Here is a 57,671-nt window from a genome sequence, read left to right as displayed (position 1 = left end):
GCTTGCTCTGAATATCAATTTCGCCTTGAAGAACAAATTCACTGCCTTGAAGTGCAGTAACAAACTGGTTACGCATTAGGTCACGACGCATGTATTCAGCGAAGCTTTCTGCGCTGAAACCTGCACGACGTAATGCCGATTGGTAAACTTCTTGGTCGAATTGACCAGCCGTTTGAAACTGAGGCATTTCCAGAATCATGGTACGGATTTGAGAATCACTGATTCGTAGGCCTAGAGACTCTGCTTGCTGCTCAAGTAGAACATCGTTGATCATGCGATCAAGTACTGACTTACGGAAAGACTCAACGTATGCAGGGTCTGCAAGCATTTGAGCGAAGTAATCGCCAAGTTGAGATTGCATGCGATTACGTTCGTTTTGGTAAGCTTGTTCGAACTCACCACGAGCAATTTCTGTGTTGCCAACTTTAGCTGCTGCGTTGTTACCGCCACCGGTGATGTAGCTGCCTACACCTGCGAATACGAATGACAGGATAATCAACCCAAGGATAATTTTTACCGCGATGCTATTCACGCCTTCGCGTAATCGATCCATCATAATTTAAGTGCTCTCCGGATATGAAGCATTGGCTTCAAAATAAAAATCTAGTCACGCGATATTATCAGAAAAAGAAATGCGCATCAGTAGGATGCGCATAATTTAAATAAGTTCAATGTGCTTTGCACATATACTGTTTAAAAATGAAACATCATTGTTCAAACAGTAAACGCATATTACTCCCTTCCCCTCACAAAACTCGAGGTTTCAGCAACAAAAATTAGTTACATGCGTCTTTAAGTGCTTTACCCGCTTTGAAGCCAGGTACTTTAGCTTCTGCGATTTGGATCTCTTCACCAGTTTTTGGGTTACGACCTGTACGAGCAGCACGAGTACGAACACTGAAAGTACCAAAGCCAACAAGTGCAACTTGGTCGCCTGATTGTAGCGTTGTGCCAACTGCTTCGATGAAAGCGTCTAGAGCGCGACCAGCTGAAGCTTTAGAGATGTCTGCGTTTTCTGCGATTGATTCTACTAGTTGTGTTTTATTCACTGTTTTTCCCCTATGTGTCATCTGTGACTACTTCTCGATGACTGTACGTTCCATTTTGGTTTTAATTTAGCCGCAAGCCTTATTACAAAAGGGCTGCCGCTTTAGTCGAATAACTTAGCGTCCAAAAAAAACGCTGACAAGCCTTTTCGGGTCTATCAGCGTAATTCTTTACTTATTTTTGCTATGCATCACTATTTTTTCACGTCGAACTCGACCCCTGACGGATCTCGTTCTAGTGCGACTTTCAGTACTTCATCAATCCATTGAACCGGAATCACCTTCAAGTCAGCGATTACGTTGTCTGGAATCTCTTCCAAATCACGTTCATTGTCTTTAGGAATCAAGACCGTTTTAATGCCACCGCGGTGCGCTGCAAGCAGCTTTTCTTTCAAGCCACCGATAGGTAAAACTTCACCACGAAGGGTAATTTCACCGGTCATACCAACCTCTGCTTTTACAGGGTTACCCGTTAAGCTAGAGACCAATGCAGTACACATTGCGATACCCGCACTCGGGCCATCTTTTGGCGTTGCACCTTCCGGTACGTGAACATGAATGTCACGTTTCTCGTAGAAATCGGTGTTAATACCCAGATTTTCAGCACGAGAACGAACCACAGTCATGGCTGCTTGAATCGACTCTTTCATCACATCGCCAAGAGAACCGGTTTGCGTTAGCTTACCTTTACCTGGCATTGATTCAGTTTCGATGGTCAGTAGATCGCCACCTACTTGCGTCCATGCTAAGCCAGTTACTTGGCCGATACGGTTGCTTTCATCCGCTTTACCGAAGTCATGACGTTGCACACCTAAGTACTCTTTCAGGTTATCAATGTTAACCGTTACAGATTTAAGGTCGCTGTCTAACAAGATATTCTTCACTGCTTTACGACAGATCTTAGAAATTTCACGCTCTAGGCTACGCACACCCGCTTCACGCGTGTAGTAACGAATGATGCCAATGATTGCAGAGTCTTCAATCTCAATCTCATGAGGCTTAAGACCGTTGCGTTGAACTTGCTTGTCCAATAGGTGGCTCTTAGCAATGTTCAGCTTTTCATCTTCTGTGTAACCCGACAGGCGAATCACTTCCATACGGTCCAATAGTGGGCCCGGAATATCCATCGAGTTAGACGTTGCAACAAACATCACATCAGATAAATCGTAATCGACTTCTAGGTAGTGATCGTTAAATGCGTTGTTTTGCTCAGGGTCTAGTACTTCTAGAAGCGCAGAAGATGGGTCGCCACGCATATCAGAAGACATCTTATCGATTTCATCTAATAGGAACAGTGGGTTCTTAACACCAACTTTAGACATCTTCTGGATTAATTTACCCGGAAGTGAACCGATGTACGTACGACGGTGACCACGAATCTCAGCTTCATCACGAACGCCGCCTAGCGCCATACGTGTGTACTTACGACCCGTTGCCGCGGCAATCGAACGACCTAGCGAAGTTTTACCAACACCAGGAGGACCAACAAGACAAAGGATTGGACCTTTTAGTTTGTTGATACGGTTTTGTACTGCCAAGTATTCGAGAATACGTTCTTTAACACGTTCTAAGCCATAGTGATCTTCGTTTAAGATCTCTTCCGCTTTCGCTAAATTCTTTTTAACTTTTGAACGCTTAGCCCAAGGAACGCCTACCATCCAATCAATGTAACTACGTACTACTGTTGCTTCAGCAGACATTGGCGACATCATTTTCAGTTTTTGCAGTTCTTGCTCAGTTTTTTCACGAGCTTCTTGAGGCATTTTTGAGTCTTCGATCTTCTTCTTCAGAGTCTCGAATTCATCAGGCGCGTCGTCCATCTCGCCCAGTTCTTTCTGAATCGCTTTCATTTGCTCATTCAGATAGTACTCACGCTGAGACTTTTCCATCTGTTTCTTAACGCGGCCACGGATGCGTTTTTCAACTTGCAGGATATCAATTTCTGACTCCATTTGGCCCATCAAGAATTCCAGGCGTTCCGTCACATCTGAAATTTCTAGAACGTGCTGCTTATCTACTAGTTTAAGTGGCATGTGCGCAGCAATCGTATCAGCAAGGCGAGCAGCCTCATCAATACCGTTCAGCGAGGTTAGAACCTCTGGTGGAATCTTTTTGTTCAGCTTAATAAAGCCTTCGAATTGATTGATCGCACTGCGAACAACCACTTCTTGTTCTTTTTCGTCAAGTTCTGAGGTTACAACGTATTCGGCATCCGCTAAGAAAAACTCACTCTCTTTGAACTGGTGAATTTTTGCACGCTGCTGACCTTCGACAAGTACTTTTACGGTACCATCTGGCAGCTTTAGCAACTGAAGAATAGTAGCGACTGTACCTACGTTAAATAGGTCGTCGATTGAAGGCTCATCAGTGTCCGCTTCTTTCTGCGCTACAAGTAGTACTTGTTTGTTAGCTTCCATTGCCGATTCAAGGCAAGTAATCGATTTTTCACGACCAACAAACAATGGAATAACCATGTGTGGGTAAACCACTACATCACGTAGAGGTAGCACGGGGATTTCGATACGCTCGGAACGTTCCAAGTTCATATATTTCTCTCTTCCGCTTTAACTTATAAAGCAGTATATGGGGCTTAAACGACTGGATTCAATGGAAGAATAAAAAAAAGGAGGTAATTGCTTACCTCCTTTTTCAATTTGAGTGTGTAGTCTTAAAAAGACCTACTCTGCAACAGCTGCTTGGTTATCTGAGTTACTGTAAATCAATAGTGGTTCTGACTCACCATTAATTACCGACTCATCAATCACAACCTTGCTTACATCAGTTGAAGATGGCAGTTCGTACATAGTTTCTAGTAGAACACCTTCCAAGATAGAGCGTAGACCACGAGCACCCGTTTTACGGTTCATTGCTTTCTTCGCAATTGCGCGTAGGGCGTCTTCACGGAATTCTAACTCTGCATCCTCAAGCTCAAATAATGCAGCGTACTGTTTTGTCAGTGCATTCTTTGGCTCACAAAGAATTTGGATTAGCGCTTCTTCATCAAGCTCTGTCAGTGTTGTTGTAACAGGTAGACGACCAATGAATTCTGGAATCAAACCATACTTCACTAGATCTTCAGGTTCTACTTGAGTGAACAGTTCACCGATAGTTTTGGTTTCGTCTTTTGAACGCACTTCTGCGCCAAAGCCGATACCTGAACCTGTTTCTACACGTTGCTCAATCACTTTATCTAGGCCGGCAAACGCACCACCACAGATAAATAGGATCTTAGACGTGTCCACTTGCAAGAACTCTTGCTGTGGATGCTTACGACCACCTTGAGGTGGAACTGAAGCCACTGTACCTTCAACAAGTTTTAATAGAGCTTGCTGTACACCTTCACCAGACACGTCACGCGTGATCGATGGGTTTTCAGCTTTACGAGAAATCTTATCGATTTCATCGATGTAAACAATGCCGCGTTCCGCTTTCGCTACGTCGTAATCACATTTCTGAAGCAACTTCTGGATGATGTTTTCAACATCTTCGCCCACATAACCCGCTTCGGTTAGTGTTGTTGCATCTGCCATTGTGAAAGGAACGTCTAGGAAACGAGCCAGTGTTTCAGCCAGTAGTGTTTTACCACTACCAGTAGGACCGATAAGAAGAATGTTACTCTTACCTAGCTCTACGCCTTCAGCCGTCGTATCACCATTACGTAAACGCTTGTAGTGGTTATATACTGCAACTGCTAGCACTTTTTTCGCGTATTCTTGACCGATTACATAGTCGTCAAGATGCTCACGAATCTCACGCGGCGTTGGCAGCGATTCCGATTCTTTCTTTGGAAGAACATCTTTAATTTCTTCACGAATAATGTCGTTACAAAGATCGACACATTCATCACAAATGTAAACAGAAGGACCTGCGATTAACTTGCGAACTTCGTGCTGGCTTTTGCCACAGAAAGAGCAGTAAAGCAATTTACCGCTACCACCCTCTTTGCTTTTATCTGTCATTCGCTAACCTCTTAGCCTTTACTCTCTATGTTTGAGTGTATATCAATTTGAATCACTTTGCGTTAAACAATTGCCCTGCAATTATTGACCGCGGTGATTAAGAACTGAATCCACCAAACCGTATTCTACAGCCTGATCAGCAGACATGAAATTGTCACGATCTGTATCACGCTCAACAACCTCTAGAGGCTGACCTGTGTGCTCTGCCAATAGTTTGTTTAGCTTTTGCTTGATCGTTAGGATCTCTTGCGCGTGAATTTGAATATCAGACGCTTGGCCTTGGAAGCCGCCAAGTGGCTGGTGAATCATTACACGTGAGTTTGGAAGCACGTGACGCTTACCCGGAGTACCACCCGCTAGTAAGAATGCACCCATAGAGCAAGCTTGACCCATACATACTGTGCTCACGTTTGGCTTGATGAACTGCATTGTGTCATAGATAGACATGCCCGCTGTTACGCTACCGCCAGGTGAGTTGATGTAAAGATAGATATCTTTGTCTGGGTTTTCTGATTCCAAGAAAAGCAGTTGAGCCACGACAAGATTTGCCATGTGGTCTTCCACTTGACCTGTTAAGAAAATGATACGTTCTTTTAATAGACGAGAATAAATATCGTAAGAACGTTCACCACGGGAAGTCTGTTCAACCACCATAGGAACTAGTGCGTCCATAATCGATGGCATTGTATTTTTTTCTTGGTAGCTCATATTCTTATGTCCCTAAAATAAATGGCCCGAATGATTAAATCATACGGACCATTGTTAGCAGAATTGTTGACCGTACGTCAACCTTCTACGTCAGATATTACTATATTAAGCAGGTTGCTGATTCATTAGCTCGTTGAAGCTAACTTCTTTATCAGAAACTTGAGCTTTAGCGATGATTGCATCAATAGCTTGCTCTTCTAGAGCAACATTGCGCATGTTGTTCATCATTTGCTCGTTTTGCTCGTAGTAAGCAATAACTTCTGTTGGATCTTCGTATGCTGTAGCCATCTCTTCGATGATAGCTTTAACTTTCTCGTCATCAGCTTTTAGCTCTTCAGTCTTGATTACTTCACCAAGAAGAAGACCTACAACTACGCGACGTTTAGCTTGCTCTTCGAACAGCTCACGTGGAAGTTGGTCAGCAGCTTCAGTGTTACCACCGAAACGTTGAGCAGCTTGTTGACGTAGAACACCGATCTCTTGATCGATTAGAGCAGAAGGTACGTCGATGTTGTTTTCGTTAACTAGACCGTCGATTGCTTGCTCTTTGATGCGGTTCTTAACTGCTTGCTTAAGCTCACGCTCCATGTTCTTACGAACTTCAGCTTTAAGGCCTTCAACGCCTTCAGCTGCGCCGAACTTAGAAACGAATTCTTCGTTTAGTTCTGGAAGCTCACGAGCTTCAACTTTGTTCAGCTTGATAGAGAACTTAGCAGCTTTACCTTTTAGGTTTTCAGCGTGGTAATCTTCTGGGAAGTTTACTTCGATTTCGAATTCCATACCTGCTGTTTTACCAACGATACCGTCTTCAAAACCAGGGATCATGCGACCAGCACCCATCTCTAGTGGGAAGTTCTCAGCTTTACCGCCTTCGAACTCTTCACCGTCGATAGAACCAACGAAGTCGATAGTTGCACGAGAACCAGCGTCAGCAGCAGCTTCAACTTCAGTCCAAGTTGCTTGTTGCTTACGTAGAGTTTCGATCATCTCTTCAACGTCAGCTTCTTTAACTTCTACTGCTGGTTTCTCAACAGTGATGTTTTCTAGACCTTTCAGTTCAACTTCTGGGTAAACTTCAAAAGTTGCGTTGAATACTAGGTCAGCGCCTTCGTTGTTTTCAACTGGTGCGAAAGTAGGTGCGCCAGCTGGGTTGATTTTCTCTTTAACGATCGCTTCGATGAAGTGACGTTGCATTACTTCGCCCATCACGTCTTGACGTACTGCTTTGCCGTACATTTTAGCAACCATCTTCATTGGCACTTTGCCTTTACGGAAGCCATCGAAACGACGGTTTTTCGCGATGTTGCGTAGTTCAGCTGTAACTGCATCTTCGATGTTAGCAGCAGGAACAGTAATATTAAGACGGCGCTCTAGGCCTTCTAGCGTTTCAACAGTAACTTGCATTATATAAACCTCAAAACTGGCTCAGTAATCTGAGCATATGAGCCGTAACTTAGCTTTAATTCAAAAGCCGACGTTGTTGGCTGCATTCTTGTGTAGTGCTCTATCCGAACACCTAATTTAAAATCGAGCATTGATGTCTGAATTGATTATTCAACCAAACAACAGACTAATCAGCGATATCTTCGTTCTTCACATGCTTATTGAACGTTCTCACGCAGTTATAAAACGTTTTCACGCACTTATAAAAAGCAGTGAAACTTGTTTTCGAAAACAAGAAAGGTATCTCCGATTAGCCTCAGGACAGAAATTTTAGACGCGACATTCTAGCGATCTGTTTAATCTCTGTCGAGCCGTTCACCTCTGCATGATGATGAATGCTCTAAATTCGTCCAACTAAATGATACAAAAACGATCAAATCATCACTTAGCACAACAGAAATGGGGACAATAGCGACTTTTTCAAGGGAATCGAGGGCTTTTTTTGCTAAAAACCTTAAAAAGAGATCTTGCTCTTGTTTTACCCCTCAGAGTCGATAACTTTTTCAACAATCCCCGTTACAAACCCTTAACCTACATCCATCTGGCGACTGTCTACTTTCAGCAAACACTACCGCTATTTGCTACCATAAACGAGAGAAGACAGGCTTGATTATTTACCAAAGAAATGAGCGGAGAGCCTTCATGTTTCAAGCTTTGAGAATCCCAATACTATTAATGGCCACATACAGTTTACTAATGGTGTTCGGCGGTCATTGGGTGTGGAGCACAAGCCATGAAAGTTTGTTAAATGATCATCAATCTAAGCTAGACCGATTTTCGGTTCATATTTCAAGCCAACTCGACAAGTTCGCGCACATTCCCGAGCTGCTTTCAAAAGACAAAGAGTTGGTCGATGCTCTTCACTCTCCAAGTAACTCTGCGCAAATCGAACTCACCAATCGCTACCTAGAACACGTAAACTCGGTGATTCAAGCATCCGACACCTACCTGTTAGACAGCATTGGCACCACCATAGCAGCCAGTAACTGGAATCTACCGCGTTCTTTTATTCGGCGAAATTTCGCTTTCCGTCCTTACTTTCAAGAAGCGATTCTTGGCAATGAAAATCAATATTTTGCGCTAGGTTCAACCTCTGGGAAACGAGGCTATTATTATTCTTACCCCGTCTCCTATGCCGCCGAGATTATTGGCGTCATTGTCGTAAAGATGGATTTATCGCTGATTGAAGCAAGTTGGAAAGGCAAACAGAGTTTTTTTGTTGCTGACGATAAAGACCAGATCGTATTTATGTCGAGCAATCCTGAGTGGCTGTTCAAAAGCCTTCAACCACTAAGCGAAGAACAACACTCTCGAATTCAAGAAAGCAGGCAGTATCTCGATACAAAAATAGAAAGCCTGCACTTCTCCGGTGACTTAGAGAGTGCTACTAGCAATATTGAGTCTCCCCACAAGCTCGTCCAAGAGCAGTTCTTTAGCTCCTCACGCTTCCTAGCCGAGCCAAAACTCACCATACGAGTATTTTCTCCGACCCACTTAGTTTGGTGGGACTTGGTTGCTTACCTTGTGGTTTTGAACCTTATTTTTGCGATTATTTATCTGACGATGCAACTCAATCACCATCGACAACAAAGGCGTGCCCAAATTGATAGGCTGCAATCTGAAGCCAAGCAAAAGCTAGAATTTCAAGTGCTTGAGCGCACATCAGAGCTGCATGTCGAGATTAAACATCGTATCGAAACCGAACATGTACTGAGACAGACACAAGACGAACTCATCCAAGCCGCCAAACTGGCAGTGTTGGGGCAAATGTCAGCAAGCATCAGCCATGAACTTAATAACCCGCTTGCTGCGATTCGCAGCTATGCCGACAATGGCCGACTGTTTCTTGCCAAAGAAAAAACCGATCGTGTCGATGACAACCTATCGCGAATCTCGGCGCTCACTGACCGTATGGCTAAGATAAGCCACCAGCTTCGTTCCTTTGCAAAGAAATCCACTGCGGAAGAGCTGCACACGTTACAGATACTGCCAGTATTGCACTCGTCAAAAGAACTGATGAAACCACAACTCAAGAGTGAACGAGTTAAGGTCAACGAACTCCCTGAAACCTTTGATGCTTGTGTGCTCGCCAACGCCATTCAACTGGAGCAAGTGATCATTAACCTGCTGACTAACGCGATTCAGGCGATGGAACAACAAGACGACAAACAATTAGCTATTCTGTTAGAGATTAGGAAGCCCGACCATCAACAAGCCAAGACCTTGCTGATTCATGTCGATGACAATGGCCCAGGCTTCACCTCTCCTTCTAACGGAAATTTTTTTGAACCCTTCCATACCACCAAGAAAAATGGACTTGGACTTGGGCTATCGATTTCTCAACAAATAATCAGCGGAATAAATGGCAAGCTAGTTACCGATCACAGCCCACAAGGTGGTGCTCGATTTAGTATCGAGTTACCCATAGTTCCAACAAAAGAATCAGATTAGTCGCTAAGCAAACCAGTACACCTTCACCAACAATAAAAATAAAAAATTAAAGGAATAACTATGTGTCACGTCTATTTCATTGATGATGAATCCGATCTGAGAATGGCTATTGAACAGAGCTTTGAGCTCGCCGATATTGATGCCGAATTCTTTCCCGATGCGGAGTCTGCTCTGCTCGCGATTCAAGAAAACGGCTTACCTCACGTCATCATCACTGATATCTGTCTACCGGGCCTTTCCGGGCATGATCTGCTCAACACCGTGATGCACAAAGACAAAGAAATCCCCGTGATTATGATTACTGGTCACGGCGATATTTCGATGGCGGTACAAGCGATCCAAGATGGCGCCTATGACTTCATCGAAAAGCCGTTCGCCAATGAACGTTTAATCGAAACCACCAAACGAGCAATAGAAAAACGTCAACTCACACTCGAGAACCTTGAATTGAAGCGCTCTTTAAAGGCCAGTAAAGCGCTTGGGCCGAGAATCATTGGTGACACGCAATCAATGACCGACCTGCGTTCTATCATCACTCATGTGGCAGATACTAACGCTGACATTTTACTCTTTGGTGAAACTGGCACAGGCAAAGAGTTGGTCGCACGCTCTCTACATGAACAAAGCAGCCGGCGAGAACAAAACTTCGTCGCCGTCAATTGCGGTGCGGTACCTGAAAACCTGATAGAGAGTGAACTGTATGGTCATGAGAAAGGTGCGTTCACTGGCGCAGAAAGCAAGCGAGTGGGTAAATTTGAATTTGCTCAAGGCGGAACTCTATTCTTAGATGAAATTGAGTCCATGCCGATGCAGGCACAAATTCGCCTGTTGCGCGTCTTACAAGAGCGCGTTATTGAAAGGGTTGGCTCAAACGGTTTAGTGCCTCTCGATATTCGAGTAATCGCCGCAACCAAAGTCGACCTAAAAAAGGCGGCTGAAGAAGGCGTTTTCCGCCAAGACCTCTACTACCGACTCAATGTCGTCACCTTGGATTTACCGCCGTTAAGAAGCCGTCAAGAAGATATCCCTGCACTTTTCCATCACTTCTTACTGGTCGCTGCTGCACGTTATGGCAAGACAGCACCAGCACTTCCACAAAAGGAGCTGCACGCGCTTTTAGCCCATGATTGGCCGGGAAATGTACGAGAATTACGTAATACAGCTGAGCGGTTTGTACTTTTAGGTAAGCTTTCTCACTTATCAGACAACACCAATCAAGTCACTCAAGAACTGTCTTTGGCAGAACTGGTGTCTGACTTTGAGAAAAACACGTTAAAACAAGCGCTTATTGAGTGTAATGGTAGCATAAAAGAGACTATGGATAGACTGCAACTTCCACGAAAAACCCTCTACGATAAAATGCAAAAACACCAACTAGTTAAAGAGTCATACCGACAGAGCGAAAACTAAATTAAATTTGGGAGCAAGATCACCTATACTTATTTCACAACAGGATGTTATGCAACCAAGGTGGTAAGGAGGTCATTATGGGTGAGAAAACAAAAGTTCCCTCGATCACCGATACGTTTGAAATTGACGGTATTTTTTACACTGACAATCATGTCAACTTAGACACACCAGAGTTAGAGGCAAAAAGAGCGCTGTATGAGCCGATTGATTCTGGCTCTCGATATGGAAAAATCATTGATGAGGAGGTTTAGCCCTCCCCATCACTTCGCTATGATTTCACTCTCTATTTCGTGATGATCTCCGGCCCCATCAAGGTAGTCGGTAACCATGTTGATACCCAAGGTACGTAGGTTACGATAATCAGGAATAAGAACATCACGCCAACCCATGGAAGTGCGGCTTTTACTACGTTCATCATCGACATCTTCGCGACCCCTGCGGTCACAAACAAGTTGAGCCCCACAGGCGGTGTGATCATCCCTATCTCCATGTTCACAACCATCATGATACCTAGGTGAATAGGGTCGATGCCCAGTGCAATTGCAATTGGGAATACCAACGGAGCAACGATGATCAGCAAACCTGATGGCTCCATGAACTGCCCACCAATCAAGAGTAGAACGTTCACCACAATCAAGAAGGTGATTGGACCTAAACCTGCAGACAACATAGATTCCGTGATCATCTGAGGAATACGTTCTTCTGTCAGTACATGCTTAAGAATCAGAGCATTGGCAATGATAAACAACAACATGATGGTCAGCTTACCCGCATCATAGAGCGTGTCTTTGGTGTCTTTATGGAAAAACGTTTGGAACACTTTCACCAAAGCAGGCTTTGTATTTTTCTTGTCCGCAAACGGCCCCATATCTTTATAGATAAAGTTGGCAATGAAGAACGCATAAACCGCTGCAACAGCAGCCGCTTCTGTCGGAGTAAAGATACCACCGTAGATACCACCTAAAATGATAACAATCAGCAACAAGCCCCAGCTCGCATCCTTCGCGGCCGCGAACATCTCACCCCAGCCCACAAATGGCTGTGCAGGAATTTTCTTAATACGTGCTGCAATGTAGATAGCTATCATCAACATCACACCCGCCAACAGGCCAGGAATCACGCCGCCTAAGAACATACGACCGACAGATACATCCGTCGCCGCAGCGTAAACCACCATAACGATAGATGGTGGAATCAAGATACCCAATGTACCCGCGTTACAGATAACCCCTGCCGCGAACTCTTTTGTGTAGCCGTTTTTGATCATACCTGCGATAACAATACTACCGATTGCCACTACCGTAGCCGGTGAGGAACCTGACAGTGCAGCGAACATCATACACGCCACAACCGATGCCATTGCTAAACCGCCGCGGAACCAACCTACCATTGCGATAGCAAAACGGATAATACGTTTCGCCACACCACCGGTAGACATAAAACTTGAGGCCAAGATAAAGAAAGGAATGGCTAAGAGTGTGTAGTGGCCTGCAAATGCATTAAACAGCGTTTGTGCAACGGATGCCAAAGAAGCATCTGAATGCATCAATAAGAATATGACGCTTGATAAACCGAGGGAAATCGCAATTGGTACACCGACCAACATGAAAGCAATTACCATTAAAAATAGAAATAACATTGCCATGATTAATCTTCCTTACCGTTAGATTTTGTACCCGACTCGTTCGCCTTGTTTTGCTTAGTCGAATCCAATACCGCTGTCGCGTCTTCATCAGAACCCGCTAACACATCAGCTTTCAATGCATCCAGCTCTTCTTCGGCTTCATGCCCCGCAATCATACGGTCAAGCTTGCCTGTGACTACTTGGTAAGCAACTTGGGCAAAACGGAACGTCAGCATTGCCATACCAATAGGCAGTGCCATGTAAGGAATAAAACGTGGCAGTTTCTCGTATCGCTCGCCTTCATTCAGCCAGTCGGCAAGGAACTGCAGCATCTCTGGCATTGGAATATCATCAGTTTCATACCAAGCGCGCTCAGTCGCGAACGGGTACCAGTAATTCCAAGAACCGATAAGAAGTAAGATTGAGAATGCTAGGCAGCTTGTGACGGCGATTAACGCATACACTTTACGTAGCTTTTCTGGGGCAAGGTTGATGATCACATCAACGCCAATGTGGAAGTGTTTTTTAACGCCATAAGATGCGCCCACTAACACCATCCAAGCGAACATGAACACAGTCAGCTCTAGTGCCCACAAGATATTGCCATTGAATGCGTATCTGAATACAACATTGGCAAAAGTAAGTAGCGTCATTGCGCCAAGGAAAAATGCGATTAATGACTCTTCAATCACATCTGTAACTCTTCCGACTTTGGAAAAAAAAGAGGTTTCCAGTGCTGATTCGCTAGAATTTGGTTGTTCCATTTGAGGATTATCCATAATTGACTCCGCTTATAGTTATTTTAATAAGGAGTGGCGAAATGCACGCCACTCCCTTAGCGGTGTTATTGGTTTGAAGCTAACGCTGCATCGATAAGGTCTGAACCGATGTCTTTTTCAAACTTCTTCCATACTGGTTGAAGTGCAGCTACCCATGCTTCACGCTGTTCAGGCGTAAGTGTACGAACCTCACCACCGGCTTCGATGATGTTATTTTTGTTCGCTAGGTTAACTTTTGAAGATTCTGCATTACGTGTTTCAGAGACTTCTTGAACGATAGTGCCAAGCTGTGTACGTACATCTTCAGGTAGGTCTTTCCAGAAGTCGTTTGACGTTACCACTAGGTAATCCAAGATACCGTGATTGGTTTCAGTTACGCCGTCTTGTACTTCAAAGAACTTCTTACCGTAGATGTTTGACCATGTGTTCTCTTGACCATCGATAACCTTAGTTTGCAGGCCACCATAAACTTCTTTGAAAGACATCTTCTGTGGGTTAGCGCCTAGTTGTTCAAACTGAGCCACCAATACGTCTGATGCTTGAACACGGAATTTCAAGCCTTCCGCGTCTTCAGGATTGATAAGAGGTTTGTTTGCTGACATCTGTTTCATGCCATTGTGCCAAAACGCTAGACCTTGAAGGCCACGACGCTTCATCGCATTCTTCAGTTTTTCGCCAGATTCTGAGTTTTGGAAACGGTCAACGGCTTCTACGTCTTCAAATAGGAAAGGAAGGTCAAAAATGCGGTATTTCTTAGTGAACTTCTCAAATTTAGACAACGATGGCGCCGCCATTTGAACATCACCATTTAACAGGGCTTCCAGTACCTTATTATCATCGTAAAGTGTTGAGTTAGGGAAAACTTGCATACAAGCTTTGCCATTCATTTCCGTGTTTACTCGCTCTTCCAGTAAAGAAGCGGCAATGCCTTTCGGGTGCTTATCGGTATTGGTTACATGACTGAATTTAATCACGATTTCACCTGGTTCACAGTTTGCAGCAGCATTAAAACTTGTGAGCGCCAGAGCAGAGACAGACAGCAGGGTAAGAGGCTTAAACATTATTATTCTCCTTAGTAAACAAAACAGCCCTTCAATGGGAACTGCGTGCTTTCACTAAAGCAATTAGCGCGCCACATTGACACAAATCATTAACAACCCTTTAACTATAAGGCTTCATGATATCTGCCTGCTGCAATCACCAACTCGCTGCAAAAATCAATGGGTGGGAAATGACACATAGAATATTTGTAAATGGGTGGGAGTTGACCAACGCATCACTAATGGATACGGCCGAATGAGGTCTGACCAAGAGCCACATTGCCGATGATACCTTGAAGTAATTTCGACCTATCCTGTAGAGTGCTGCACAACTTAGTCAGATTTACAGCCCCACTACTTACCAAGAGTTGATACCAATGAGTCAGATCTACCATCACCCAGTACAAATTTACTATGAAGATACCGATCACTCTGGTGTGGTTTATCACCCTAATTTTCTAAAGTACTTTGAGCGTGCACGCGAACATGTATTGGGTAGCGATAAACTGGCAACATTGTGGAATGAACATGGATTAGGTTTTGCGGTTTATAAAGCCAACATGACTTTTCAAGATGGGGTTGAGTTCGCTGAGATCTGCGACATCCGAACCTCTTTTGAACTCGATGGCAAATACAAAACGCTATGGCGACAAGAAGTGTGGCGTAAAGATGCCACTAAGCCTGCCGTGATTGGTGATATTGAAATGGTCTGTCTTGATAAAGACAAGCAACTGCAACCCGTGCCTGCTGAAGTATTAAAAGCGATGCTTGGAGAGTCGAGCTAACTTCACCTCACCAAGCTAGCTTAAATGTGCAGAGCCGAGATAATAATCGCTAAATTTCAAGATAATTAGATTTTTTTGAATCCCGTGCAATGGGATGAGCATTGCACCTGAGGAAGTGAATATACAAAAAAGCACGAGCCTAAACTCGTGCTTTTTTAAACTTAATTTTTAGTTAAATTAGAGAGAATCCAAATTTCTCTTCGAACGTTTTCTGATAAGCACGAAAATCATCACTTCGAAGTTCACCGAAGACCTGAGTAACGCCACTTCCCAGACCATACCTTCCTTTTGGTGAGCTTGTCCCTGATTGAGAAACGATCACATAGTCCTTAAGCAGCTCGATAGTTTCTGCGGGGATCTCTTTTATCTGACCTACTATGTCATCATGCAATGAATTGATAATTTGTTGCTTGATGTCTTCAATTTCTTCTTGCAGCACTTTCAAATCAAGTACGCTTGTACTTGAAATAAAGGTTTCAAGGTTACGAATGACCACCTCACAAGCCTCTAGCTCCGCTGTCGCTCTATCAAACATCGATTTAGCTTCTGCTACATCATCTTCTGAAAAGACTTGGTTTAGTGCGTTCTGAGCGTCCGTTACATTACGTTCAAGCTGCGTATGCTTTTGCTTACGTTCACGTAATTGGTCTGGTTTTGCACTTCTGCGATCATGGTCAAGGGCTTGTCTTTGCTCTTGAAGTTTAGATAATTTAAGTTTTAGCTCTTGGATTGACATGTTTTATCCTTAACAGGTTACATTTAATGAGTTGTTTTAGTGAATTGCTTTGTTTTATTTTCATGGTCGAATGCTTGATTTTGTAGTTCGCGCAAAAGCTCAAGCACTTGCTTAGCTCCTAAAGCGGACACACGACAAGCAAGTTCGTGGCTTTCAGCCGCGCTAAGAAGTAGCTTTTTCATCTCGAACCTCTCCCGTACGATCTTGATAGCATCGAATTTCATTTCCCATACGAATCAGACCTTCAGCGACTTGCAAGCAGCCTGTCAGCCCTTCAATGGGGGTGTGTTGGAGTTGATTTGCAGCATGAACGTGCAATAAGTAATCCTGTAACAACGTCAGTATTGCCGTTCCATCCTCAATCATCGATGCAGGACTTCCCAATAGCAGCTCGTCTGAATATTGGTGAAGCTGCGTCCAACTGAGGTCTATATCAACGTTTGTTTTGTTTGATTGCGTATCCATACTTATTGCTCCTTAGTCAGACGTACTGCGTTGATGATTTCTAGGCTCGCAGACAAAGCGTAGCCTAAGTCTTTTGCATCAATTTCATGCAGGTCTTCGCATTTATTGATGAGTTGAGTCACGAGTTCAATGTTACCGAACGCATACTCTTCAAGGTCTACAGCGTTCCACTCAGTGAGCAAGACTGCTCTTACACCTTCTTGATTTTGAATGTTCATGCTTATAGCTCCTTAATGATGTCGTCAGTCACTTTGTCTTCACCTAACGAAGCACAAAGGTTCATCGCTTTGGTGATGAGGTTGTTGATAATCTGAGGGTACACAAGGCTCCCTGATTGGGTACGTCGAGTCTTTAAGCGCTCTTTTAAGGCTGGAGCTGAGCTGCTGTCCATGATCTTGTTATAGTCACAGCCAGCACGTTCAAATTTATGTCTTAGGTAAGCTTCAATATCATGATCCAGTGGTGGGACTTCGACCACCATACAGCGGCGGATAAACTCTCGAAGCTCATAATGGCGGCGTTCGTCAAGGCGGTGAAACAGCTCTGTTTGACCCACAAGCAAAATCCCAAGGAGTTTAGAGAACCCGTCCTCTAACTCCCAGAAACGCTTAAGGTACTTCATGACTGGGATAGTCAAGTCGTGTGCTTCTTCAATGATAAGTACATGTCGTTGACCACCTTTAGAGGCGGTCATTAAGAGGCGTTCAACCTGTCGCGCTTTGGCTTCCATGCTGCGTTTCGGTGTCTCGCTGCTGATATCGTTAATGATGGCATCACAGATACCCGCTGCCGTGGCACGCGTTTTATCAATGATTTTGGGCTGAATGACAGAGATATCACCGTCATTGTGCAATTCATCCAGCAATAGGCGGCGTAGAACGCTTTTCCCTGCGCCTGAGTCGCCCACAACCGCTAGAATGCCCTGATTACGCGACACGTCTTTCATTGCTGCCAGTACGTAACGGGTATCTTCGTTCATGAAGATGTCACGAACCGCGCGAATGTCGTTGATAAACGGGTTTCTGAATAGCTTGAAGTGTTTCATGGCTTCTTGTGTTAGCATTTGGTTCTCCAGTTCGATGTCCTGATTGATTTCTTCTTGCTGGGGTTTAGGTTGGTCATTGGTGGCACCCAATGACCAACCGCTTATACCCTCTAGCCCTTGTGATACGAAAAACGCATTCACTTTCTGTTTAAATTCTTCTGCTTGTCGCTTTGGCGGTTCATTTTGGCGAACGGCCTTGTAAACCGTGCTGTAATTCATCGCTAAATAGTCAGCTAACGAGCGGATGGTTAACCCTGCCTCATCTAGCCGCGTTCTGAGTGTGCTCATTGGCTTCTTGCTCCCACAATTCAATAAATATCTGTAATTCGCGCTCAGAGGCTCCCTGAGGGTGTTTTTGCTTCAATACAGCCCTAAGGGTTGTCAATTCTTCTCTCGATGGGTTGAGAGCTTTTTTAAGGCGATTTAAAGCCCCTATAAACGTTGTTTTATGCTCCGTTAACGCTTGCCCCTCAATAGCCATGGTGGTGCCTTTTCTTGATAAGAACGACGGCGTTGATTGTTGCTCAATGTCAGCCATTGGATTAATGGCACCATCGAAGGCTGGCGTACGCCCTTTACGAACTTTCTTAATCGCTCGTGGGTTGTCCGTGCCCCATGCGGCGGTATCAAGTCGCTTACGGTTAATGTCTGATTGTGTTTCTCGAACGGCTTTGTGCTGCTCACCGATAATCGGGGCTTGTAAGTTAAACCCAGCAGCATCACGTTCAATAGGCAATGCTTCATGCGTGTGCTCTCGCCCTTGTTCGTCCATGCTAATCACTCGAATTGCGGGGGCTTTATATGGGTTCACAAACACTTTGACTTCATCCCCTGCGATGATGTGGGGGATATGCGTTAACGAATAATCCAATGACGCATAGCCTTTCGGCGCAAAGCTGATACTCAACTCGTTCGGACGCACCTTTCTTACTTCTGGTTTGGTTTGCTGCATCATGCTTTTCACCAACTCTATGTTATTGATTAAACGTAAGTGTTCCGTCCGTATGGTCTGCCACAACCCAAAACGACTGCTCTTATGTCGGCTATGCGCTTTCAACGATTGGAAGCCAATAGACCACTTGATAGCGTATTGATTTAACTCTTCAATCGAGTTTATCGTGATAAAAGCAAGGCGACTCTCAAAGCGACACTCGACAAGGTTGTGAGTTGATTCCACCTGACCTTTTGCCCAAGGGCGACCAGGCGTATGCGCGATGTGTTTGACCTCAAGCATGTCCAGCATATGGCGCGTTTGGTGCGCGATGTTGGCTGAGCCTGCATCCCAGATAAGCAGCTTAGGCACGCCATACATCAATTCATTCGTACTACGCTCACAAAAGGCTTCAAATAAAAACTTGGTGATGGTCTCTGTGTTTTCACCTGGTGCCACGTAGTAGCGCAGGAAGAAAGCACCGCTGTAATGGTCGGTAGCGAGATAGCGCAGCACACGTTCATTCACGATACGATCAAGATTTTTAGGCTTGTTCTTGTAGAACTCGTCCTCTGCCATGACTCGCAAGCCTTTCCCACCTTTGAGGTAATACAACACACAAATAGACACATCGAATTGCCACGCATGATTAGGGTGTAATGAACGTTGACTCGTTGTGGTTTCCATTACATTCAATTGGTTAGGGTGAACTCGAAAGCGACTGAAGGCGCGTAAGACCGTGGATTCTGAGACATCCCTAGTAAGGTGCTTATTTGCCAGTGCAATATCAATTGCATCACGAATGGTCATTAGTCGCTTGCCACTGTCTCGTTCGCTTTGACGCATCAAGTTAGCGAGCAATTCAGTTTCAGAGCGTGTTAGCGCTAATTCACCACTGTCAGTGCGTTTTTTGCGACCTGATACCCAGCCTAAATCAGCAAGCTCTTGATACAGCTTGTTTTTCGAGATACACAGATACTCCGTGGCACGCTGAACAATCGTCCCTTTATCACCACGTCCTGCACTGTCTAACTCAGCCATTAAGCGCGTGAGGTATTGTGCTCGCTCTAGCTCAAGTGCATTCATAGTGGATTAACCCTCGCTATCCATCAGCAAAGCACTCTCTTCATGCCATTGCTCTAAATGCGTCATGACATGAGCAGCGATACCCATATCCCCAGAAAGGCTTAGAAAACGCTCTAATACTCGAAAGAGGGTGTCTTCACACGCTTGATCAATATCGATAGGGTGGTCATTGTCTTGAATGGTTTGAATTGCATCAAAAAGACGCGCTAAACCGCTATCTACCGCAAGTGCCGCAATATTCAATTGCTCTAACAATTGGCTGTTCAGCTCTTCTTCTTTCTGGCGAGTCTGCGCAGGTGACAGAGGCTTATCTAACTTTTTAGATAAACTGTTTATTTTCTTATCTTTATCAATAAGTAAGCGTTCATTAGACTGCTTTTCTTGCGCCAAGCTATTGACCTCATTTTGAAGTGCTTGCTTTTCTTGACGATGTTTCGCAGACAACTCTTCAATGATTTCTAAGGCTTCATCTCGGTCTTGTACTTTGACAACTTCACCTTCTACGATAGCCGTTAGCTCTTCTTGGGGAAGCTTACGAAGACGGCGTAAATCTTTGGTTGTCACCCCTAGGGTTTGCATTGATTGAAGGGCTTTTTCACCAAATAGAGAAAGGTTCATTAAGTCCTCATCAACCTTCGATTTTGACGTACCACATAATCGGCAAAACTCATCCCAAGTGCCTTTAAGAACAACTACATTTTCGACGCCATCGGAAGTATTTGCAGGGTGGTTAATCGTTCGACCCTTTAATTCTCTATACCTTTTCGTTTCTTTCATCTCTTTAAGAGTCGATAAACTGACGGTCTCGGCGAAAACTGCAAATGACTGTGCCATCTGAACTCGGCCTAAAAACATACCAATATCAATGCTTGCCTCTGCTGACGTTGCCATGTTTAACGCTTCAGCAGCATTCAACTCTTGAGCATCACTCAATGTTTGCTGCGCCACTGCTAATTTTTTCATTTCATCTGACATCTATAGCTCCTCACCCGTCAAATCTTTAAATTCAGACCCAATGGCCTCTACTTGCTCGCGTACAGCATTTCTGTAGCTGAATGCTAACTTGATGAAATGGTTAGAAGGCTTCCATAACATCGACTTCTGCCCTCCAACGGTATCGACCCATCCGCTATCGACAAGAACTTGTAAATAACGATGAAGACTCGCTCTAGGAATGCCAGTGTGATCGCCTAACTGCTTTAAGCTTGTTCCTTCAACGCCTTGAGAAACCATAAACGCAAGGAGATCAAGGGCTAGTCGTGTTGGCTTCAGGTTGTACCCTGTTATAGAACTCTGAAATTTACTCTTCATGTTTATTCCTCACGCAGTTGTTTGTGAGCAAGTAACTTTCTAAATCCACGATTAAAAGAAGATTTTTTGGGCATTCGCTCTTCGCCGAACTTATCTACACACACATCAAAAACATCACGTTGCGTCATAAACTCTAAGTCTAAGGACAAGAGGAATTCATATACTTCTCGATCAGACTCGATAATAGACAACCGACGTGTAGGAGCTTCAGGCATGACCCAATTTCGAAATAGTTCTTTACCAACATGTTTTACGACCATTTCAGCCTCTACAATGCTGAGGTTGGATAATTCCGTGATAATTCGAGAAGCGGCATTTTTCATTCTTAGATTTTTCATAAATTAATTACTCTATTTCCTTTAATTATCTTCCGTCGAAATTCCAGATTCTTGAATCAACTTTGCTCTTAGCATTTTGGCTTTAGGGCCATCCCAAGAGCCAATTAGAGCAGCCCTAGCATTAGAAGGGGTCACGCTGTTGTTATGGCACCACTTCGAAAAAGATGTGCCCTGGGCAATGAACGCTCCCTTTAGTAGATTGAATTTTTGGATAGAAAGAGGGGCAGATGAAATTTTCATGTTTATTTACTCCGAATATTAAATTAGACTAATTCGACTAATTAACTACAAATAATAGGCGGATTACCTACAATGTCAACAGAAAATGCATCGTTTAAGTCTAATTTTGGTTTGAGAGTAAAATCAGCCAGAAAGAATTTAGGTTGGAGTCAAGAAATACTAGCTAAGGAGTTGAAGGTATCAAGAGACACGTTGAGTCGATATGAAAGGGGTGAACTTTCCCCTTCCTTAGAAGTATTTAGTCGGATGTTAGAGCAGTTTTCGGTACTTGAAATTCAAGCTGAAGATCTTCTAGTTGAAAGAGCACAACTTCAGAAACAAACGCAAACAGTTTCCTCGTGGGGCTGGGCGACTGGCTTTTCATTTTTGTCAGGAGGTGCTTTTACTGTCGGAGCTACATGTCAAGACATCACTCGCTTGCTAGAGGTTATGATAGATAGTTTTCCACCAGATCACCCTTTCGAAACAACAGTTGATGAAATTAAGGAATACTTATCTAGTCAGGATGATGCTGACCAACAAGCAAAGGAACAACTTGAATTTGAGTTGGAAGTACCAATAGCTCAGCAAGCAGCCAGTTTGAAGCCAGAGTTCCCTAAAGAGCAAAAGGGGAAAGTCGATAAGATTTTTGACAAATACTTGGAAGAGAAAACAAAAGTAACATCTCTACAGCAACAGGTTGCTAAACTACAACAGGAAATGTCCGCTAAACATTAACTCCCTCCGCTTAAGATAGGCATTTCATTTGAGATGCTTATCTCAAAACTCATTTGTTTGACATCCTCAAAGGTCAACGTGATCCCTAACCTATGGTCTATTATCCTGACGGGAGCCTAGTATTATCTTGGTTCTATACACTTAAAAGAGGTGAGACGACGAAAAGGTTCTCATCTCTATCTGCATCATCTGCATCGGTAACAAATTACCACCAAGAGTCACGGCGAAACGATACTGGTCATCTAATCGACCCAAGCAACATTGCCAATCTGTAGAACTCTCGGTTTTCTCAGTAACATCCAACCCAACTCCACTGTATATGCTGATTTCACCATGCAATCTAATTTCATCCTGCAAGTTTGGTTGAAAATCCGAAGCGTGAAGTGGCAATGTTTGCTCCGTCAGATTGGAGAAATCGAACGAAAAGCTTCGCAACGATGTGGCTAGCCCCTTGCCCGTCGCTTTGATATACGACTCCTTCAGCGCCCACAGATCGAAAAAGCGCTCTCTTTGTTCTTCTTTGCTGAGCTCAAGTAAATCCGTCAATTCCGTATCTGAAAAGTAGTGCTTCATGATCGAGTCGATATTGGTCGAGCTTCTGGCATGTTCGATATCGACGCCTAATTGAAGTGACTTCCCTTCTCTATGACAAACTGCGATTAACAAATGTTCTTTGCTATGACTGATATTGAAATTCAGGCCGGTTTCTATTTGTTGTTTCTCAATTAATCTTGGCTTCCCTTTCTCACCATATTCAAAGCGCCACGCTTCAGGCATCAAATCAGAATAGCTAGACAGCACCTTTCTCAGATAATTTCGTACATACAAAGCTTGAATCTGAGATGAGGGCATTCGATAACGCTCAACTTTGGCAATCTCATCGGCTGTCAGTCTCTTTTTGAGCTGCGATACATTGTTTGGCTGGTCATTTAAATTACTCAGAGAACATAGCCACAAATCAACAACGGGAGTTTTCATTTAACTCGAACTCACTTCTATAAATCACTCTTCAAAACACGATTGGAACAACCCAATCGAACAAATTTAACTCACCTATAAATTAAGTGGAACCTAGAGAATACGGGAGGAAAACCCCCTTCACATGAGGACTTAAAACTAATTTTTCAAATAATAACAAATTAAAACACAGATCACACTTAGCCTTACACAAGAGGCATCCATTAAATGTTACTTACAAAAATATGACATAGATCTCACCAAGTCAATATATAGAGTAAAAACACTAGAAAACAACCCATAACCGTTAATTATCAATAAGTTAATTAAATTAAAAATACAAAAATTAAAACCATGCCAAATTCATCTGGTCTGAACAGATCATAGTGGCCTCTGGGAGCATTGTATCGACCACTCACCTCGGGTAGCCTGCTCAACCATTAAACAAATTCACACGTTTTCTTTGCGGATACCGACTTGTCGTTTAGTCAGACTTTGAACAGGATTTTAATGGACATCGCCTCAACATTTGAATGCCACCGTCGCGCATGAAACACCTCCCCTACTCTCGTAAGTCAACGCACTTCGAAAAACTAATTTCTATCTGGTTGCCGCCACTCAGCAACCTGAATTTTCAGCTGCGCTTCCCTAAGTCTGTTTCAGATTTTCTTTCTATAGCTTTAAAAGCGCAGCCTCAAAACACGACATCACTTTCTGTGATTTCTAGTGGAGACTCATAATGAGCCAACCCGAGACAAATACACCGGAATCAGTCGACGATTCTCGACTGAATAAACGCCTTAAAGATATGCCTGTCGCTATCGTTGGTATGGCGAGCATGTTTGCAAACTCTCGCTACCTGAATAAATTTTGGGATCTTATCAGCGAAAAGATCGATGCGATTACTGAAGTACCAGATACGCACTGGCGTCCAGAAGATTACTACGATTCAGATCGTACTACGCCAGACAAGTCTTACTGTAAGCGCGGTGGTTTCATCCCAGAAGTAGACTTCAACCCTATGGAGTTCGGTCTTCCGCCAAATATCCTAGAACTGACTGATACTTCACAGCTGCTTTCTTTGATCGTTGCAAAAGAAGTACTTGAAGATGCCAAGCTGCCTGAAGGCTACGATCGCGATAAGATCGGTATCACGCTCGGTGTTGGTGGTGGTCAAAAGATCGCTCAAAGCCTAAATGCTCGTCTTCAATACCCTGTTTTGAAAAAAGTCTTCAAGAGCAGTGGTATCAGCGACGACGACAGCGAAATGCTGATCAAAAAATTCCAAGACCAATACATCCACTGGGAAGAGAACTCATTCCCTGGTTCATTGGGTAACGTAATTTCAGGTCGTATTGCTAACCGCTTTGACCTTGGTGGCATCAACTGTGTAGTAGATGCTGCGTGTGCAGGCTCTCTAGCCGCAATGCGTATGGCTCTAAGTGAGCTGGTTGAAGGCCGCAGTGAAATGATGATCACAGGTGGTGTGTGTACTGATAACTCACCAACCATGTACATGAGCTTCTCTAAAACACCTGCGTTTACCACCAATGAAACCATTCAACCTTTCGACATCGACTCAAAAGGCATGATGATTGGTGAAGGCATCGGCATGGTTGCTCTTAAGCGTCTTGAAGATGCAGAGCGCGACGGCGACAGAATCTACTCAGTGATTAAAGGTGTCGGTTCTTCTTCGGACGGTAAGTTCAAGAGTATCTACGCGCCTCGCCCTGAAGGACAAGCAAAAGCACTAAAACGCGCTTACGATGATGCTGGGTTCGCACCGCACACGCTTGGCCTTTTAGAAGCGCACGGTACAGGTACTGCAGCGGGTGATGTTGCTGAATTTGGTGGCTTAAACTCGGTATTCAGTGAGAACAATGAAGAGAAGCAACACATTGCGTTAGGCTCTGTAAAATCTCAAATTGGTCACACTAAATCAACCGCGGGTACTGCAGGTTTAATCAAAGCTGCCTTAGCACTGCACCACAAAGTACTGCCGCCAACCATTAACGTATCGGCTCCGAATCCTAAACTGGATATCGAGAACTCACCGTTCTACCTAAACACACAAACGCGTCCTTGGATGAAACGTGTCGACGGCACACCACGCCGTGCAGGTATTAGCTCATTTGGTTTTGGTGGCACTAACTTCCACGTTGTATTGGAAGAGTACACGCCAGAGCACGCTCGCGGTGATAAATACCGTCAGCGCCAAGTACCGCAAACTCTGTTATTCAGCGCAGAATCTCGTCAAGCATTGATCAATGAGCTAAAACAAGTTTCAACTCAAGCTGCAGACGCTGCGTTCAAACTGGAAGCGCTTGCTGAGCAGCACGCTCTACGCGAAGTAGACGCTAAGCACGCTCGCCTTGGTTTAGTTGTCACTGACCAAGCAGACCTGCAAGCGCAATTGACTCAGGCTGTTTCTATGCTTGAGAGCCAAACCAAAGCACATTGGCAGATGCCAAACGGTACTAGCTATCGTGAGTCAGCACTGATTGCTGAAAACGGTGCAGGTAAAGTGGCAGCGCTATTTGCCGGTCAAGGTTCTCAATACCTAAACATGGGGCGCGAGCTTGCGTGTCACTACCCAGAGATGCGTCAACAGCTTGCTCAAGCGGATCAAGTATTTGGTCAGCACAAGAAAACGGCTCTGTCGCAAATTCTGTTCCCAATTCCAACTTTCACACCAGAAGCAACCAAAGCTCAAGAAGCGGTGTTAACCAACACGGCCAATGCGCAAAGTGCGATTGGTACTGTGTCTATGGGTCAGTTCGACATCATGACTCAAGCTGGCTTCAGAGCAGACATGGTCGCAGGACACAGCTTTGGTGAGCTAAGCGCACTATGTGCATCGGGTGTTATCTCGCAAGACGATTACTACCAGCTAGCTTTCGCTCGTGGCGATGCGATGGCTGCGACACCTGAACAAGGCGACAGCGGTACTATGTTTGCGGTCATCTTAGACGCAGACAAACTTCCAACCGTTGAAAGCTGCATCAGCCAATTCGAAGGCGTGAGCATTGCCAACTACAACGCTCCGACTCAACTGGTTATTGCTGGCCCAACTGCGACGGTTCAACAAGCAGCACAAGCGCTGACAGAACAAGGCTTCAAAGCAATCGCTCTGCCTGTATCTGGCGCGTTCCACACTCCACTTGTTGCTCACGCTCAAAAACCATTTGCTGCTGCAATTGACAAAGCTTCATTCAGCGCTCCAACGCTGCCGCTTTACTCGAACGCAACGGGCAAACTGCACAGTAAAGACGCTAAAGCGATTAAGAAAGCATTCAAACAGCACATGCTGCAATCGGTTCGTTTCAGCGAGCAAATTGAAGCGATGTATGAAGCCGGTGCGCGTGTATTCGTTGAGTTCGGTCCGAAGAACATTCTTCAAAAGCTGGTTGAGAAAACATTGGCTGATAAGAACGAAGAGCTTTACGCAATAAGCATCAACCCAAGCCCTAAAGGCGACAGTGACCAACAGCTTCGTTTAGCTGCGGTTCAACTGTGTGTGGCAGGTGTTTCATTAGACAACATTGACCCTTACCAAGCTGACATTGCTGAACCTGCAAAGGCATCACCAATGAACATCAAGCTGAACGCAACCAACTACATCAGCCCTGCTACTCGTAAGAAAATGGATCAATCATTGGCTTCGGGCAACGTCACCGAAAAGACTGAGATTGTTGAAGTGAAAGTTGAAGTCGAGAAAATCGTGGAAAAAGAAGTGATTAAAACAGAAATCGTTGAAGTACCTGTGGCTGTTCCTCAAGCTTCAAATGTACAACTGTCAACTGCTCCAGCACCAAGCGCACAAGTAGCAACAACAGCTCAGCAGCCTCAAGTGGTTCAAACAGCCCCAGCGACTAGTCAGCCAACAGCTCAAGTAACGGTAGATGAGTCTTCATTGCAGTCGTTCTTCAATGCTCAACAACAAGCAGCAGAAGTACATCAGCAATTCTTGGCGATTCCTCAGCAATACGGTGACACATTCAACACCTTAATGTCTGAGCAAGCGAAAATGGCAACGGCAGGCGTAGCAATTCCTGAGAACCTGCAACGTTCTATGGAAATGTTCCACCAGCACCAAGCTGAAACGCTAAAAGCTCACGCTCATTACCTAGAGATGCAAGCACACAGCAACAACTCAGCACTTAATATGCTGACGCAAGGTTCAGTACAAACGGCACAACCAACCTTCGTTGCTTCTGTAAATGCTCAGCCTGCGATTCAAGCGACTCCAACAACTATCGTTCAACAGCCTGTAGCTCAAGTACAATCGACTTCTGTACAAGCAGCACCTGTTCAAAATGCGGTAGCTCAGAAAGCTCCTGCACCGCAAGTAGCGGCTCAAGCGGCAGCGCCTGTTGCAGCCCAACCTGTACCAGTTAAAGCACAACCAGCTCCTGTAGCTGCACCAGTAGCAGTACAATCAGCAGATGCTGAAAAAGTGATGCTAGAAGTGGTCGCTGAGAAAACGGGTTACCCAACGGAAATGCTTGATCTAGAAATGGACATGGAAGCAGACCTTGGTATCGACTCAATCAAGCGCGTAGAGATCCTTGGTACCGTTCAAGACGAAATGCCAAACCTACCTGAGCTGAACCCTGAAGATTTAGCTGAGTGTCGTACTCTTGGCGAAATCGTCGAGTACATGAACAGTAAAAGCATGAACAGCAAGATGCCAGCATCAGCGCCTGTTGCCGCACAGCCAAGCGCAACTGCTCCTGTTCAAGCCGCTAACGGTCTTGATGCGAAAGTCGTTCAACAAACCATGCTAGAAGTTGTTGCTGAGAAGACAGGTTACCCAACGGAAATGCTTGATCTAGAAATGGATATGGAAGCAGACCTTGGCATCGACTCAATCAAGCGTGTTGAGATTCTTGGTACGGTTCAAGATGAACTGCCTACTCTTCCAGAGCTAAACCCTGAAGACTTAGCTGAGTGTCGTACTCTTGGCGAAATCGTTGCTTACATGAACAGCAAGCTTCCAACTTCGGCACCAGTAATCGCTCAAACTGCAGCAACTTCAGTTCAAGCAGCTAGCGGTTTAGATGCAGCTGTAGTTCAGAAAACCATGTTAGAAGTGGTAGCAGAGAAGACGGGCTACCCAACTGAAATGCTAGACCTAGCAATGGACATGGAAGCTGACCTTGGTATCGACTCAATCAAGCGTGTTGAAATTCTAGGTACGGTTCAAGACGAACTACCGACTCTTCCAGAGCTAAACCCTGAAGACCTCGCAGAGTGTCGCACTCTAGGCGAGATAGTTGCTTACATGAATACTAAAAGCATGAACAGTAAGCTTCCGGTGTCTGCTCCAGTAGCAACTCAAGCATCTGCACCAGTACAAGCAGTATCAAACGGTTTAAACGCAGAACAAGTTCAAAGCACAATGTTGAGCGTAGTCGCGGATAAAACGGGCTACCCAACAGAGATGCTAGACCTAGCAATGGACATGGAAGCAGACCTTGGCATCGACTCAATCAAACGTGTTGAGATCCTTGGAACGGTTCAAGACCAGCTGCCAACATTGCCAGAGCTGAACCCTGAAGATCTAGCTGAGTGTCGTACTCTTGGCGAAATCGTTGACTACATGAACAGCAAACTAGGCGCTAATGAAGCTCCTAACGCAGCAACTGCGACAGTAGCAGCTACAGCCGCTGTAGAAAGCGCAAGCAACGACCTAAACCCTGCTCATGTTCAATCAACCATGATGGAAGTGGTTGCCGATAAAACTGGCTACCCAGCAGAAATGCTCGACCTAGCGATGGACATGGAAGCAGACCTTGGTATCGACTCAATCAAACGTGTTGAGATTCTAGGTACGGTTCAAGACCAGCTTCCAACGCTGCCAGAGCTAAACCCTGAAGACTTAGCTGAGTGTCGTACGCTTGGTGAAATCGTTACCTACATGCAAAGCAAGCTATCCGCAGCTGCACCTGTAGCGACTGCTAAAGCAGAAACAGCGACAGCGGAACTTCCTCCACACAATGAGGTAGCGCTAAAAAAGCTACCAGCGGCAGATAAACTCGTCGATTGTTTCTCAAAAGACGCTTGTGTCGTGATCACAGATGATGGTCACAACGCTGGTGTTCTAGCAGAAAAGTTGACCGCTAACGGCATTCAAGTTGCTGTAGTGCGTAGTGCTCTTTCTGCCGCGTCACCTTTAAACAGTGAAATTGCAAGCTACACGCTCAACAGCGTCGATGATGCTGGTGTGACTGCAGTTATTAACGACATCGAAGCAGACCTTAAAACGTCGAACAAAGTGATTGCTGGCTTCATTCATTTACAAGCTATCGTTGATGCCAAGCAAAGCAACGAGCAAGCGGTTAACTTGAATGCAGACTCAAGAGCTTCACTGACGACAGCGTTCTTATTCGCCAAGCACCTAAATGGTCAGCTGAATGCCGTTTCTGGTCGTAGCGTGTTCTTCACACTGAGCCGTATCGATGGTGGCTTTGGTTACCTAGATACTAAGCAATTAGCGAACGCAGAACTTAACCAAGCGGCTCTATCTGGTCTAACTAAGACACTGAGCCATGAATGGTCAAACGTGTTCTGCCGCGCATTGGATGCTGACGCTTCGATTGATGCTCGTCATCTTGCTGAAGCAATCACAGGCGAACTGTTCGATATCGATACCAACACGGTTGAAATCGGCCTTAGCCATGCGGAAAACGGTGAATCTGGTCGTGCAACACTGATTGCAGCAACACCAGGTGCTGCACAAACCAAAAACACAGGCGCTCAACTCACCAAGAGCGACAAAGTTCTCGTGACGGGTGGCGCTAAAGGCGTAACGTTTGAATGTGCACTAACGCTTGCTAAGCAATGTAAGTCTCACTTCATTCTTGCAGGTCGTAGCAAACACATTACATCACAAGAGCTACCTCAATGGGCACAAGGCAAGCAAGAGAAAGAGCTAAAACCAGCGGCTATTGCTCACCTACAAGCAACAGGTGACAAACCAACGCCAAAGAAAGTTGATGCCTTGCTAAAACCGGTATTGAGCAGCCTTGAAATCAACGCAGCACTTGCCGCTTTCAACGAGATTGGTGCGAGCGCTGAATACCTAAGCCTAGATGTGTCGAACCATGAGTCAGTAGCGAAAACGCTGGCGAATTTCGAAGGCATCACAGGTCTTATCCACGGTGCAGGCGTACTTGCTGACAAGCACATTCAAGATAAAACGCTTGATGAACTGAACATGGTTTACGGCACGAAAGTGGGCGGACTAGAAGCAGTTCTTGGCGGTCTTGATAGCAGCAAGCTAAAACTGATTGCGATGTTCTCTTCAGCGGCAGGTTTCTACGGAAACACAGGCCAAAGCGATTACTCGATGTCTAACGAAATCCTAAACAAAGCGGCTCTGCAATTGTCTGCTCGTAACCCTCAAGCGAAAGTGATGAGCTTCAACTGGGGACCGTGGGACGGTGGCATGGTAAACGCTGCACTAAAACGTATGTTTACAGAGCGCGGTGTGTACGTAATTCCTCTTCAAGCAGGTGCAGAGCTGTTTAGTTCTCAGCTACTGAACGAAACTGGAATTCAATTGCTGGTTGGCACGAGCATGCAAGGTTCTGACAACAAGGAAGCTGCTGTAAAAAAGCTTAATGCGGAGTCTGTGCATCTTGCAAAGAGTCCGCTGAATACAAGCATCACTGTGACACGTCATCTTGATCCGAAGGCATTACCTTTCATTCAAGATCACTGCATTGCCGGTAACCCAGTGTTACCGACAGTGTGTGCTATCCAATGGATGCGTGAGATAGCAGAGCAACTGTTAGGGGTGAACGTTAGCGTTCACAACTATAAACTGCTTAAGGGTGTGATTTTTGATACTGATGAAGTGCAAGAGCTAACGCTTGTCTTGTCTTCAGACGCTAAATCAAAAGATCAGCTAAAAGCAGTAATCAGCTGCCAAGGGCGACCACAGTATCAAGCTCAGTTGCTAGTTGCCTCTGTGCAAGTGTCTGAAGATGTTCAACAAGCGTCGACAAAACGCTTTGAAGCTAACTCTTCAACACCAGTAACAACGGCACAAGCTCTATACAGTGACGGCACTCTGTTTCATGGACCAAGATTGCAAGGTATTACCTCAGTTGAACGCTTTGACGACTTAGGCTTATTGGCTCAATGCCAGTTGCCTCAGATTGAAAACAGCGACTGCGGATCATTTATTCCTAAGCAAGGCTTTGGCGATAGCCAACCATTTGCCGAAGATTATCTGTTGCAAGCCATGCTGGTATGGGCTCGATTGAAGTACGGCGCGGCAAGCCTACCGTCTGCAATCGGTGAGTTTGTTTGTTACGCACCGATGCACAACGGTGACCAAGGTTGGCTAGAGCTGAGCGTGATAAAAAGCACGGCTCGTTCTCTGCAAGCTGATATCTCGCTTTACCACCAAGATGGTCGTTTAAGTGCGGTAATGAAAGGTGCAAAAGTCACCATCAGCAAGAGCTTAAACGACGCATTTTTGCCGAAGTCTAGCTCAACAGGTTCGAAGAAAGAGTCTAATAAGAACGCAGAAAAGGAGCAATTGTCATAGTGACTGTTCCTACTAATAAAGCGATGCCATTGCGCATCGCTCTTTTAGCTCAGCCAGCAAACGCGGCTGAGCTTTCTGCCGACTTATCATCTTCGCTTCCTGAGATGATGACAGTTGTGGTTGGTGGCAATTTTAATCAAGCACTTACTCAAGCGATTGAAGCTGTCAGTCAAGATAGTGCTGTTAAGCTTTGTTTGGATTCTCACTCTCCATCATTGGTGATGTTGAGCGCGCTGACCGCGGCTCAAAGCAAGATTCATCCACACGCTTATCTAGCGAGTTTTGCAGATGCAGCTACCGAAGATAGCGTTCAGCTTGCTCTGGAAATTGCACGCCGCCCAGCTTCAGACTTAAGCCATCAACAACAATATTCTGCACTTTCTGCTTCGCAGCAGTTTGATGAATTGTTGAATATGGTTAATGCGATATCGAGCCGTTCATTACCTAACCATTACTGGTTCACTGAGCCGAACAAAGCTCGTGTTACTGCGTTAACTTTCAGTGACGATAGCCAAAAATCCACCAGCCTGATCTTGACTCAAGCGACCGGTTTGCAAGAACCAAAACCCTTGCTATCGAGCGAGCGTTTGATGTTTGTGGTTTCTGGCAATGACCAAGCTGAATTGGTTTCTCAGTTGACCTCACTAAGAGCTGAGCTTAAATGCGTTAACGAAGCGGCAGACAGCAAACTTGCTATCGCTACCTTGATGCATTCAAACCTAAGTCACTTGCAAAGCATTCAGCACAATGCTGGCCGTAGTGCGAACATCGTGATTCAAGCGGCTTCAATTGATGCTGCAATACAAGAGATCACAGCGCTAGAAAATGCGTTGCCAAAAGTAATGGCTGAAAATAGCCAATACAAAACGCCAGCGGGCAGTTGTTTCTCACCGATGCCTCAAAGCAAAGGTGGAGTTGCATTTGTTTACCCAGGTGTTGGCACAGTTTATCCCGGCATGTTGCGCGAGTTTCACCAGCATTTCCCACAGTTATTTGCTCGTTTAGAGCGCGAAGGTAACTTGAAAGAAATGTTGCAGGCTGACAAAACCTACGCTGAAGACTCGCAAGAAATGTCTCTTAGTGAGTTGGCAATTGCAGGTGTAGGCAGCAGCTATCTGTTAACACAACTGCTATGTGATGAATTCAAAGTGCAACCAGATTTCGCCTTGGGTTACTCCAAGGGTGAAGCCTCCATGTGGGCCAGCTTAAATGTTTGGAAAAATCCACATGCGCTGATTGAGATGACTCAAACCAGTCCTATCTTCACGACGGCTATTTCTGGCGAACTCACCGCAGTGCGTCAAGATTGGCAGCTGAACGGCGACGAAAGCATCCAATGGAATAGCTTTGTGGTTCGCAGTGATGCACAAGCGATTGAGGCTCTGTTACCAGAATTCCCACGCGCTTACCTCGCTATCATCCAAGGTGACACTTGCGTACTGGCAGGTTGTGAAAGCACATGTCGTGCATTGCTCAAGAAACTGGGTAAACGTGGCATTGCCGCTAACCGTGTTACTGCAATGCACACCACACCAGCACTAAGCCAGCATAGCCAAGTACGCGATTTTTACACACAACCACTGTTCGACGAGTTGCCAAAGCATATCCGCTTTATCAGCGCAGCAGGTCTACCGACTGGCGCACCAATCAATATCGACAGTGACAGCATCGCCCTTTCGATTGCCGACACTTTCTGTTCAACGCTGGATTTCACCGCGTTGATCCAGAGTGCGCGTCAACAAGGTGCTCGTCTGTTTGTCGAAGTAGGTGCCGATCGTCAAACCAGCACATTGATCGACAAGATCAATCGTAGCGACAACGTAGCAGACCAGTACTGCACAATCGCTTCCAATGCCAAAGGCGGTGACGATGTTGTCACGCTCATCAAATGCATTGGTCAGCTCATTACTCATCAAATTCCACTGTCTGTCGAGCCACTTATTCAAGGGCTAAAACAACAGATCACCACCGCTAAGCAATTAAGTGGTGTGTCTCAAGGCAGCGCAGTGAATCATCAAGGAGAGCTAGTATGAGTTCTCAATCGAACCAGTATCAGGCTCAGAACAAACAACAAGTAAAGTGCAATAAGATCGCGATTGTTGGTATTGCAAACCAATACCCAGAAGCTGATACGCCAAAAGACTTTTGGCAAAACTTGCTGGATAAAAAAGATTCTCGAACCACATTAAGCGCTGAAAAGTTAGGAGCTAAACCTGAAAACTATCAGGGCGTGCAAGGTGAGTCAGACCGCTTTTACTGTGACAAAGGCGGTTACATCGAAAACTTCAATTTCGATAGCAATGGCTACCGCTTAACAGCAGAATCGTTCAACGGTGTTGACCAAAGTTTCCTATGGGCTTTGGATACCAGTCGTAAGGCGTTAGTCGACGCTGGCATTGATCTGAATGCCGATGTTTTAGAGCGCACAGGCGTGATCATGGGTGCCCTTTCGTTCCCAACCACACGTTCAAACGACCTGTTTCTACCGATTTATCACTCGGTGGTCGAGAAAGCATTTAAAGATAAATTAGCTAATGACCAATTTTCATTGCTACCAACCAATGAAACCGCGCAAGACCTCAACCCTATCAATGGTGCAGCGGCACACAACGCCTCTAAGTTAGTGGCTGATGCATTGGGTTTAGGTAACGTACAACTGAGTCTAGATGCCGCATGTGCAAGCTCTGTGTATTCATTGAAGTTAGCGTGTGATTACTTGAATACAGGCAAAGCCGACATGATGTTGGCAGGCGCGGTATCCGGTGCTGACCCATTCTTTATCAATATGGGTTTTTCGATCTTCCACGCTTACCCTGATCACGGTGTGTCGGTTCCGTTTGATAGCAACAGTAAAGGTCTGTTTGCTGGCGAAGGTGCGGGGGTTTTAGTCCTAAAACGCTTAGCTGATGCAGAGCGTGATGGCGACAATATTTACGCAGTCGTCAGCGGTATTGGCTTGTCGAACGATGGCCGAGGCCAGTTCGTATTAAGCCCAAACAGCAAAGGACAAGTCCAAGCCTTTGAACGCGCTTACGAGGCTTCGAACTTATCACCAGACAGCATTGAAGTGATTGAGTGTCACGCAACCGGTACACCATTAGGTGACAAGGTTGAGTTAACCTCAATGGAGCGTTTCTTTGCTGACAAATTGAATGGTTCGAACCCGCCATTGATTGGCTCTGCTAAGTCCAACCTCGGTCACTTGCTGACTGCGGCGGGTATGCCAGGGATCATGAAAATGATCTTTGCGATGAAAGAAGGTGTGCTTCCGCCAAGTATTAACTTGGATAAGCCACTATCGTCGCCAGAAGGTTTATTTGGCTCACAGACTCTGCCAACGCAGGTTCAATCTTGGCCAAGTAAAGCGGGCAACTCAGAGCGCTGTGCGGGTGTTTCTGTCTTTGGTTTCGGTGGCTGTAACGCTCACTTACTGCTTGAAGCGTATTCAGACACCAGTCATGTAAACCCGACTCAAGAGTCAGCGTCTCCAAGCCTACAACCATCTAATTTAAGCATTACTGGTCTAGCGTCTCACTTTGGTTCTCTGCAGAGCATCAACGCGCTAAGCACTGCGATTGAGACCAACAACGATGCTTTCATTGCCTTGCCTAAGAAGCGCTGGAAAGGCTTAGACCAACATCCAGAACTACTGAATCAGTTTGGTTTACACGGTATTCCAAATGGCGCGTACATCGATCAATTCGATCTCGATTTCCTACGCTTCAAAGTGCCGCCTAATGAAGATGACCGTTTGATCTCTCAGCAGTTGCTACTGATGAAAGTTGCAGACGAAGCGATCAAAGACGCCAAGCTTGTAGCAGGCCAAAAAGTTGCAGTACTCGTTGCGATGGAAACAGAGCTTGAGATGCACCAATTCCGTGGACGCGTAAACCTGCATAGCCAATTGGCTGACAGCTTTACCAACATGGGGATTGAGCTGACACAAGATGAATACCAAGCGCTAGAAACCATCGCGATGGACAGTGTGATGGACGCAGCCAAGCTGAACCAATACACCAGTTTCATCGGCAACATCATGGCTTCGCGCATCTCTTCGTTGTGGGACTTTAACGGCCCTGCCTTTACGATTTCAGCCGCTGAACAGTCGGTTGCTCGTTGTATCGATGTCGCGCAAAACCTAATGTCGCAAGAATCGATGGATGCAGTCGTAATTGCAGCCGTAGACCTAAGCGGCAGTGCAGAGCATGTAATTCTGAAGAACAGCATGAGCCCAGTGTCACTTGCTCCAAAATTCGGACAAACGCAAGACGGCAGTTGGAATGTGGGAGAAGGCGCAGGTGCGATTGTTCTTGTTGAAGAGAGTCGAATAGCGAGCAACCAAGATACGGCTTACGGCAGCATCAACGCATTGGCCTTTGGCTCAAGCGAGAATAACAACGCCGTGGCTGATGAGTTACTGACTCAAGTCGGTCTGAGCTCGAACGATGTTTCTCTGCTTGAGCTTAACCATGCACCAGAGTCTTCGTCATATCAGTCTTCGTCTCTAAGTTTAGCGAGCACAAGGACGACTCAAGCGAGTCTACGTGTTGGGCACTGCTCTGCAGCTTCTGGGATGGCAAGCCTGTTACACGGTCTGCTCAACCTGAACCTTGCACCTCTGAATCCGAATGTCAGTTCTAAGAGCGTGATTGTTGCCAACATCAGCGAAGGACAATGTTCACAGCTACTACTAAGCCAATCGAGTGTTGAATCTCAGTCACTATCGGTTCGTTTAAGTAATGAACTGGCGAGTGATGCTAAACGTCAATTAGTTAAGCAAGTGACATTAGGTGGTCGCGATATCTATCAACATATTGCCCAAACCCCAGTGACTAACTTAGCAACGATTCAACAGAAAGCTTCTGGCAAACAAGCAGCAAGAGTGGCGTCTATTCCAACGACAGCAAGCATTCAAGCAGCACTTGCGCAAAAAGAGTTAGAGAAGAAAGCATTAGCGCAGAACGCGGTAGAGCCAGTCATCGAAACTCCTACATCAGTATCCCCTACTCTGGCGCCAACGCGCCACAGTCAGCTAACAGGTAACCACAGCAATATGACTCATGTCCTATCCGCTAAAAATGGCGCGTCTCAAATCGACGCAGCTTCACAGCAGCCGCAAAATCTAAGCCAAAACCAAGCTTTTGCTCAAAACCAGCAAGCGGCTCAACAGGTACACAAAGCATTCCTGCACACACGTGCCCAAGGCATGCAGATGGCTGATGCGTTATTAAAAGCACAGCTAAACGCAGTGACATCTGGTTTAGATAGCAATGCCCTGATTCAACAAACGACCAGCCAACAAACAAATAGTCAACAAACGACTGGTCAGCCTGTTCAAGCTCAACCGGCTCAGGTTTCGTCAACGCCAGTCAACGTACTTGCGACGCCAGCACCAGTAAAACCTATCCGTAAGCCATGTATCTGGGATTACGATGATCTGGTTGAATACGCTGAAGGCGATATTGCGAACGTATTTGGCCCTGATTACGCGATCATCGATAGCTACTCGCGTCGCGTTCGCTTGCCAACCACGGACTACCTACTGGTATCTCGTGTAACCAAGCTAAACGCGACCGTTAACGAGTACAAGCCAAGCACAATGACCACAGAATACGACATCCCAGTTGATGCGCCGTATCTTGTTGATGGTCAGATCCCTTGGGCTGTTGCAGTTGAATCTGGTCAGTGTGACCTAATGCTAATCAGCTACTTAGGTATTGATTTCGAAAACAAAGGTGAGCGTGTTTATCGCCTGCTTGATTGCACGCTGACCTTCCTTGGCGACTTGCCTCGTGGTGGCGATACACTGCGTTACGACATCTCAATCAACAACTTTGCTCGCAATGGCGACACGCTGCTGTTCTTCTTCTCGTACGAATGTTTCGTTGGCGACAAGATGATCCTGAAAATGGATAACGGCTGTGCGGGCTTCTTCACCGATGAAGAGTTGGCAGATGGCAAGGGTGTGATTCACACTGAAGATGAAATCAAGGCTCGTAAGCTTGCAACTAAGCAACGCTTCGATCCTATGTTGCACTGCCCTAAAACTCAGTTTAACCACCAAGAATTGCGTCATCTACTGACTGCCAACATTGCAGAATGTTTTGGTCCAACTCACCAATCCAATAGCCACCAGCCTTCTTTATGCTTCAGCTCAGAGAAGTTCATGATGATCGAAAAGGTTAGTCGTGTTGAACCACAAGGTGGCACATGGGGACTTGGTCTGATTGAAGGTCATAAGCAGCTAGAGCCTGAGCATTGGTACTTCCCTTGTCACTTCAAAGATGACTCGGTAATGGCTGGTTCTTTGATGGCAGAAGGTTGTGGTCAACTGCTTCAGTTCTTCATGATGCACCTTGGCATGCACACGCTTGTTCAAAATGGTCGTTTCCAACCGCTTGAAAATGCGCCTCAACAAGTACGTTGCCGTGGTCAAGTTCTACCACAATCGGCAGAACTGACTTACCGCATGGAAATGACTGAGATTGGTCTAAGCCCTCGCCCATACGCGAAAGCTAACATCGATATTTTGCTGAATGGCAAAGTGATTGTTGATTTCCAAAACTTGGGTGTGATGATCAAAGAAGACGACGAATGTACTCGTTATCTGCCTTCTTTAGAATCAGCTGTCGCGACCCCTGTTATCGAAAGCTTGGACCATAAAAGCTTGGGCCATACACCAGCAGTGAACCAACAGGCTTCAGCGAATGCGCCATTGATGGCTCAAATTGAAGACCTAGAAACTGCACCAAACAAAGGTGTGGTTCCTCTTCAACACGTTGAAGCTCCGGCAACGCCTGATTACCCGAACCGCACACCCGATACGGTTCCATTCACGCCTTACCACATGTTCGAATTCGCGACTGGCGATATCGAGAAGTGTTTCGGTCCTGATTTCTCTATCTACCGTGGAATGATTCCACCACGTACTCCGTGTGGCGACTTGCAGCTAACCACTCGTGTGGTTGAGATCGACGGTAAGCGTGGCGACTTCAAGAAGCCTTCATCGTGTATCGCAGAGTACGAAGTGCCAGAAAATGCATGGTACTTTGATGAAAACAGCCACCAGACCCTAATGCCTTACTCGGTATTGATGGAGATTTCACTGCAGCCAAACGGCTTCATCTCTGGCTACATGGGAACAACACTGGGTTTCCCAGGTGAAGAACTGTTTTTCCGCAACCTAGATGGCAGCGGCAAAATGTTGCGTAACGTCGACTTGCGCGGCAAAACGATCACCAACGATTCTCGTCTGCTTTCAACAGTAATGATGGGCACCAACATCGTTCAGAGCTTCAGCTTCGAACTGAGCACTGACGGCGTGCCGTTCTACCAAGGTACAGCGGTATTCGGTTACTTCAAGGGCGCAGCACTGAAAGACCAGCTTGGTTTGGACAACGGTAAAGTGACTCACCCTTGGCATGTTGATAACAACCGCACGCCGGATGTAAACATCAACCTACTAGACAAAACGACTCGTTACTTCAATGCACCTGTTTCTGCTACTGGTGAAGTGCAAGAGCACTACCAACTGGCTGGCGGTCGCTTGAACTTTATCGATACGGTGCAGATCACCAGCGATGGTGGTAAAGACGGTCTGGGTTACCTATACGCTGAGCGTACGATTGACCCAAGCGATTGGTTCTTCCAGTTCCACTTCCATCAAGATCCGGTAATGCCAGGTTCTCTAGGTGTCGAAGCGATCATCGAACTGATGCAAACCTATGCGCTAAATAAAGATCTTGGTGCTGGCTTCCGCAATCCTAAGTTTGGTCAAATCCAATCTGAAGTGAAATGGAAATACCGTGGTCAGATTAACCCTCTGAACAAACAGATGTCACTGGATGTACACATCACTGCAATCAAAGACGAAGACGGCAAACGCATCATCGTTGGCGACGCAAACCTGAGCAAAGATGGTCTACGTATTTACGAAGTGAAAGACATCGCGATTTGTATCGAAGAAGCATAAGCCTGACAGAGAACTAGGAAAGAATTTAGTATGACAACTCAAACTACAATCAATAACGAAAAGCTATCTCCGTGGCCTTGGCAGATCGGAGAGAGCACAACTCGCTTTGATAACGCAGCAATGTCGACAATATTGAAAGACTTAAGCCTTGCTTGTTACGTCGTGAACCACCCAGAAAAAGGGTTAGGTGTTAGCCAACAAGCAGAGATTGCATCGGGCGATTCAGCAAGCTCAGCGAACAGCCAACCTGTTAGCGCCTTTGCTCCTGCACTTGGTACACAAAGCCTAGGCGACGAAGATTTTCGTCGCTGTCACGGCGTGAAATACGCTTACTATGCGGGCGCAATGGCAAACGGCATTTCATCTGAAGAGTTAGTGATTGCGCTTGGCCAAGCTGGCATTCTTTGTTCATTTGGCGCGGCGGGCTTAATCCCGTCTCGCGTTGAGCAAGCGATCAACCGTATTCAAGCAGCACTGCCAAACGGTCCTTATGCGTTTAACCTGATTCACAGCCCAAGCGAACCCGCTCTAGAGCGCGGCAGTGTAGAGCTATTTTTGAAACACAAAGTGAAAACGGTTGAGGCTTCTGCCTTCTTAGGCCTAACACCGCAGATCGTTCACTACCGTGCCGCGGGCCTTAGCCGCGATGCACAAGGTGAGATTCAGATTGGCAACAAGGTTATTGCTAAGGTAAGCCGTACTGAAGTTGCAAGTAAGTTCATGCAACCAGCTCCAGTTAAAATGCTGCAAGCTTTGGTTGATGAAGGTCGAATCACAGCAGAACAGATGGAACTGGCACAGCTGGTTCCTATGGCTGATGACATTACCGCAGAAGCCGATTCTGGTGGTCATACCGATAACCGTCCACTGGTTACCCTGCTGCCAACGATTCTTGCACTGAAAGAACAAACCCAAGCACAGTACCAATTCAAAACTCCGCTACGTGTCGGTTGTGGTGGTGGCGTAGGCACGCCTGATGCGGCTCTAGCGACGTTTAACATGGGTGCTGCTTACATTGTTACCGGTTCAATCAACCAAGCGTGTGTTGAGGCTGGCGCGAGCGAACACACACGTAAGCTGCTTTCGACAACTGAAATGGCTGACGTGACTATGGCTCCGGCAGCAGACATGTTCGAAATGGGCGTGAAACTGCAAGTGGTTAAGCGCGGCACTTTATTCCCAATGCGTGCGAACAAGTTGTATGAACTTTACACTCGCTACGACTCAATTGAAGCGATTCCAGTAGAAGAGCGTCTGAAGCTTGAGAAGCAAGTATTCCGTTCAACACTGGATGACATTTGGGCGGGGACTGTGGCGCACTTTAACGAGCGCGATCCTAAACAGATCGAGCGTGCTGAAGGTAACCCGAAACGTAAAATGGCGTTGATTTTCCGTTGGTACTTGGGTCTTTCAAGTCGTTGGTCAAACACAGGTGAACAAGGCCGTGAGATGGATTACCAAGTATGGGCAGGTCCTGCACTTGGCGCATTCAACGCATGGGCAAAAGACAGCTATCTAGATGATTACCAGAAGCGTAATGCCGTTGATCTTGCTAAGCATCTGATGCACGGTGCAGCTTACTTAGCTCGTGTTAACCTGCTGACCTCACAAGGTATCAAGCTTGATCCGGAACTAGCACGCTGGAAGCCGACGCAAAGAATGGCTTAAGTGCCGAGTAGCTAGCTAAATTTTACCAAATAAAAAAGCGACCTTAATTAGGTCGCTTTTCTTTGAATCATCGAAATGTCATTGCAGTCGTTGGTTATTTGATCGCTTTATTTAGCTTCTCGCCAACCACATCTAAACGCCAACCTTGCATAACATCTGGCAGCTTTTCAGGATTACGATCGTGCTTCCATATCCAGCTTAACACTTGGTTAAGTTGCTTCTTCGACGCCAAAAATTCAGTCGCTAAACCACTGTGTTGCGAAGCTGTTTTCACTTCATCTTTCAACACTTTGAAGAGTTGTTTGTAACCTGGGTAGTCCATTAGACGTTCTACTGGCGCTGGGTATTCTTCTTCTGGCGTATGCTCAGCTAACTTAACGATTGAACTGATTTTAGCGCCATGGCGACGTACAGAGCGGTAATCAAAACCTTCTTGCTCCATGTGCTTAGGGTCTTTCATCGCAAAACGCGCTACAGCCCATAGGTCTTGTTCTTTGAAGACAAAGTTCAGCGCTAAGTCACGCTTAATCGCTTCTTTTAAACGCCAAGTTGCTAGCGGTCTTAAAATAGCTAGCTGCTGAGGTTTTAGCTGCCACGCGCCTTTAATATCAAGGTAAGCGTTATCTGGGTTTGCTTTACGGATGCGCTTAGCCACTTGTAAATCAGACTCTTGCTGCGCCGCTTCCCACCAGCCCGCTTCCATCACTTTTTCTAGAAGCTTGTTGTACATTGGCATCAAGTAGTGAACGTCTGCTGCTGCGTAGTCGAGTTGCTTTTGAGAAAGCGGACGCGCTAGCCAGTCAGTACGAGATTCACTCTTATCTAGGTCAACACCTACAAACTCAGAAACTAGAGCCGCAAAGCCAGTTGAAAGACCATGACCTAAGAAGGCTGCCATGATCTGCGTATCAACCATTGGTGTTGGCGTACAGCCAAATGCGTTCTGGAATACTTCTAGATCTTCGCCACACGCATGTAACACTTTCAGTACTGAAGTGTCTTTCAACAGCCCAACAAACGGGGTCATTTCATCAAGAGCAATAGGATCAATCAGTGACAGCGTTTCACCATCAAATAACTGAATTAAGCCTAATTGAGGGTAATAGGTTCTTGTACGAACGAACTCTGTATCAAGCATAACAACATCGGCTTCACGTGCTTGTTGGCAAACTCGCTCAAGGTCTTTTACTTGGGTAATGATTTGATAATCCACAAAAACTCTCACTGATTTTACTTTGATCGCCGGATACAAAAATGCCGACATTAACTGTCGGCATTCTAACACCATTTTTCAGCGCTCGCTTAGATTAAGCGCTGCTATGGCTTATGGTGCATCATCTTCTCGTAAATGAGCTCGTTACTCGCTTGCGCGTTTGGCAAGCTCTGCGTCGTTTTCTTCACGAAGCACTCGGCGCAAGATTTTGCCTACATTGGTTTTTGGTAGTTCTTCACGGAACTCAATCAATTTAGGGATCTTGTAGCCTGTTAGGTGTTCACGGCAGTGCGCGATAATGTCTTCTTTGGTTAGGCTAGGGTCACGTTTCACAACGTAAATCTTAACCAACTCACCTGACACTTCATGAGGTTGACCGATAGCCGCAACTTCTAACACTTTGCCATGCAGAGCCACAACGTCTTCAATCTCGTTCGGGTAAACATTGAAGCCAGACACAAGAATCATGTCTTTCTTACGGTCTACGATGTACAACAAGCCTTCGTCATCAAATTTAACGATATCACCAGTCGATAACCAACCATCTTGGTCGATCACTTCTTTGGTCGCTTCTGGACGTTGCCAGTAGCCTTGCATCACTTGAGGACCACGAACCTGCAATTCACCCACTTGGTCATTACCAACCACTTTACCTTCATCATCAACAATACGAACTTCTGTTGATGGTACTGGTAGGCCGATTGCACCCGTGTAGTCTTTTAGATCGTATGGGTTACCTGTTACCAGAGGAGCACACTCGGTTAAACCATAGCCTTCAAGTAGATGGACACCTGTCGCTTTCTTCCATTGCTCAGCAACAGCGCGTTGAACCGCCATACCACCGCCAACAGATAAACGCATATTACTGAAATCCAACTCATGGAAATCTTCGTTATTGACTAGCGCATTGAATAAGGTGTTTACGCCAGTAATCGCGGTAAACGGAACCTTTTGCAGCTCTTTAATAAAGCCAGGAATGTCACGAGGGTTAGTAATCAGAAGGTTACGACCACCCATCTCAACAAACAGTAAGCAGTTCACAGTCAGTGCGAACACGTGGTAAAGCGGCAATGCCGTTACGACTAATTCGCGACCTTCTTGCAGTACTGGGCTATATGCCCCTTTCGCTTGAAGTACGTTCGCAATCATGTTGCGGTGCGTTAGGATTGCGCCCTTCGCTACGCCCGTTGTACCACCGGTGTACTGTAGGAATGCGATGTCATCGCCCGCCATAAATGGCTTCACGTACTGTAGGCGACGGCCTTTGTGCAGTGCTTTTCGAAATGAGATAGCACCCGGCAGGTCGTACTTCGGCACCATGCCTTTTACGTATTTCACTACGAAGTCGACAATCGTACCTTTCGCTCGTGGCAGCATTTGCCCCAAGCTGGTTAGCACAACGTGTTTAACCGGAGTTTTATCAACGACTTTTTCTAGCGTGCTCGCAAAGTTAGAAACGATAACAATCGCCTTTGCGCCAGAGTCATTCAATTGATGTTCAAGTTCACGAGGCGTGTACAGTGGGTTGACGTTCACTGCAATCATACCTGCACGCAGTACACCAAAGAGTGCAATTGGGTATTGCAGCAGGTTTGGCATCATCAGCGCGACACGATCGCCTTTCTTCAGTTTTAGATCATTCTGCAGGTAAGCAGCAAAAGCACGACTGCGCTCTTCAAGCTTACGGAATGTCATGATAGACCCCATGTTCTCGAATGCTGGTTGGTCTGCGTACTTCTGTACTGACTGTTCGAACATTTCAATAAGAGATGGGTACTGATCTGGGTTGATCGTCTCTGGTACGTCACTTGGATAACGTGAAAGCCAAGGTTTGTCCACTATGTTACTCCTCGTTTATCAGCTGACGACTGCTTCGCCGCTTTTTATCATTGCGGTATTACAGCACAGCTTTAGTGCATGAGCACTAAAAGGCTCAAACACTTGTTTAAATTTTGTTAACTACACCAAGAATTAGCTCTGAAACTAGCTCTAGGCTCTCTAAATGGCAATGATGTCCGCCAGGAACAGTCTCTATATTCAGAGAACTATGGGCTGATTTGTAGCGATTATGCTGCAAATGTCGGAATCCATCATTTCCTAAAACTATTAATTGAGGGCATTCAATAGCCGCCATGATCGCTTCAGCATGCGCTTGTGACATTCGATATAACGAGTCACATTTTAGGTTAGGGTCGCATCGCCATTGCCAACAGTTATCGAACTCAGCAATACCTTGATCTACTGTCGCTTCCTCAAAAGCAACTTTAGCAACAACAGCTCGATCAACATTACTTAGCTCAACGATTCCTCGTTCAACAATAGGAGCAATGAGTTCTGCTTTGATTTGATTGGCGTGAGCTCTCAGCTTAATAGCATCCTCAAGACTTGCCAGAGGACGTGAAGGCTTTCTTCGCTGTCGAAGACGACTGAGTACCCCATCTCTCAAACGAGAGACTGTTTCGTGGGGAGCTTCTGAAAGAGGTCCATGACCTTCAATTTGAATTAATCCTGACACCTTTTCAGGAAAGGCGGCACTATAGCAACTTGCGATCAATGCACCAAGTGAATGTCCTACCAGTACCAGTCTGTTTGGCGATAATTTGGTCACCAACTGATGCAAATCATCAATATAGTCGTGAAATGGGTAATAACTCCCCGGTTTATGCGACGAGAAACCGTGTCCGAAGAGATCGATAGCAACGAGGTGAGTATCTGGAGAAAGCTTGGCTATTTGCGGCATAACCTGAGTGAAACTTGCAGAATTATCTAGCCAACCATGAATAAAAACGACCGTCGTTGCGGTCGTTTTTGAGTTGCCAATCTGTTGTGTTGCAAGCGTCCCGCTCGCAAGGGAATATGACTTTTCAATCATTGATTGTATGGTGTCCCTATCGTTTAGTGTGTCGATTTCAGGTTCGACTATTCCACATCTTGAATCACACGGCCTGACTTAGGCATGGTTTGAAAGCTGCGACAATGCAAACTGCGGCAAGAGTAATAGGTTGGCGCAAAGTCGTTGATGACCACTCGCTCGGTGATCTGCCATAAACGTTGGTTGTAGACATTCATTACTGGGAAGGTATAAGGGTAATCACCAACGGTGCCATCTTCAGTACCACTTGATGTTCCAACCAAGGTGACTAAACGGCCTTCAGCAAAGCTCAAAGGTTCTACGTAACCATCAATGTAACCAACAAAACGCCCTTTTGGTTCGGCATCAATATCAGGCTTACCACTACTAGAGATAGGTAAGTTCACCACTTCAACACGCGTTTTATCTTTCAGATTAGTGACTTTAGCAATCACGCCACCCAAACGAACATCACCGGCATCCGGTAGTGTGTTTACCCACTCTTGGTAGTCAGTTACCACCTGTTCTGAGTTTGCATTAAGTTCTTTAGGTAAAGAGGAGCACCCCATCACCATCGTAGAGAAAGCGACAAGGAAAAATAAGCGAGATTTAGATATGAGAGAATACATAATGCAGCTCCTTAGAGCAGGATAAATGAAAACACAAAGCTAGATATAAATATCGACCCCAATTAGCTTTGCAAGTTCCTCTTTTTTAGCTTGATTCATCACATCCATATACTCTTCCATCGCACGTCGTCCGCGCCCTTCTGGAAGATCATATTGAACCTGAGCTTTGTGAATCTCAGATTCTTTGACCTGGCGAATAGAATGCGAGACAGCATTCGCAACCTTAGTTGGCTGACCAACAGAGGTCTTTGCATCGCCTTTTTTTACCTCATTCTTTTTGTTGGTTCGATTGGTTTTAGATGTATTGCCTATCGAAGAAGGAGGTAAGCCGTTGATTGAAACCATGCTTAAAGAGTTTATTACCTGACTTTAATGATTGTGTATCTAATTTTAATAACGGCTCTACAAAATAAACTGCAGAGCCAAAGTAATACGTATTTACTCGCGACCAGGCAGTTTTTTCCAAGTCACTTTATCACGTAGGTAAACCGGCTCAGACTCTTCAGCAGCAACCGCTTTGCCTTCAGCATAAGCAAATTGAGCAAGGAACGCCATGTCTTGAGCTTCTGGGAATAGCACTTCACACGCTTTGGTGTTGATCGCTAGTGTGTCCATGTGCTCTGCATATGCTTCCCAACCTGTGCCTACTTTCGCCCATGTGTTGGAGTCCGCTTCAAGCTGTTCAGCCAACTCACCTGGAGGCGTCACACATTCCGCATCGACCGCAGTCCAACGACCATTATCTTCACGGCTGTAACGAGCCCAGTAAACTTCACTCATGCGAGCATCAATTGCTGTTGCAACATGAGTTTCGCCAAATTTACGGTAGCTGCCTTGCGCCATCGCTGCCAGTGTAGACACACCGATCATCGGCAAATCAGCACCAAAAGCTAAGCCTTGAGCAATACCAATGCCAATACGTACACCCGTGAAACTGCCCGGGCCTTGGCCAAACGCGATCGCGTCGATATCGGTTAAAGCAACATTCGCTTCTTTCAGTACTTCATCAACCATAGGTAGAATTTTTTTCGTATGGTCTCGAGGTGCCTCTTCGCTACGTGCGAACACCTGGTCACCAATTACTAGTGCAACTGAACAGTTTTCAGTTGCGGTATCTACTGCAAGAATTTTCGCGCTCATTTGTGTCTCAAATATTCGTTATCTAATCTAAAAATAATGGCTAAGATCAACAATGCTAATTACTCAGCAGCGGTTGAATGGTCTTTAGCTAAGAATTCTTTAATGATCCCTAAGTCACGGGTACGTGGGATAGGCGGTAAACTCGCCAAAAACACACCACCGTAATCGCGGGTCACCAAGCGGTTATCGCAAATAATTAAAGCGCCATTGTCACGTTTATCACGTATTAATCGGCCGACACCTTGTTTCAAGGTAATCACGGCGTCTGGCAACTGTACCTGTGCAAAAGGATCACCCCCTTTTAACTTACAGTCCTCGATTCGAGCCTTAAGTAAAGGGTCATCAGGGGCTGTAAAGGGCAATTTATCGATGATAACACAGCTTAATGCGTCGCCCCTAACATCTATCCCCTCCCAGAAAGCGCCAGTAGCCACCAGCAATGCGTTACCTAATTCCATGAATTCGGCTAAGGTTTTTTGCTTACTTGTCTCACCTTGCAGCAGAACTGGAACCGAGAGCGTTTCACGGAATCGCTCCCCCAACTCTTTCATCATGCTATGTGAAGTACACAAAAAGAAACAGCGACCTTGGTTTTGCTCAATCACAGGGGTCAGCATTCTTACTAGCTTGTCCGCTAAGCCCGGGCTATTCGGTTCTGGTAGATAGCGAGGCACACACAAACGCGCCTGATTTGGGTAATCAAACGGGCTCGGTAGTGAAAATTGTGCTGACGGTTTTAGCCCAAGCCGTGAGGTGAAATGGTCGAAATCGTCCGACACCGCCAAAGTTGCAGAGGTAAACACCCAAGCACCCGGTTTTAGCTCAATCTGCTCATGGAATTTGTCGGCGACTGAGAGTGGCGTGATGTGCAAAGCAAAGTGTCGTGGCGTGGTGTCATACCAATACGAATAACCAGTAATCGACACGTCACATACACGTTCGATACGCGACTTAATCATGGTTGCACGCTCGAAAGCCGTGTCTAACAACTGGCTTCGACCCAATGCTAATTTCAATACATCAACGGCCAATTGCAACGCATCTTGTAAGCGAACTAACTCTCTCGCAATCGACTCTGACTTCAATGCTTCACGCCAGTTACCGCGAAAGCCCGTATCGCCAAGCACAATGCGTAGATCGGCTGACGATTGAACGAGCCTATCCCCTACTTTCTGCAGTTGGCGCATGTCTTTGGCTTCAGTTCGGTAAGCAATTTCAATGTCCTTGGCTAGCTCTTGGATCTGTCGGCTGGAAACCGATTGTCCGAAGTATTGGCTAGCGATATCGGGAAGTTGGTGCGCTTCATCGAAGATAAACACATCGGCTTCAGGTATCAGCTCACCAAACCCGGTTTCTTTGATCGCTAAATCCGCGAGAAACAAGTGGTGGTTCACTACAACAACATCAGAATCCATCGCTTTTTTACGCGCCTTCAGCACAAAGCAATCGGTGTAGCTTGGGCACTCTTTGCCTAAGCAGTTGTCGTTAGTCGAGGTAATGGTTGGAATGACCGGGCTATCTTCAGCAATATCATCACAGTCACCTAAATCGCCAGTTTGAGTCGCTGACGACCAACTGCGCACTTTCACCAACTGAGCTAACAGCGTTGGATCGGTGTGAGTGCCATGGCTCTCGATCATTTGACGACTGAGCCTGTCCAAGCACAAATAGTTTGAACGGCCTTTGAGTAACGCAACCTGACCATAAAAACCAAGCGCATCGACCATCAATGGTAAATCTCGGTGAAACAGCTGTTCTTGAAGGTTTTTAGACCCCGTACTGATGATCGTTTTCTTACCACTCAGCAGTGCTGGCACTAGATAAGCAAACGTCTTACCTGTTCCCGTTCCCGCTTCAACGACCAATTGGCTCTGTTGTTCAATAGCCTGTGAAACCGCTTCAGCCATGTCTAGCTGAGCTTGTCGAGGTTGGAACCCAGGGATCGCTTTACCCAAAGCACCATCAGCAGAAAACGTTTTAGATATCATAGAGTACGAAGTTTAGAAAAATAGAAGGCGAATTATGGCAGGTTTAGTGAGCCGGCGCGAATCAAGAATGACTTCGCACCGGAGGTGTTTGGTTTGGGTTAAGCTACCTAGAAGGTAAGAATTGAAGAAATAAAAATCAAAGAATCGTTATTATTTTCGGCTGAGATAACGCGACAACCAAGGGGCGCCTTCAAAATGATTATCGCAAGGCTGCATGGCTTTCACTGCATCGGTTGGTGAGGTTTTACTTTCCCACATTTCATCTAGAACATTACCATCTAACTCTGTACTTCCCGCTAATGAATTCACTCGTTTGCAGTACAGTTTTTTTGCTAGTAACTCTTTATCCATAAGTATCACCTCTATTTTTTGGCCAAAGCGTCAATGCCTCGGTTGAAGTTCAAATGCGTACTACGGTCAAAACTTGAAAAATGAAGCTTCTGCCTTTTTTTCTATCGAAAAACTGATATTTCTATATAAAACAATTTATCGATGCGATAAATGAGCAGCAGAATTTGTTGAAACCAACTTGATAATAGATTAATTATAACGGTGATACTGCGGCTCAGTTCACCGTTCGACGGCCTGCGTTAAATTTTGAAGAATCCCGATTTCATATAATAAGTGCAACATTCATGGAAGTAAGATGCAAATGGAAAGAAAAACTTTATTAACACATTGTACTGACGCCCCTGGCCTCATCTCAAAGATCACCAACATTTGTTATAAGCACCAACTCAATATTATTCACAATAATGAGTTCGTTGATAACACAAGTGGCCACTTCTTTATGCGCACAGAGCTAGAGGGCTACTTCAATGACGAAACCTTACTCGCCGATTTAGACCAAGCCCTGCCAGAAAACACAAAACGTAAGCTGGTTGATTCATCTCGTAAGCGTGTTGTGATTCTGGTAACTAAAGAAGCACACTGCCTTGGCGATATTCTGATGAAGAACTTCGATGGCAGTTTAGATGTTGATATTGCGGCAGTAGTTGGTAACTACGATACACTGCAAAGCCTAACCGAGCGTTTTGATATCCCTTACCACCATGTTTCTCACGAAGGATTAAACCGTGAAGAGCATGAGAAGAAGATGTTGGAAGTCATTGACCAGTATGAGGCGGACTATCTAGTGCTTGCTAAATACATGCGAGTGCTGACGCCGGGGTTTGTTGAGAAGTACAACCACAAAATCATCAACATTCACCACAGTTTCTTGCCTGCATTCATTGGTGCTAAGCCATACCAGCAAGCTTACGAGCGCGGTGTGAAGATCATTGGTGCAACGGCACACTTTGTGACAAACGATCTCGATGAAGGTCCAATCATCAAGCAAGATGTTATCCCAGTGGATCACAACTTCAGCGCGAAAGACATGGCACAAGCGGGTCGTGACGTAGAGAAGAACGTGTTGAGTAAGGCTTTAAACAAAGTGATCAATGATCACGTGTTTGTTTACGGCAACAAGACCGTGATTCTGTAGATCGGAGGTTCGATTTCAGGTAAGACTTCCAGTTAGAACCCAATAAAAAACGCGCAATAGGGTTAATCCATTGCGCGTTTTTTGTATCTGATGATCTGACTAGCTTTATGAGATTCCCGACTACGCTCCTTCGTCGCTATCGGGAATAACGAACTCGGTGATGAATCTTATAACTATAGGCTCTAACATGCGCCCTCGAACACTCAGACTGTCAGCATCTAAAGATAGACCTGGCAAACACCATCAAACACCCCGTCATTCCGACGAGCCTTGGTGAGTTCAGGAATCTATTCCCAGCAACTATCCAATCAAATTAGGCCTGTTCTGACTCAACAATCTTCTTCAAAGAGTGTGGATGCAGCTTAATGCAAATCCCTTGATGCTTAAATGCAACCGTTGGATTATTCAAACGTTCACCCTCACCTTTCGGGCTAGAGAGTTTTATCTTAATGCCTTGTTCTGCCAAATTTTCAAACTTAGCAGCGAACTGCGGGTAAGTCTCTTTAAGGTCTGCTAGATACTCATTGGCCGTTTGAGCGTGAGACGGAATCACAAACTCTACATGCTCCCAATCTTGGCTCGGGTAAATCTTACCTTCAGCTGGGTAAGGCAGCTCTAAACATTCAATCTTCCAACCAAGACTTTGCAATGGTTTATCGAAAGCCAACACCACAATGGGACGACCATTGATCATCGCTTCTGAAATCGTAGAGCCGTATTCAGACCATGCTTGATGTGCTGATTTCGCAAGCTCAGTTTCATTGATTCTTAATGCAATGTGATCCGCTTGAGCAAAGCTTAAATCCAAACCCAGCACATTTCCGAGGTTCTCAATTTTCGTCATAAACGTATCAAGGCGTGCAATCATTTGTTGTGGTTCTAGTTCAGCTTGCTTCAGGCTCATCGTCATTGTCTATGTTCTCCAAATAATGGCAACATGGTATCAGTTTTACTTCCAGCAACAAGCGCTGCTGTTACAAAAAACACTCAAAAAGTACCGTGTCTTACTTTCCTAAATAGACAAACTTGGCTTGGTCAAAGTTGATTGTCAAAAACCCCTCAGGAAATGTTAATTTTCTATCAATTCGACCTATAAGAAAGCCCACAAAATTGATATGATTAACGCCATTTTTGTGAACTTAAACAGAGTCTGTTGTTCATTTCAGCATTAAATCGTTAACTAGAAGCATAATTAGCCAAATTTAATGCCCACGAAATAACGGCTACTCTTATTCATCCTTGAATTGAAGGAAACGCGTGTGAATATCCAAGCACTGATTAATGACAAAGTATCTCAGGCTCTAGAAGCCGCTGGCGCACCTGCAGGCTCTCCTGCGGCTGTCCGTCAATCTGCAAAACCACAATTTGGTGACTACCAAGCAAACGGCATTATGGGTGTTGCTAAACGACTAGGCACTAACCCTCGAGAATTTGCTCAAAAAGTATTGGACGTTCTAAACCTAGACGGTATCGCTTCTAAAGTTGAAATCGCAGGTCCAGGTTTCCTAAACATCTTCCTAGATGAAACGTTCCTGGCACAACAAGCAGACGCAGCACTTGCTGACTCTCGCCTTGGTGTTTCAGCCGCAGAAGCACAAACGATTGTTGCTGACTACTCAGCTCCAAACGTTGCAAAAGAAATGCACGTAGGCCACTTACGTTCAACAATCATCGGTGATGCTGTTGTTCGTACACTTGAGTTCTTAGGTCACAAAGTTATCCGTGCTAACCACATTGGTGACTGGGGTACTCAATTCGGTATGCTTATCGCAAACCTTGAGCGCATCCAAGCTGAAACTGGTGAAGTTTCAATGGAACTTTCAGATCTTGAACAGTTCTACCGTGAATCTAAAAAGCTTTACGACGAAGACGAAGAATTCGCAGTGAAAGCTCGTGGCTACGTAGTGAAACTGCAAGGTGGCGACGCATACTGTGCTGAAATGTGGAAAAAGCTGGTTGACGTAACCATGGTTCAAAACCAACGTAACTACGATCGCCTGAACGTATCACTGACACGTGATGATGTGATGGGTGAAAGTATGTACAACCATATGCTTTCAAACATCGTTTCTGACCTACAAACACAAGGTCTAGCAAAAGAGTCTGACGGCGCACAAGTTGTATTCCTAGACGAATACAAAAACAAAGATGGCGACCCTATGGGCGTTATCGTGCAAAAACGTGACGGTGGCTTCCTATACACCACCACCGATATTGCATGTGCTAAATATCGTTTTGAAGAACTGGGCGCAGATCGCGTACTTTACTTCATCGACTCTCGTCAGCACCAACACCTAATGCAAGCTTGGACTATCGTTCGTAAAGCGGGTTATGTTCCTAAGTCTGTATCTCTTGAGCACCACGCGTTCGGCATGATGCTAGGTAAAGATGGTAAGCCATTTAAAACTCGTGCTGGCGGTACAGTGCGTCTTGCTGACCTTCTGGACGAAGCAGAAGTACGTGCAACTCAGCTGATTGAATCTAAAAACCCTGAGCTAGCAGAAGACGAGAAGAAAACCATTGCGAACACAGTAGCAATGGCAGCAGTTAAATACGCAGACCTTTCTAAGCACCGTACCACTGATTACGTGTTCGACTGGGAAAACATGCTGGCATTTGAAGGCAACACAGCACCGTACATGCAATACGCATACACTCGTGTCGCTTCAATCTTTGCTAAAGCAGGCATTTCTATGGACTCTCTAGAAGGTGAAATCAAAATCACTGAAGAGAAAGAGAAAGCCCTTATCGCGAAACTTCTACAATTTGAAGAAGCGGTACAGTCTGTTGCTCGTGAAGGTCAACCACACATCATGTGTAGCTACCTGTTCGAACTTGCTGGTCAATTCTCTAGCTTCTACGAAGCATGCCCTATCCTTGTGGCTGAAGATGAAACCGTTAAACAGAGCCGCCTGAAGCTTGCTGCACTGACAGCTAAGACTATCAAGCAAGGCCTGTCGCTTCTAGGTATCGAAACTCTAGAGCGCATGTAATTCCCTTCGGGTTACAATGAATAAATACAAAGGTTGATGTGAGAGCATCAACCTTTTGTTTTATCTAACGTATACTGATACCAATCGTAGTAAATAACTAATCATCCTAGCTGGTTAAAACGCTCGATAACTGCGTTAGAATTTTTGATTGTAGAGTAACTACTTATCAAAAGAATCTGCCTTGTTCTCAAACCTTTTTCCTGCGCTATTTCTGATCATTTACTTACTGTGATTGGTATGACTTCAAGAAATCGAAATGGATAATAATAATGAGCTTTGAACTTCACCCACAGTTAGCAAAAGACACCACGCTTATCGGCGAATTTCCACTAAGCTTGGCGCTGCTAAGCAAAGACAGTGCAGTGCCTTGGGTTATCTTGGTACCCAAACGCGCCAACCTAAAAGAGTTGCACCATCTACCAATGAAAGAACAACAGCAGTTCTTACTTGAGTCTCAAGCGGTAAGCCAAGCATTAGAAGCGACATTCCAACCAGACAAATTAAACCTAGGCGCGCTAGGTAACATGGTGCCACAACTGCACATTCACCATATTGCACGTTTCAAAGATGACATCGCATGGCCAGGCCCGGTATGGGGAAATACCAAAGGTGAACAACGTAGTGAAGAAGAACAAGCCGCAATCCATACTCGTATCCAAAACGTTTTGTCGCTGAGTTCTATCTTCAAGAAAGCGTAATTTGAGTTAGTCTCATTGAGCTTTAAAACAAGACAGTTCAGAAAAGATACATAACAAAAAACCGCTCACCTAAAATAGGTGAGCGGCTTTTTTTATTGTCTAATATCGTCGCTTTCAACGAGAGTATGAAGGCCTGAACTACATCATCACATTCAGAGACAAACCATCTTGTTTGCTGATGGTGTAGCGAATACGTATTGTGTGACCATGCTTATTGGTGTCGACCAAGCGAGATATCTTGCCTTTCTTGACCCACACTCCCAGCATCGCATCGATACCGTCTTCACTTACCCCAAACTTAGATGCAAGCTCACTACGTGCAGCGACACCTTCGTTATCAATGTATCGATGAAGTTCAGTTAAAATCATACTACTTGCACCTCAAGTGCTTTTTGCTTACTGCCGATTTTCTTGAAGATGCGATACGTCACCACAAAACCACCAGCAATTGCCACCATCCACACAGCACTACTTACTGGGTGTACAGAGAAGTTTGCTGCTTGGTAATAGAAGGTCGCACCGAAGTAACCAAGTGCCATTGTCCAAACTGCGATGAAGCGGGCAAACGTCTGACCAAATTCACGAACATAAGCACCCATCGCTGCCACACAAGGTGTGTAAAGCAAGATTAGGATTAAGTAAGCAAACGCAGCGTGGCCTGATACAAACTTATCTTTCAAGTTACCAAAGATCGAAGTATCAACCTCTTGATCAGCAGCCACAGAACTAGAGTCAGACAAGTCACCAACTTCAATGCCTAATGGATCGGAATAGCTCAAACCAGCAAGGTTTTCAGGAATGGTCATTACGGCTTCTTCTAAACTTGCCGCTAGATCAAACTCAGCCGCTTCTTCATCAGAAGGTGTAGTGTATAAGCTATTTAGCGTACCAACCACGGCTTCTTTCGCAAAAATACCGGTAATGATACCAACCGTTGCAGGCCAGTTCTCTTCAGTAATACCAATCGGTTGGAACACTGGAGTTACAACTTGAGCCGCTTTAGATAGCACAGAACTTTCACTGTCTTCGTTACCAAAACTGCCGTCCATACCTAATGAATTCAAGAAACTCAGAATTGCCACAACCATTACAATGGTTTTACCTGCGCCAAGCACGAAACGTTTCAGCTTCTGCCAAGTTTTCAGCATCACGTTTTGCACGGTCGGCAATTCGTAATCCGGCATTTCCATAACCAAGCTATCGCTGCTACCAGGATAGATAGTATTTTTAAGGAACAAGCCCGTAAATACAGAAGCCAGAATACCCATGATGTACAGAGCGAACACAACGTTTTGTCCAGCACCAGGAAAGAATGCAGCAGCAAACAGTGCGTATACAGGTAGACGAGCACCACATGACATAAACGGTGCCATTGATGCGGCGAGTTTACGTTCGCGCTCTTGGTCAAGAGTACGCGTTGCCATGATAGAAGGTACGTTACAGCCAAAACCCAGAACAAGTGGTACAAATGCTTTGCCCGGTAAGCCAATTTTCTGCATCACTTTATCCAGTACAAATGCAGCGCGGGCCATGTAGCCTGAACTTTCTAGTACCGCTAAGAACAAGTAAAGCGCGGCAATAACCGGAATAAAGGTCGCAACCGTTTGGATACCACAACCAATACCATCAGCAAGAACGGTGACTAGCCAAACCGGTAAGTGACCATCTAATAAGTGATGTCCGCCATCAACTAATATTGCGCCAACACCAATATCGAAGAAGTCGATAAACGCGCTACCGATATTGATAGAGAACATAAACATTAGGTACATGATGACGAAGAAGAAAGGAATCCCGACCCATTTATTCAAAATGAATTGATCGGCTTTCTCTGTGAAATTACGGCTCAGTTTGCCTTCGCTGCGACGAACTCGTTTACAAAGTTCATGTAAGAAAGTGTATTTAGCGTCAGCAACAGCAAGATCAATATCGAAATCGGCACCAAGACGCACACTATCAATTTGAGTGCGAGTTTGTGGGGCCAAACCATTCAATACCAAGTAATCATTTTCTAAAGCACGAATCGCTAGTGCTCGGTGAGATACGTCAGCATCATCAAATTGTGACTCAACAGAAGGAATAAGAGCTTCTAACGCGACATCGTAATCAATAGAGATAGGATCAAGACTCACACCTTGAACCAGAAGCTTATGCAAACGCTCTTTAAAACGAACCACTTGTCCTTTATCGTTTGCTGACAAGCTTAGAACCGGGCAACCTAGCTCTTTTTCTAGAGCCTTAAGATTAATCACCTGACGCTCACGCTTTAATACATCCATTTTGTTCAATACAACGATCATTGGGCGACCCAACTCTCGCAATTGTAATGTCATGTATAAGCTTCTTTCCAAACAGCTAGCATCAACAACATTGATGATCACGTCCGCTGGGTGAGTAAGCACGGCGCGTGATGCAATAGACTCATCGATACTGTTTGCATCATTACCACTGTCTAGTGCATAAATGCCTGGTAAATCCGTTAACTGGAATTGATCACCAGCGTGCGAATATAAACCGGTTTTCTTTTCTACGGTCACACCAACCCAGTTACCAACGTGCTGTTTTGCGCCAGTTAATGCGTTAAATAATGTTGTTTTACCACTATTAGGGTTACCAACAGTAAGAACTTGATAATCCATTTAGATAACCTCGATTTGTTCTGCAATGCTTTCACGAATGGCTATAGAAACACCTCTCACTTCAACTTGAAGCGGATCACCCATAGGTGCACGACGGATAAGTGTCACCTCGGTTTTTGGCAACATGCCCATAACCATTAGTTTTTTTCTAACGTCTGGTGTTAAACCTGTAAGTGCAACAATAGAAGCCGCTTTTCCTTGCTCTAGTTGTGAGAGTTTCATAAGTACCCAGTTCGAGATTGATAATGAGAAAGATTGTTATTACCGACATAATACACGCACATACCCACAATTCTATTGTGTGAAATCAATGTTTTCGAAAATACACTCTCGTAAATTTCGTTAAAAACGTTTACGTCAAAAACGTCACTTTCAACAATTAGTGGGTACTACCTTACTAGTACGCGTCAACCAGAAAACAATAAGACGATAATAATCAACAACTTATAATAATGTCGGTTTTCTCACAGTCATCTGTCGTTAATTTTATAAGCAAAACAAGTCGCTACCCGTATAGTTACTCCATCGAAGAGAAACTCTTTCTCTTTAATTTTATTCCAGAGGTGATGTGGCTTGCCATATCACTCCGGCAGCAAGCGAAGGTGTCATTGGCACCCGTGGTATAGTCCCCCCGGCTATACCACGATATTTTTTTTCTTCCTTTTGTTTTAACCCAAAAACCTTTTTAAACTCCCCCAACTATCGTTATATCTCGTATCTCGTATCTCGTATCTCGTATCTCGTATCTCGTATCTCGTATCTC

General features: G+C 45.2%; 45 protein-coding genes and 1 pseudogene (1 of these 46 only partly in view). 13 read left to right on the top strand and 33 right to left on the bottom strand.

What is annotated here, in order from left to right; translation table 11 throughout:
- The 7 genes and pseudogenes from ppiD to ACED53_RS04410 all read right to left on the bottom strand — a co-directional run.
- Positions 1-556, bottom strand: partial view of a peptidylprolyl isomerase gene (gene ppiD / locus ACED53_RS04440; RefSeq protein ID WP_017101583.1) — the beginning only. 1,310 nt of this gene lie to the left of the window's left edge; 556 of the gene's 1,866 nt are visible here — the first part of the coding sequence; its start codon is at positions 554-556; the stop codon falls past the left edge of the window.
- Between the two features lie 220 nt (positions 557-776).
- Positions 777-1,070 carry an HU family DNA-binding protein gene (locus tag ACED53_RS04435; RefSeq protein WP_012604504.1) on the bottom strand — a complete coding sequence of 98 codons (294 nt, stop codon included), beginning with the start codon at positions 1,068-1,070 and terminating at the stop codon, positions 777-779.
- Positions 1,071-1,240: 170 nt separating this feature from the next.
- Entirely contained in the window at positions 1,241-3,592 is a 2,352-nt protein-coding gene (gene lon, locus ACED53_RS04430; protein ID WP_012604505.1) for an endopeptidase La, read from the bottom strand.
- Positions 3,593-3,724: 132 nt separating this feature from the next.
- Positions 3,725-5,005 carry an ATP-dependent protease ATP-binding subunit ClpX gene (gene clpX / locus ACED53_RS04425; RefSeq protein ID WP_017101582.1) on the bottom strand — a complete coding sequence of 427 codons (1,281 nt, stop codon included), beginning with the start codon at positions 5,003-5,005 and terminating at the stop codon, positions 3,725-3,727.
- Between the two features lie 81 nt (positions 5,006-5,086).
- Positions 5,087-5,713 (bottom strand): ATP-dependent Clp endopeptidase proteolytic subunit ClpP, encoded by a 627-nt coding sequence (clpP, locus tag ACED53_RS04420; protein ID WP_004736080.1) that lies wholly within the window; start codon positions 5,711-5,713, stop codon positions 5,087-5,089.
- A gap of 105 nt (positions 5,714-5,818) precedes the next feature.
- On the bottom strand, positions 5,819-7,117 hold the full coding sequence (gene tig / locus ACED53_RS04415) for a trigger factor (protein WP_004736079.1): 1,299 nt from the start codon (positions 7,115-7,117) through the stop codon (positions 5,819-5,821).
- A 335-nt stretch (positions 7,118-7,452) separates the two neighbouring features.
- Positions 7,453-7,635 (bottom strand): annotated as a pseudogene (locus ACED53_RS04410) (hypothetical protein); the annotation flags it as partial.
- 163 nt (positions 7,636-7,798) lie between these two features.
- Between ACED53_RS04410 and ACED53_RS04405 the strand changes: the two are divergent.
- From ACED53_RS04405 to ACED53_RS04395, 3 genes are all read left to right on the top strand, one after another.
- Positions 7,799-9,607: an ATP-binding protein gene (locus ACED53_RS04405; RefSeq protein WP_017101581.1), complete on the top strand. Its 1,809-nt coding sequence runs from the start codon at positions 7,799-7,801 to the stop codon at positions 9,605-9,607.
- Positions 9,608-9,667: 60 nt separating this feature from the next.
- Positions 9,668-11,017, top strand: coding sequence for a sigma-54 dependent transcriptional regulator (locus tag ACED53_RS04400; RefSeq protein WP_017101580.1), 1,350 nt, complete (start codon positions 9,668-9,670; stop codon positions 11,015-11,017).
- A 77-nt stretch (positions 11,018-11,094) separates the two neighbouring features.
- The gene (locus tag ACED53_RS04395; protein WP_017101579.1) at positions 11,095-11,268 is read left to right on the top strand and encodes a hypothetical protein; all 174 of its coding nucleotides are present in this window, start codon (positions 11,095-11,097) and stop codon (positions 11,266-11,268) included.
- Positions 11,269-11,300: 32 nt separating this feature from the next.
- Here ACED53_RS04395 and ACED53_RS04390 read toward each other — a convergent pair whose 3' ends face one another.
- The 3 genes from ACED53_RS04390 to ACED53_RS04380 all read right to left on the bottom strand — a co-directional run bounded on the left by ACED53_RS04390 (position 11,301) and on the right by ACED53_RS04380 (position 14,481).
- Positions 11,301-12,662: a TRAP transporter large permease gene (locus ACED53_RS04390; RefSeq protein WP_004736074.1), complete on the bottom strand. Its 1,362-nt coding sequence runs from the start codon at positions 12,660-12,662 to the stop codon at positions 11,301-11,303.
- A 2-nt stretch (positions 12,663-12,664) separates the two neighbouring features.
- Positions 12,665-13,420, bottom strand: coding sequence for a TRAP transporter small permease (locus ACED53_RS04385; protein WP_017101578.1), 756 nt, complete (start codon positions 13,418-13,420; stop codon positions 12,665-12,667).
- 65 nt (positions 13,421-13,485) lie between these two features.
- Entirely contained in the window at positions 13,486-14,481 is a 996-nt protein-coding gene (locus tag ACED53_RS04380) for a TRAP transporter substrate-binding protein (RefSeq protein WP_017101577.1), read from the bottom strand.
- Positions 14,482-14,837: 356 nt separating this feature from the next.
- Here ACED53_RS04380 and ACED53_RS04375 point away from each other — a divergent pair, with 356 nt between their 5' ends.
- Positions 14,838-15,245: a thioesterase family protein gene (locus ACED53_RS04375; protein ID WP_029225563.1), complete on the top strand. Its 408-nt coding sequence runs from the start codon at positions 14,838-14,840 to the stop codon at positions 15,243-15,245.
- Between the two features lie 172 nt (positions 15,246-15,417).
- Here ACED53_RS04375 and ACED53_RS04370 read toward each other — a convergent pair whose 3' ends face one another.
- The 10 genes from ACED53_RS04370 to ACED53_RS04325 are packed head-to-tail and all read right to left on the bottom strand — an operon-like array spanning position 15,418 to position 21,397.
- Positions 15,418-15,981: a hypothetical protein gene (locus ACED53_RS04370; protein WP_102579959.1), complete on the bottom strand. Its 564-nt coding sequence runs from the start codon at positions 15,979-15,981 to the stop codon at positions 15,418-15,420.
- A 23-nt stretch (positions 15,982-16,004) separates the two neighbouring features.
- Positions 16,005-16,163, bottom strand: a complete 159-nt coding sequence (locus ACED53_RS04365) for a hypothetical protein (protein ID WP_017101574.1) — start codon at positions 16,161-16,163, stop codon at positions 16,005-16,007.
- Positions 16,144-16,446 carry a hypothetical protein gene (locus ACED53_RS04360; protein ID WP_017096335.1) on the bottom strand — a complete coding sequence of 101 codons (303 nt, stop codon included), beginning with the start codon at positions 16,444-16,446 and terminating at the stop codon, positions 16,144-16,146. The genes ACED53_RS04365 and ACED53_RS04360 overlap by 20 nt, the downstream gene beginning before the upstream one ends.
- A 2-nt stretch (positions 16,447-16,448) precedes the next feature.
- Positions 16,449-16,664 carry a hypothetical protein gene (locus ACED53_RS04355; protein WP_017101573.1) on the bottom strand — a complete coding sequence of 72 codons (216 nt, stop codon included), beginning with the start codon at positions 16,662-16,664 and terminating at the stop codon, positions 16,449-16,451.
- A gap of 2 nt (positions 16,665-16,666) precedes the next feature.
- Complete coding sequence (locus ACED53_RS04350; RefSeq protein ID WP_102579958.1) at positions 16,667-17,779, bottom strand: ExeA family protein; 1,113 nt, start codon at positions 17,777-17,779, stop codon at positions 16,667-16,669.
- Entirely contained in the window at positions 17,751-19,508 is a 1,758-nt protein-coding gene (locus ACED53_RS04345; protein ID WP_017101158.1) for a DDE-type integrase/transposase/recombinase, read from the bottom strand. The genes ACED53_RS04350 and ACED53_RS04345 overlap by 29 nt, the downstream gene beginning before the upstream one ends.
- Positions 19,509-19,514: 6 nt before the next feature.
- The gene (locus ACED53_RS04340; protein ID WP_017101157.1) at positions 19,515-20,483 is read right to left on the bottom strand and encodes a hypothetical protein; all 969 of its coding nucleotides are present in this window, start codon (positions 20,481-20,483) and stop codon (positions 19,515-19,517) included.
- Positions 20,484-20,819, bottom strand: a complete 336-nt coding sequence (locus tag ACED53_RS04335) for a helix-turn-helix domain-containing protein (protein ID WP_017101156.1) — start codon at positions 20,817-20,819, stop codon at positions 20,484-20,486.
- Between the two features lie 2 nt (positions 20,820-20,821).
- A complete protein-coding gene (locus tag ACED53_RS04330; RefSeq protein ID WP_241816766.1) occupies positions 20,822-21,157 on the bottom strand; it encodes a hypothetical protein in 336 nt (111 codons plus the stop codon).
- A 21-nt stretch (positions 21,158-21,178) separates the two neighbouring features.
- A complete protein-coding gene (locus ACED53_RS04325) occupies positions 21,179-21,397 on the bottom strand; it encodes a hypothetical protein (RefSeq protein WP_017096342.1) in 219 nt (72 codons plus the stop codon).
- A gap of 72 nt (positions 21,398-21,469) precedes the next feature.
- Between ACED53_RS04325 and ACED53_RS04320 the strand changes: the two genes are divergently transcribed.
- Complete coding sequence (locus tag ACED53_RS04320; RefSeq protein WP_017101154.1) at positions 21,470-22,114, top strand: helix-turn-helix domain-containing protein; 645 nt, start codon at positions 21,470-21,472, stop codon at positions 22,112-22,114.
- 141 nt (positions 22,115-22,255) lie between these two features.
- Here the strand turns inward: ACED53_RS04320 and ACED53_RS04315 are convergent, their stop codons facing one another.
- Positions 22,256-23,092: a 4'-phosphopantetheinyl transferase superfamily protein gene (locus tag ACED53_RS04315; protein WP_017101153.1), complete on the bottom strand. Its 837-nt coding sequence runs from the start codon at positions 23,090-23,092 to the stop codon at positions 22,256-22,258.
- Between the two features lie 527 nt (positions 23,093-23,619).
- Here ACED53_RS04315 and ACED53_RS04310 point away from each other — a divergent pair.
- The 5 genes from ACED53_RS04310 to pfaD are packed head-to-tail and all read left to right on the top strand — an operon-like array spanning position 23,620 to position 41,271.
- Entirely contained in the window at positions 23,620-23,811 is a 192-nt protein-coding gene (locus ACED53_RS04310) for a hypothetical protein (protein ID WP_017098773.1), read from the top strand.
- Positions 23,811-31,631 (top strand): type I polyketide synthase, encoded by a 7,821-nt coding sequence (locus ACED53_RS04305; protein ID WP_102579956.1) that lies wholly within the window; start codon positions 23,811-23,813, stop codon positions 31,629-31,631. The genes ACED53_RS04310 and ACED53_RS04305 overlap by 1 nt, the downstream gene beginning before the upstream one ends.
- Positions 31,631-33,664, top strand: coding sequence for a PfaB family protein (locus tag ACED53_RS04300; RefSeq protein WP_017096197.1), 2,034 nt, complete (start codon positions 31,631-31,633; stop codon positions 33,662-33,664). Before ACED53_RS04305 ends, ACED53_RS04300 begins: the two co-directional genes overlap by 1 nt.
- On the top strand, positions 33,661-39,603 hold the full coding sequence (locus ACED53_RS04295) for a beta-ketoacyl synthase N-terminal-like domain-containing protein (RefSeq protein WP_017101295.1): 5,943 nt from the start codon (positions 33,661-33,663) through the stop codon (positions 39,601-39,603). The genes ACED53_RS04300 and ACED53_RS04295 overlap by 4 nt, the downstream gene beginning before the upstream one ends.
- 30 nt (positions 39,604-39,633) lie before the next feature.
- Positions 39,634-41,271, top strand: a complete 1,638-nt coding sequence (gene pfaD / locus ACED53_RS04290; protein ID WP_017101294.1) for an eicosapentaenoate synthase subunit PfaD — start codon at positions 39,634-39,636, stop codon at positions 41,269-41,271.
- Positions 41,272-41,365: 94 nt separating this feature from the next.
- Here the strand turns inward: pfaD and rnd are convergent, their stop codons facing one another.
- From rnd to ACED53_RS04250, 8 genes are all read right to left on the bottom strand, one after another.
- Positions 41,366-42,484 carry a ribonuclease D gene (gene rnd, locus ACED53_RS04285; protein ID WP_069591626.1) on the bottom strand — a complete coding sequence of 373 codons (1,119 nt, stop codon included), beginning with the start codon at positions 42,482-42,484 and terminating at the stop codon, positions 41,366-41,368.
- Positions 42,485-42,628: 144 nt separating this feature from the next.
- A complete protein-coding gene (fadD, locus tag ACED53_RS04280) occupies positions 42,629-44,323 on the bottom strand; it encodes a long-chain-fatty-acid--CoA ligase FadD (RefSeq protein WP_004734190.1) in 1,695 nt (564 codons plus the stop codon).
- Positions 44,324-44,429: 106 nt separating this feature from the next.
- Entirely contained in the window at positions 44,430-45,356 is a 927-nt protein-coding gene (locus ACED53_RS04275; protein WP_017101293.1) for an alpha/beta fold hydrolase, read from the bottom strand.
- A 47-nt stretch (positions 45,357-45,403) separates the two neighbouring features.
- On the bottom strand, positions 45,404-45,964 hold the full coding sequence (locus ACED53_RS04270; RefSeq protein ID WP_017101292.1) for a Slp family lipoprotein: 561 nt from the start codon (positions 45,962-45,964) through the stop codon (positions 45,404-45,406).
- Between the two features lie 39 nt (positions 45,965-46,003).
- A complete protein-coding gene (locus ACED53_RS04265) occupies positions 46,004-46,309 on the bottom strand; it encodes a hypothetical protein (protein WP_017074520.1) in 306 nt (101 codons plus the stop codon).
- A gap of 93 nt (positions 46,310-46,402) precedes the next feature.
- Positions 46,403-47,104 (bottom strand): tRNA (adenosine(37)-N6)-threonylcarbamoyltransferase complex dimerization subunit type 1 TsaB, encoded by a 702-nt coding sequence (gene tsaB, locus ACED53_RS04260; RefSeq protein WP_017096202.1) that lies wholly within the window; start codon positions 47,102-47,104, stop codon positions 46,403-46,405.
- A 59-nt stretch (positions 47,105-47,163) separates the two neighbouring features.
- On the bottom strand, positions 47,164-49,092 hold the full coding sequence (locus tag ACED53_RS04255; protein ID WP_017101291.1) for an ATP-dependent DNA helicase: 1,929 nt from the start codon (positions 49,090-49,092) through the stop codon (positions 47,164-47,166).
- A 150-nt stretch (positions 49,093-49,242) separates the two neighbouring features.
- Entirely contained in the window at positions 49,243-49,443 is a 201-nt protein-coding gene (locus ACED53_RS04250) for a hypothetical protein (RefSeq protein ID WP_009847305.1), read from the bottom strand.
- A gap of 301 nt (positions 49,444-49,744) precedes the next feature.
- On the opposite strand from ACED53_RS04250, the gene purU reads away from it, so the two are divergent.
- Positions 49,745-50,578 carry a formyltetrahydrofolate deformylase gene (gene purU / locus ACED53_RS04245; RefSeq protein ID WP_012604522.1) on the top strand — a complete coding sequence of 278 codons (834 nt, stop codon included), beginning with the start codon at positions 49,745-49,747 and terminating at the stop codon, positions 50,576-50,578.
- Between the two features lie 313 nt (positions 50,579-50,891).
- Here the strand turns inward: purU and ACED53_RS04240 are convergent, their stop codons facing one another.
- Complete coding sequence (locus ACED53_RS04240) at positions 50,892-51,488, bottom strand: VOC family protein (protein WP_017096773.1); 597 nt, start codon at positions 51,486-51,488, stop codon at positions 50,892-50,894.
- Positions 51,489-51,837: 349 nt separating this feature from the next.
- On the opposite strand from ACED53_RS04240, the gene argS reads away from it, so the two are divergent.
- Positions 51,838-53,571 carry an arginine--tRNA ligase gene (argS, locus tag ACED53_RS04235; protein ID WP_017096772.1) on the top strand — a complete coding sequence of 578 codons (1,734 nt, stop codon included), beginning with the start codon at positions 51,838-51,840 and terminating at the stop codon, positions 53,569-53,571.
- 269 nt (positions 53,572-53,840) lie between these two features.
- Positions 53,841-54,269, top strand: coding sequence for an HIT domain-containing protein (locus ACED53_RS04230; RefSeq protein WP_004734200.1), 429 nt, complete (start codon positions 53,841-53,843; stop codon positions 54,267-54,269).
- Between the two features lie 138 nt (positions 54,270-54,407).
- Here the strand turns inward: ACED53_RS04230 and ACED53_RS04225 are convergent, their stop codons facing one another.
- From ACED53_RS04225 to ACED53_RS04215, 3 genes are read right to left on the bottom strand one after another with little or no spacing between them, the layout of a single operon-like run.
- The gene (locus tag ACED53_RS04225) at positions 54,408-54,638 is read right to left on the bottom strand and encodes a FeoC-like transcriptional regulator (protein ID WP_017096771.1); all 231 of its coding nucleotides are present in this window, start codon (positions 54,636-54,638) and stop codon (positions 54,408-54,410) included.
- The gene (feoB, locus tag ACED53_RS04220; RefSeq protein ID WP_102579955.1) at positions 54,635-56,908 is read right to left on the bottom strand and encodes a Fe(2+) transporter permease subunit FeoB; all 2,274 of its coding nucleotides are present in this window, start codon (positions 56,906-56,908) and stop codon (positions 54,635-54,637) included. Before feoB ends, ACED53_RS04225 begins: the two co-directional genes overlap by 4 nt.
- Complete coding sequence (locus tag ACED53_RS04215) at positions 56,909-57,130, bottom strand: FeoA family protein (RefSeq protein WP_004734203.1); 222 nt, start codon at positions 57,128-57,130, stop codon at positions 56,909-56,911. It lies immediately after the preceding gene.
- Between the last annotated feature and the right edge of the window lie 541 nt (positions 57,131-57,671).

Origin of the sequence: Vibrio sp. 1F169, from assembly GCF_041439605.1 — a bacterium.
In the GTDB taxonomy this organism is placed as follows: Bacteria; Pseudomonadota; Gammaproteobacteria; order Enterobacterales; family Vibrionaceae; genus Vibrio; species Vibrio tasmaniensis_A.
This window is presented reverse-complemented; position numbering and strand designations above follow the sequence as displayed.

Bases quoted from the DNA above. Each gene is read 5' to 3' on its own strand.
- ACED53_RS04215 (WP_004734203.1), bottom strand. From the start codon at position 57,130: ATGAAACTCTCACAACTAGAGCAAGGAAAAGCGGCTTCTATTGTTGCA.
- ACED53_RS04340 (WP_017101157.1), bottom strand. From the start codon at position 20,483: ATGTCAGATGAAATGAAAAAATTAGCAGTGGCGCAGCAAACATTGAGT.
- feoB (WP_102579955.1), bottom strand. From the start codon at position 56,908: ATGGATTATCAAGTTCTTACTGTTGGTAACCCTAATAGTGGTAAAACA.
- ACED53_RS04400 (WP_017101580.1), top strand. From the start codon at position 9,668: ATGTGTCACGTCTATTTCATTGATGATGAATCCGATCTGAGAATGGCT.
- ACED53_RS04240 (WP_017096773.1), bottom strand. From the start codon at position 51,488: ATGACGATGAGCCTGAAGCAAGCTGAACTAGAACCACAACAAATGATT.
- ACED53_RS04325 (WP_017096342.1), bottom strand. From the start codon at position 21,397: ATGAAAATTTCATCTGCCCCTCTTTCTATCCAAAAATTCAATCTACTA.
- ACED53_RS04405 (WP_017101581.1), top strand. From the start codon at position 7,799: ATGTTTCAAGCTTTGAGAATCCCAATACTATTAATGGCCACATACAGT.
- clpP (WP_004736080.1), bottom strand. From the start codon at position 5,713: ATGAGCTACCAAGAAAAAAATACAATGCCATCGATTATGGACGCACTA.
- ACED53_RS04250 (WP_009847305.1), bottom strand. From the start codon at position 49,443: ATGGATAAAGAGTTACTAGCAAAAAAACTGTACTGCAAACGAGTGAAT.
- pfaD (WP_017101294.1), top strand. From the start codon at position 39,634: ATGACAACTCAAACTACAATCAATAACGAAAAGCTATCTCCGTGGCCT.
- ACED53_RS04360 (WP_017096335.1), bottom strand. From the start codon at position 16,446: ATGGATACGCAATCAAACAAAACAAACGTTGATATAGACCTCAGTTGG.
- ACED53_RS04255 (WP_017101291.1), bottom strand. From the start codon at position 49,092: ATGATATCTAAAACGTTTTCTGCTGATGGTGCTTTGGGTAAAGCGATC.
- ACED53_RS04345 (WP_017101158.1), bottom strand. From the start codon at position 19,508: ATGAATGCACTTGAGCTAGAGCGAGCACAATACCTCACGCGCTTAATG.
- ACED53_RS04330 (WP_241816766.1), bottom strand. From the start codon at position 21,157: ATGAAAAATCTAAGAATGAAAAATGCCGCTTCTCGAATTATCACGGAA.
- ACED53_RS04355 (WP_017101573.1), bottom strand. From the start codon at position 16,664: ATGAACATTCAAAATCAAGAAGGTGTAAGAGCAGTCTTGCTCACTGAG.
- ACED53_RS04275 (WP_017101293.1), bottom strand. From the start codon at position 45,356: ATGATTGAAAAGTCATATTCCCTTGCGAGCGGGACGCTTGCAACACAA.
- tsaB (WP_017096202.1), bottom strand. From the start codon at position 47,104: ATGAGCGCGAAAATTCTTGCAGTAGATACCGCAACTGAAAACTGTTCA.
- ACED53_RS04270 (WP_017101292.1), bottom strand. From the start codon at position 45,964: ATGTATTCTCTCATATCTAAATCTCGCTTATTTTTCCTTGTCGCTTTC.
- ACED53_RS04365 (WP_017101574.1), bottom strand. From the start codon at position 16,163: ATGAAAAAGCTACTTCTTAGCGCGGCTGAAAGCCACGAACTTGCTTGT.
- purU (WP_012604522.1), top strand. From the start codon at position 49,745: ATGGAAAGAAAAACTTTATTAACACATTGTACTGACGCCCCTGGCCTC.
- ACED53_RS04350 (WP_102579958.1), bottom strand. From the start codon at position 17,779: ATGAGCACACTCAGAACGCGGCTAGATGAGGCAGGGTTAACCATCCGC.
- ACED53_RS04230 (WP_004734200.1), top strand. From the start codon at position 53,841: ATGAGCTTTGAACTTCACCCACAGTTAGCAAAAGACACCACGCTTATC.
- ACED53_RS04395 (WP_017101579.1), top strand. From the start codon at position 11,095: ATGGGTGAGAAAACAAAAGTTCCCTCGATCACCGATACGTTTGAAATT.
- ACED53_RS04385 (WP_017101578.1), bottom strand. From the start codon at position 13,420: ATGGATAATCCTCAAATGGAACAACCAAATTCTAGCGAATCAGCACTG.
- tig (WP_004736079.1), bottom strand. From the start codon at position 7,117: ATGCAAGTTACTGTTGAAACGCTAGAAGGCCTAGAGCGCCGTCTTAAT.
- ACED53_RS04265 (WP_017074520.1), bottom strand. From the start codon at position 46,309: ATGGTTTCAATCAACGGCTTACCTCCTTCTTCGATAGGCAATACATCT.
- lon (WP_012604505.1), bottom strand. From the start codon at position 3,592: ATGAACTTGGAACGTTCCGAGCGTATCGAAATCCCCGTGCTACCTCTA.
- ACED53_RS04370 (WP_102579959.1), bottom strand. From the start codon at position 15,981: ATGTCAATCCAAGAGCTAAAACTTAAATTATCTAAACTTCAAGAGCAA.
- ACED53_RS04225 (WP_017096771.1), bottom strand. From the start codon at position 54,638: ATGATTTTAACTGAACTTCATCGATACATTGATAACGAAGGTGTCGCT.
- ACED53_RS04380 (WP_017101577.1), bottom strand. From the start codon at position 14,481: ATGTTTAAGCCTCTTACCCTGCTGTCTGTCTCTGCTCTGGCGCTCACA.
- ACED53_RS04315 (WP_017101153.1), bottom strand. From the start codon at position 23,092: ATGAAAACTCCCGTTGTTGATTTGTGGCTATGTTCTCTGAGTAATTTA.
- ACED53_RS04335 (WP_017101156.1), bottom strand. From the start codon at position 20,819: ATGAAGAGTAAATTTCAGAGTTCTATAACAGGGTACAACCTGAAGCCA.
- ACED53_RS04295 (WP_017101295.1), top strand. From the start codon at position 33,661: ATGAGTTCTCAATCGAACCAGTATCAGGCTCAGAACAAACAACAAGTA.
- ACED53_RS04305 (WP_102579956.1), top strand. From the start codon at position 23,811: ATGAGCCAACCCGAGACAAATACACCGGAATCAGTCGACGATTCTCGA.
- ACED53_RS04310 (WP_017098773.1), top strand. From the start codon at position 23,620: ATGAAACACCTCCCCTACTCTCGTAAGTCAACGCACTTCGAAAAACTA.
- ACED53_RS04375 (WP_029225563.1), top strand. From the start codon at position 14,838: ATGAGTCAGATCTACCATCACCCAGTACAAATTTACTATGAAGATACC.
- ACED53_RS04435 (WP_012604504.1), bottom strand. From the start codon at position 1,070: ATGACACATAGGGGAAAAACAGTGAATAAAACACAACTAGTAGAATCA.
- clpX (WP_017101582.1), bottom strand. From the start codon at position 5,005: ATGACAGATAAAAGCAAAGAGGGTGGTAGCGGTAAATTGCTTTACTGC.
- ACED53_RS04390 (WP_004736074.1), bottom strand. From the start codon at position 12,662: ATGGCAATGTTATTTCTATTTTTAATGGTAATTGCTTTCATGTTGGTC.
- ACED53_RS04320 (WP_017101154.1), top strand. From the start codon at position 21,470: ATGTCAACAGAAAATGCATCGTTTAAGTCTAATTTTGGTTTGAGAGTA.